We start from the raw sequence: 57,671 nt of genomic DNA, 5'->3' as shown, positions 1-57,671 counted from the left end.
AACCTTCCCATAACTTAATTGTTTAAAGAAAGAGAGTCTCTTCCCCGAAAGAGGTTGACGATTTCATTCCAGGAATACACATCGGCAGACTTACTGTTTACCTTGTCGGCTTCTTTCTTCAATGCCGCAAGATTTTCACCCATAGGACTTTTAATAGTATCATTCTTTATAAATAAGGCAGTCTCGACTTCAATCATAGTGCCCGGTTCTGTAAAATCTGCTACCTGCTGTGTAGCCATTTCTGTGTTATTTTGTATTTGATGATTAATAAGACATTCAATCGCATCAAATTTGAATTGTTTTCCTTTTTCAGTAACTGCCTGTGCAGAAAAAGATTTATCAACTATGGTCATTTCGCAGTAGCTACATGCATCTGTACCGTAATTTATTGGCTCAGGCTGGGTGCTACAGGAAAGCATTGTAAAGACAAACAGCAGGTAGAACAGATCTTTCATATTATTTCTTAGTTTTTGACGGCTCACTTCTATAACCAACAAACCAGGCTACTAAAGTAAGAAACATTCCAAGGAACATAAGATAAGCTCCGGTTCGCGGGTAGGAGTGGGCTGTGAAGTTCAGTATTTTTTCAGAACCCAATAGGGGTGGTTTATAACTTAATGGATTTCCCTCGGAGTCCGTGAGCTTTATAATAGCTTTTGGGTCCAGGTCTGTACCGTATTCGATAAGCCAATTGTTGAAATCATACATTCCCAGAATACCCAGGATTGTCATTAAAACCAGCCAGCCCAGAAACCAGTGGGGGCTTATTTTTCCAAAAAAACCAAGGAGACCAAGTAGGATACCCAATCCGGCCATTGTACCAATCACTATTGGAAAAGTGTTGAATTCCCACATTTCTTCTGGTTTAGGAATTTTTTTCATTCCAATATAGTGGTTAATTCCATCTATATTCTGAATATCGAATTCCTCTTCTCCTTCAATTCCTGCAATGAATATATCCATGCCGAGAGGATCTGGATACTGTGGGGCTTCAAGTCTAATATTCCATAAAGGATATATAAAAAGGCCTAACAATAATGCTGAGCCAATAATCATTAATATTCCTGAGGTTTTCATTTGTTGTTATTTAGAAAGAAAGCGGGTAGTTAAACCCTATCCCGCTTTCTAAATATTGAAGAGTTGAAACTTATTAACTAATTAAACATAAGGCTACTCTCCATCCAGCGTCCATCTTAATGGTACATTGGAATTTTTTCCAGATACCCTGACGTATCCCTGCATCTCCTGATGTAGGGCAGAGCAGAAGTCTGTACAATAGAATGGCCATACCCCTTCTTTCTTAGGTTCCCAGGTAGTTGTCTTGGTTTGCCCCGGCATGATCAGTAATTCAGAGTTATTGGCTCCTATAATAGCAAAGCCGTGGGGTACATCAAAGTCCTGTTCCAGGTTGGTCACGTGGAAGAAAACTTTATCTCCCACTTTAATTCCTTCCAGGTTATCTGGTGCAAAGTGGCTTCTTACAGTAGTCATGTAAACATGTACATTGTTTCCGTCGCGTTCCATTCTTGTATCAGCTTCACTAAGAGCAGCTCTGGCATGCTTGTTCTCATCCAGCCTGTAGATCTTCTTAGAATTTGGCTTAACCTTATCGGCAGATATACCTGCTGCATAATGTGGCTCCCCGTGAGTTGGGAAGTCAAGTAAGAGTTCCATTTTCTCTCCCGAGATGTCATAGAGCTGAGCAGAATGTTCCAGTTCAGGTCCCGTTGGTAGGTATCTGTCTTTTGTGATCTTATTCATAGAGATAAGGTACTTTCCTTCAGGATTTCTTGAGTTTCCACCGGGAATCATGAGGTGCCCTACAGAGTAATAACTTGGTTGCCTGTCAAGAACTTCCCATGTTCCTAACTTCCATTTTACCACTTCAGAAGAAATGAAGAAGGTAGTATATGCATTCCCCTTGCCATCAAATTCTGTATGTAGGGGTCCGAGTCCACCTTCTTTTACAGTTCCTGCAAGAGTAGAATCAAAGTTAAGAACCGGAATACCATAAGCTTCTCCTGTGAAATCTTCATTTTCAATCGCCTGTATCATTTTAGAAAAAGAATGCACAGTTAGGTCTGTAGAAAGTTTCCCATTCCCACCAATATATTCACCTGAAGGGTCTACGTCACAACCATGAGGTGATTTTGGGGTGGGCATAAAGAATACCGCATCCCCGACTTCACGTGGATCCACCCTTAATACCTTATTCATCATAGTGGAAGTGGCAGTGTGTGTACTGTGGTCATAAACATTGTGCGCATATTCGGCATCAATTTCCTCACCACCACCATTTTGTACATATTCCTGAATTTTCTTCCAGTTAACAGCGGCTATGAAATCCTTATCATTCTGTGATGCGTTTACCTCCTGCATAGTGTGGGCTTCTTCTGTATTATAAGTGGTGAAGAAGAACCAACCATGAGAGTCACCGCGTCCCGGGTGTGAAAGGTCATAGTTGAATCCGGGCATATCAAGCTGGAAATCGATTTTCATTCTACCGTCATCTCCTACCGCGATAAAGGTGAGAGGCCCTTTGAAATTGCCTTTCATTTCCTCTATCGGCATATCCTTTTGGGGATAAGGAACAGAGAAGCGGGTTCCCGCCACCACGTATTCCGTGTTTTCTGTAACAAAAGATGAAGAGTGGTTTCCTGCACTGTGGGGAATTTCTATGATCTCTTCGGTTTCAAAAGTCTCAAGGCTTATTCTGGCAATACGGGGAGTATTGTTTTCATTGATAAATACCCATCGTCCATCGGTGTCTCCGTTAGTTTGAGAAATATCCGGGTGGTGAGAATCCCCCCATGGTATAAAACCAAATGATGTATTCAACATGGGACGGGTCTCTTCAGAATATCCATAACCGGAAGTAGGGAATTGAGAAAAGACCGGGATCTCTTTCAGCATTCGACCCGATGGTAGGCCATACACTGTGAGGTTTCCGCTATATCCACCCGAAATAAAGGCATAAAATTCATCATGTTCCCCCGGAGCCACATATACTCTTTCGGCAGCATTGGAAGCCATTGCACCACTGGAGGATCTGTTCGAGGATTTCCTGTCATCATCTCCGCAACCCACCATGAGCAGGCTCAGAAATGTTATTGATAAAATAAATTTAAAGTGTTTCATTGAAAGATAGATTAATTGTTTTTAGGTAAAATAACCTGATCCACCACGTGGACCCAGCCATTACTTGCTTTTACTGTTCCGAGTATTTTGGCACCTCCTACGAGGATATCTTCCCCTTCCTGAGTTATTTCCACATTTTCTCCGGAAGCCATATATAGCGTTCTTCCTTTTTCAACATTTTTAATAAGCATGTCAACAGGATAATTACTTGGAGCCACATGATTTTTGAGAATGTACGCCAGTTTTCCTTTGTTCTCAGGTTTCAGAAGGTCTTCCACTGTACCCTGAGGAAGTTTGTCGAAAGCTTCATTAGTAGGAGCAAAGACAGTAAGAGGTCCAACGTTTACAAGAGCATTTTGTACCTCGGCCGCCTGAACAGCAGCTACAAGAGTAGAATGATCTGGAGACTCCACTGCTACACGCAGGGCATTTGGAGTTTCACTGTCATCATCAATAAAGGCCTGACCTTTATTCGATTCAGATTCTGTCATTTCCCGGGAAGGAGTAGGAGTGGACTCGTCTTTACCGGTTTCATTTTTACAACCGGCAATGACAAGTAGGACAGCTAGAATTAAAAAAGTGGATTTGACAATTTTCATAAATAATGGTTTTGGTTGAGACGGTTTAAGTTGGATGACATATCAGGAAATTAATTCTCCTGATCATACTTCCGGAAATATTCCAGAATAGCTCTTGCTTCCTCTTCAGAAAGATTTTGGTTGGCCATTACTGCCATGTTCGACTCCACCAGTAATTTCTTGGCGATAGGATCTTCCTTGATCATTTGTTCAGGATTCAGGATCATGTTCATAATCCACTCTGGAGAACGTCTTTCGGTTACTCCTGCGACGGCAGGTCCAACAAATTTCTTGTCCATTTTATGGCAGGCAGAGCACAGGTTCTTGAAAAGTTCCTGACCCCTTGAAGCCATTTCCTGATTAATTCCTGGTTCAATGGAAAGAGATGTGATTGGACCAACACCCTTGTTATCCATGTTGTCTACTTCGGCAGTGGTAGAGACAGCTTCCTCTACCGTTTTTTTCTGAACCTCCTTATTGGTATCTGTAAGTTTAATTTTTTCTTTTTCTTCCTTTTCTCCACAACTAAAAGCCAGAAGTATGAGGAAAACCGATAAGAATTTAAATGTTAATTTCATGATAAGGTTATTAATGTTATGCTGCAAATTTAAGATATTTACTCGAAAATAGGATAAAAAGATCTTTAAATATTTTTAAAGCGATGTGGATACCCGAATTTCAGGTCTTTATGAAAAGACAGACGAATTATATATTGAAAATTAGATCTATTTTAGCATATTAAATATGATAAGAATCAGGATTCTTTTAAATTTGGACCCTCAGGTCCGTTTTTAGGATCCATAAATCATGAAACCACAAATTAAATCAGTTCATGTTATCAAGCTCCAGTAAATATGCTGTGAATGCCGTGCTGTATCTCGCAGTACATTCCAGTAAGACAAATAAAATAAGGGCAAAGGAAATTGCAGAAGCAATAAAGCTACCATCACCATTTTTAGCCAAACTATTACAAACCCTATCAAGGGAAAACATTATTTCCTCATCTAAAGGGCCCACCGGTGGTTTTTATGTTACCCCCGAAGCCCAGAAGATGCCACTTTTGGCAGTAGTAAAACTTATCGATGGTACAGACAGGCTGGATGAGTGTGTGTTGGGGTTAAAAGAGTGTAGCTCAGAAAAACCCTGTCCTGTACATTTTTCTGTACAACCTTTAAAATACAAATTTCGAAAGGAGCTCGAGGAGAATAGTATTGCAAGCTTTGCTGAGAAAGTAAGAAGCGGGGAAACCTATTTATTTGTATAGGTAACCCCGCTCAAAGATGTCATTTTTGAAGCCGATTAAATCAAAGCCAGTGTTTGCTTAGCGATCTCCAATTCTTCATTTGTTGGGATCACAAGAACTTTTACGGCTGAGTCCTTTTTGGAAATAGCTCTTATCTCCTTAGATCTCAGACTGTTCTTTTCTTCATCAAGAGAAATCCCCAAATAGGTCATATCTCTACAAACCATTCTGCGAATTACGTCAGAGTTTTCCCCAATCCCGGCGGTAAACACGACTGCATCAAGCCCATCCATTGCGGCTGCGTACGCTCCAATATATTTTTTGATACGGTAAGCATTCATCTCAAGAGCTAACTGGCATTCTGAATTGCCTTTTTCGGCCTGCTCCTCAATGTCGCGAAGATCACTGTAGCCGGTGAGACCAATCATTCCGCTTTTATGATGAAGAAGATCACTAACTTCCTTTGCAGTATATCCAAGCTGTTCGATCATATAAAATATGACAGACTGATCAATATCTCCGCTTCGGGTGCCCATGATAAGTCCGTTTACGGGACCGAATCCTAAGGTGTGATCTATGCTGTGGCCATTTTTTACTGCCGTCATGCTACAGCCGTTTCCAAGGTGGATGCTGACAATCCTGGAATCCTGTTTTCCGAGGAATTCATTTGCCTTTTCAGAAACATATTTATGGCTGGTACCATGAAAACCATAAACACGAATATGCTCTTTCTCATAGAATTCATTCGGAATGGCATATCTGTTAGCACGTGATGGAATGCTTTGGTGAAAGGCAGTATCGAAAACTGCTACCTGCAGGGCATCGGGAAATATCTCCTCGGCCACTTCAATTCCTTTCAGGTTTGGAGGATTGTGCAGGGGCGCGAGCGAGAATAGCTCCCGGATCTTAGCCTTTACATTTTCGTCTATAACTATGGTATTTGAAAAACTCGCACCTCCATGCACCACACGGTGTCCTATTGCAGGAATTTCGGCAGGATCTTTAATTACCCCGTAATCTTTGTGCATAAGATGTTTTGTAACCTCCTTTAATGCTACCGAATGATCTTTGATCTCAATCTCTTCGGAAGTATTGAAAGCTTCAGATTTATAGTGAATTTTTCCTGAAGCCTGTCCTATGCGTTCCACCAGTCCCGAAGCCATTACTTTTTCTGAAGGCATTTCGATAAGCTGAAACTTCAAAGAAGAGCTTCCGGAGTTTATTATTAAAATATTTTTCATTTTGTAGTAGTGAGTATTTAGTATTGAGAAATGAGAATATTCAAATTCTGTTTCTCTTTTTTCTTAAACCTTAAACCTTAAACCTTAAACCTTAAACCTTAAAGCCCCTGTGCCTGTATTGCAGTTAAAATTACCGTATTGAATACATCATCCACGGTACATCCCCGACTTAGATCGTTCACTGGTTTATTAAGTCCCTGGAGCATTGGGCCAATGGCCAGGGCTCCTGTTTCTCTTTGTACCGCTTTGTAGGTGTTATTCCCGGTATTAAGGTCGGGGAAAATAAGTACACTGGCCTGTCCGGCAACTTCAGATCCGGGTAATTTGCTTTTTCCGACATTCAGGTCAACTGCAGCATCGTATTGGATTGGTCCCTCGATCTTTAGATCGGGACGTTTGGTCTTCACGATTTCTGTAGCCTCCCGTACCCTGTCAACATCCTCGCCTTTTCCTGAACTTCCGGAAGAGTAGGAGAGCATGGCAATCTTTGGCTCAATTCCAAAGGCCTTGCTGCTTTCGGCAGAAGAAATACAGATCTCCGCAAGTTCCTCGGCTGTAGGGTTAGGATTAATTGCACAATCTCCAAAGACGGATACTCTGTCTTCAAGACACATAAAGAAGACCGAAGAAACTACAGATACTCCGGGTTTGGTCTTAATAAATTGCAGAGCAGGTCTAATTGTATGTTGGGTAGTATGAGCTGCTCCCGATACCATTCCATCTGCATGTCCTTTATGGATCATCATGGTACCGTAGTAGGATACATCACTCATAAGATCCCGCGCGATGTCCATATTAACATTCTTATGTTTCCGCAATTCATAGAAAGTTTTGACATAATCATCAAAATGTTCTGAGGTGGTAGGGTTGATTATCCTTAGTTTGGAAAAATCCATGGGAAGTGCAAGATTCATGATCATTTTCCTGATCTCTTCTTCATCTCCCAATATGGTAAGATCAACGATATCCATGGCAATAAGACGGGAAGCCGCTGTGAGTATTCGCTCATCTGTACCTTCGGGTAAAACGATATGTTTACGTTGCTGCTGAGCACGTTTTACCAGGCTGTACTGGAACATACGTGGCGTGAGCCCTGTAGGCTTAAGTCCCGCAAATCTTTCAATTAAAGGATCAATATTGATGTATTTCTCAAAGGTGCTAATGGAAGTTTCGATCTTTTGAGTACTATCGGCATAAATATTTGAGTTTATCGCTCCCACTTTATTGGTCACCTGGAAGGTTCCTTCTTCAACAGAAATTATTGGAACCACCTGGGAAAGACCTTCTATTAGTTTGATGATCGAATCTTCAGGGATCAATCCTCCTGTTAAAATGATTCCCGAAATGCGGGGATAATTACTTGAAATGTGTGCCTGCAGAGCACCCAGGATGATATCTGCCCTGTCCCCGGGAGTGATCACAAGGCTTTCATTCTTCAAGTGTTTTAGGTAATTGCGTAATTGCATTGCCCCTACGTTAAAGCTACCCGATTGATTATCGAGAAATTCTTCTCCAAACAAGACTTTACCATTAAGCTCTTCTACGATCTCCTTGAGCGTTGGATTTGCCAGGGTATCAATTAGAGGTAGTGCAAAAACTGCAACATCATCGGGGAGAAACTCTCTCATCCCATTGGTAGCTATGGTAAGGTTATCAAGCTCGATCTTGTTACTCACCATAGCTATAACCCGTACATCCTTTTTAATAAAGGTTTGATAGGCCATTTGTAGGCTGCCCATTAGACCTTCCTTGGTCTTACCACGGCCACTGGCAATGATTATAACCGGTAGCCCCAGGTTTTTTGCAATGTTCACATTTTCATCGAATTCAAACACACTTCCTTCTCCCGAAAAATCACTGCCTTCCACCAAAACCAGGTCAAAATCCTCTTCCAGTTTCTTGTATTTCCGAATGATGGTATCTATGATTTCTCCCGATTTTCCTTCGTTGCGTTTTTGAATTACTTCGCTTCTTGTGTAGGCATAGGAATCTTCATAGGACATGGGAAGTTCAAAATACTTAAGCACAGTATCAATATGATTATCCCTGTTCCCCGGTTTTTCTTCATTTATAATGGGCCTGAAATAGCCTACTTTTACAGTTTTTCCCAGCAACGCTCTCATAAGCCCGAGGGAGATCAGGGATTTCCCGCTGTTAGGCTCTAAAGTCGCAATATACAGTCCTCTCTTCATAGTGTTTTAAATTCTGATGCAAAAGTAAGGCTTATTCAAAACCTGAACCGGTACCGGAGATTAAAAAGTTGTGAAAAATGACTAAAATCAGCTGAAGCAGGACGATTTTGTCTTTAAAATTTAGTGCAGAAAAAATACCCTCTAGATTTGTGATTTTAGAGAGGTGAATATTGCTAAGTCATAACTAACTGTTCTGATTAGAAAAAATGTTATTGTAAGATCTTAAATCTTTGCTTTGGCCCTTCTTTTGAAGTCACAACTTTTGCCACACTTTTCTTTTTCTTCTTTTTTACATTAGAATTGCTAATCCATTTGAGATAAGCGTAACCAATGATTCCGGCTAACAGAGAAGCAGACAGAATTCCAATTTTTGCCTGTACCAGGAATTCTTCATTAACGAAAGCGAGTTCGGTAATAAACAAACTCATAGTAAATCCTATGGCAGCGAGAAATCCCACTCCATAAATATGTTTCCATTCCACTCCTTTTGGAAGTGAAGAAATCTTGAGAGCTACCATAAGTTTTGTAAAAATTACGACTCCAAAGAATTTTCCGAAAATCAGTCCCATGACGATACCAATGGTAACAGGGCTTAAAAAGAAGCCAAAGGATTCCGAATCAATGGTTACACCTGCATTGGCAAAGGCGAATAAGGGCAAGACTACAAAACTTACAAAAGGATAAAGTGCATGTTCCAGGCGTTGCAGGGGAGGGGTGGCATCCTTGGTGAGCGACGTGAATTTTTCAATGGTATTTGTAATGGACTCTTCCCGGTGTTCTTCTTTTATATCAGGTTCTTTTTGTAAAGATTTTATACTGTAGGATAATAACCTCACCTTTCGCAGGAAGAGAGAGGTATTGATCTTTTTGCTGGTGGGAATGGCAAAGGCAGCAAGTACGGCTGCAATGGTGGCATGAACTCCCGATAGTAAAATGGCCAGCCAGAGACCGCCAATTCCCATTATCGCATAAAAGGCGGTATGGCGTATGCCAATTCTGTTAGCTGTTATAAGGATCAGAAAGAAGACGGTAGCAATAGCCAGACTTATAAAAGAAAGATCTGAAGTGTAAAACAGGGCGATCACGATCACAGCCCCCAGGTCATCAACGATAGCTATGGCTGTAAGAAAAACTTTTAAACTAAGAGGAACCCGATCTCCCAGTAAGTACAGGATTCCCAGTGCAAAGGCAATATCTGTAGCCATGGGTATTCCCCAACCCGATATGGAATCCAGTCCGCTATTAAAATAAAAATAAATGAGGGCAGGCAGCAGCATTCCGCCCACAGCGGCAGCTATTGGGAGCAGGGATTTTCTTAAGCTCGACAATTCCCCCTGCATGATCTCCCGTTTTAGTTCGAGCCCTACCAGGAAAAAGAACATCGACATGAGGCCATCATTGATCCAGTGCAGGAGATTTTTCCTTATCACCATATCATTGATACCAATATGGATATACTGCTTCCAGAAATTGTGATAAGCTTCTGCCAGTGGAGAATTAGCAAAGATCATCGCAAGTACGGCAGAAAAAATTAGAAGGAGGCCTACAGAGGTCTGCTTCTCAATAAAGCCCTTTATTGGTAATAACAGGTAGAGATCAAGACTTGATTTTTTCATAAAGCTAAGATTCCGCAGTTTTGTTAAAGATGTTTGCGGCTCCAACAGATGAAGTTATTTATTTTACCTCTACCGGGATATGATCAATATCAGTAAGCTTTCATTTTCCCCAATTCCTATAGCATATTAACGAAAAGTCAAAAAATAGAGATTAAGGGAGATTATACTGATCTTAAATGAATTGTAAAATCAAGGAAGCCCTGTATCATTCAACACAAGGCTTCGTTCTTAGTCTTTGTCAAAAAACTATTGCTTTACGCTGCAGCCAATAGCTTTGGTTTCTTTAAGGCTAACTTCCTTACCTGCTAACAATTCGTTTACGGCGTTAGCTGCGAAACGGACTTTTACAGCATCGGCATTCCGTACGTTGTCGTCAATAGCGCCTATATATTTTACCACATTTTTACCCTTTTGTTTCTGAAGCACATAAACATGAGGTGTTTTTGTGGCGCCGTATTTCGCATATATTGTTTGGCTTTCATCATAAAGATAGGGAAAAGTGAATCCCGCTTTTTCGGCTTTTTGCTGCATCAGTTCAAAAGTATCATCTGGTTGAACTTTGGGATTATTAGGGTTTATTGCAATGACCGGATAACCTTTCTTTTTAAATTCCCTGTCCAGCGCTACAATTCGCTCTTCACTTGCAACAGCAAACGGACAGGTGTTACAGGTGAAAATTACAATAAAACCTTTAGCGTCAGGATAGTCTGAAAGGGAAACCATTTTCCCGTCAACATTCTTCAGCTTAAAGTTAGTGGCTTCATCCCCAATGTTGTAACCGGTGGTAGCATTCATTTTAGCTTCTGCAAGAGGGGCCGTTATTTGCCCGTTAGCAGCGTTTTCTTTAAAACTGCTTAGAAAAAGGGCAGCAACAAGAGACATTACAGATAAAAAGATCTTTGTTTTCATAGTTATAGAATAGTTGTAAGTTCTTTATTCAGTTCTTCATAAGTAAAAGAACCTTCGAAAAATCTCAGTTCCTTACTGTTATATATAATTGTGGCAGGAATAGCGCCACTCCATTCTTCTGAAACCTTTGGGATCCAGGAGTTAGCATCGGGATCATCCAGCAATACCACCTTACTTTGCAGATCAAATTTTTTCACGAAAGGAATTACCTGATTTTGTAACTTATCGGGAAAATCCAGACTGGCCAAAACAACCTTTACTTTCCGGTCTTTGTATTGTTCATTTACTTTTTCAAAAACCGGTAATTCCTTTACACAGGGTTTACACCAGGTAGCCCAAAAGTTAATAATATAAGTGGTGTCGTTTTTTTGCTGAAGGTACTTTGTGTTGAATTCCTCAAAATTAACAGTAGGAATAAAAGCAGAAGATGTTGATTCCTTTTGTTGTACAATTTGAGATTCTATTTCCTGCGAAGCAGTTTCAGGTCCTTTTCCCTTCCCATTGTCTGCACAGGAAAGGCATAAGCCAAGCACGAGGATCATTAGTTTCTTCATCCTTAAAAATATTAATTGTGTTGGATCTTTAGAAGATTTAAACGTTTATTTTAATGAAAATATAAAAACACGATAAGGCCGAGGGTAATTTTTTTTATTTTTTGACTAACTGTTAAACAATGATATGAAAGATTTATTCTCTTCACATTCCGTTGATTATTCCCGCTATCGACCCACATATCCGGCAGAACTTTTCAATTTTTTACAAAGGCTCTGTGAATCTCATGAAAGAGCCTGGGATTGTGGCACGGGAAACGGACAGGTGGCAGGAGAGCTAGCAAGTATTTTTGAGCAGGTTTGTGCGACCGATATTAGTATTAAGCAGCTGTCACAGGCGGTTCAAAAGCCCAACATTAAATACACCAGGCAAAGGGCGGAGAGCACCAGCTTTCCCGATGATCATTTTAATTTAGTGACGATAGGACAGGCAGCACATTGGTTTGATCTTGATGCTTTTTATTCTGAAGTAAAGAGAGTTCTAAAAAAGGATGCTGTAATTGCCATTTTTGGATATGCACTTTTCAGAAGTAATACCGAAACAAATGAAGTTATCGACCATTTTTATAATAAAATTGTGGGGCCTTACTGGCAACCGGAAAGACGGTACCTGGAAGAAAATTATCAGACGATCCCCTTTCGGTTTAAAGAAATACCGATACCACAATTCCATCTGAGGCAGCAATGGAGTTTTGAGAGGTTAATTGGTTATCTTAATACCTGGTCTGCAGTAAAAAGTTATGAGCAGGAAAACAATGAGAATCCGGTGGAGTTAATCCGCAATGAACTATACAGGAGTTTTGGGGATATTGAGTCTGTCGACTTTACAATTATAGGACGTATAGGAAGAAATAATGTTTGAAATTCTATTTCCAGATGTAAAAGAAAAGGCGTTTTCAGGATTGTTCCTCAAACGCCTTTTCGTGGTGTAGGGTAAAACCTTTTTGATAAAAACACCTACTCCTTTAAACCTAAACGGTTTCTTTTGTTTTGTCTCTTAAAATGCTCTTCAAGCACCTTATCTGTTGTGGGATCGTAGCGTAAGGTTTTAAAGTTTCCGAGGGAATCAAATCGTCCAAAAGAAACTTCATCACTTGCAATTGAGGTCATTATAAAAAGACCATCGTCTGTGGTTTTTCGCAGTGTACCGAAATCCACCTCTTCCTTGTTATCTAATTTTTTTATTTTAATATTATTGAGTTCTGGAGTGAAGGTATAGATGTCTTCACTTAACTCATAAGTCTCGGGCCCGGTGAGCACGTAAAGTTCAGCTTTAGGGTCAGCTGTCGCCTGCTGTGCATTGCTTATCCCAAAAAGCAGGAAAAATGCTGCAATTACAATTGATTTCAAACTTCATATAATTTAGATTCATAAAATTAAAGTAGCGCAGAAAGAAAGGCTGATAATGCTACGTTAAAATTCTGCTGCTGCTCCGTTAATACTCCGGAATTTTTACAGGCACCAAATTCAATCCTTATACCTATATTTGCAGCCGCTAAAAAAGCATCAAAATATTTTATATGAAAGCCGGAATTGTAGGATTACCCAACGTAGGAAAATCAACCTTATTCAATTGTCTCTCAAATGCAAAAGCCCAGAGCGCCAATTTTCCTTTCTGTACTATTGAACCTAATATAGGAGTGGTCAATGTGCCGGACAAGCGTCTTGAAAAGCTGGAGTCACTGGTGAATCCCGAAAGAGTAATGCCGGCCACTGTGGAAATCGTGGACATCGCAGGTTTGGTAAAAGGTGCCAGTAAAGGAGAAGGACTTGGAAACCAATTCCTCGGAAATATTCGGGAAACTGATGCCATTCTTCATGTTTTAAGGTGTTTTGAGAATGATAATATCGTTCACGTTGATGGAAATATCAATCCCGTTAGAGACAAGGAAACCATTGATATGGAATTGCAGCTGAAGGATCTGGAAACAGCAGAAAAAAAGCTGGAGAAGGTGAAACGTGCAGCCAAGACCGGAAATAAAGAAGCTCAGAAAGAAGAAGCCGCTTTACTGAAGGTTAAGAAAGGGCTTGAAGCAGGAAAATCTGTAAGAGCTATAGAATTGACGCAGGAGGAAAGAGCTGAATTCATAAAACCTTTACAGTTCATTACAGACAAGCCTGTTATGTATGTATGTAATGTGAATGAGGAAGATGCAGTCTCGGGAAATGAATATGTGGATAGAATAAAGGAAGCTGTGAAGGACGAAGGTGCAGAGGTACTTGTTCTTGCTGTTGGAACAGAAGCCGATATTACTGAACTGGAAGATTACGAGGAGCGTCAAATGTTCCTTCAGGATATAGGATTGGATGAACCCGGTTCAGCAAAATTGATAAGAGGAGCATATCAGCTGTTGAATCTGCAGACGTATTTTACTGCAGGTGTAAAAGAAGTGAGAGCCTGGACTATTCCTATTGGTGCCACTGCACCTCAGGCCGCCGGAGTGATCCACACCGACTTTGAAAAAGGTTTTATACGCGCCGAAGTGATCGCCTATGACGATTACGTCTCATACGGAAGTGAAGCAAAAGTCAAAGAAGCCGGAAAAATGAAGGTTGAAGGGAAGGAATATGTTGTGAAGGACGGTGATGTGATGCATTTTAGGTTCAATGTATAGTATTGAGTTTTAAGTATTGAGTATTGAGATTTTTTTGGATTAGTCCTCACAGGTTTTGAAAACCTGTGAGGACTTTTTAGTTTTCGGGATCTTCATAAAAGCATAGCTTTCCAAAAATGGCATTTTTCGAGGAGAATTTTGAGTATTGAGAAATCCTGGTATTTTGTTTAGGAAAATCCACTACTTACCTTTAATAATTACCTTATTCAGAAATATTTTCAGCAATAGGTTATTTTGAATTTTGAACCTTAAATCTTGAATTCAGTAGTTGTGAAACATTTGTTAATTATTTTGTGACCGGAAGGTTTCAACTTTTTAGGGGAAAGCTTATATTAGCCACGAAACCGCAGGAGGCAGCTATGATTGAAGAAACAAAATACACCGAAGATAACATACGATCTTTAGACTGGAAGGAACATATTCGGATGCGTCCCGGGATGTATATTGGAAAACTTGGAGATGGTTCCAGTGCAGATGACGGGATCTATATTCTTCTTAAAGAGGTGATTGATAACTGTATCGATGAATTTGTCATGGGTGCAGGAAAGACCATTGAGATCTCCGTTCAGAATCAAAAAGTGATCGTAAGAGATTATGGCCGCGGAATTCCTTTAGGAAAGGTAGTGGACGTGGTTTCTAAAATGAATACGGGTGGAAAATATGATACCCGTGCATTCAAGAAATCTGTTGGACTAAACGGAGTTGGTACCAAGGCTGTAAATGCTTTGTCAAGCAACTTTAGGGTTGAATCAACGCGTGATGGCAGATCAAAGTCAGCCGAATTTGAGCAGGGGAATCTTATCAACGAAGAAGAACTGGAAGAGACTTCCAGGAGGAGAGGTACCAAGGTAACCTTTACTCCGGATGAGGTGATTTTTAAGCACTATAAATTCCGATCTGAGTATATCGAGAAAATGCTTAAGAACTACGTCTATCTCAATCCGGGACTGACGATAGTTTTTAACGGGGAGAAATTCTATTCAGAAAATGGTCTTGCCGATCTTCTTGCAGACAGTATAAAAGATGATGACAGGTTATATCCTATAATTCACCTGCGCGGACATGATATTGAAGTTGCTATAACCCACAGTAAAACCCAGTACAGCGAAGAATATCACTCGTTCGTGAACGGGCAGCACACTTCCCAGGGAGGAACACATTTAGCCGCTTTTAGAGAGGCTGTGGTTAAGACCCTAAGGGAATTCTACAACAAGAACTTTGAAGCAAGTGACGTTAGAAAATCAATAGTTTCGGCTATAAGCATCAAGGTTATGGAGCCGGTATTTGAAAGCCAGACTAAAACCAAACTTGGTTCTACAGATATGGGCGGGGATCTGCCAACGGTGAGAACCTACATTAATGATTTTCTAAAGACACAGCTGGACAATTACCTGCACAAGAATCCTGAAACAGCAGATTTGCTGCAAAGGAAGATCTTACAGGCAGAGCGGGAGCGTAAAGAGCTTTCGGGTATTAGGAAGCTGGCAAAAGACAGGGCTAAAAAAGCCAGTCTGCACAACAAAAAATTAAGAGACTGCCGTATTCACTTGGGAGACAGTAAGAAGGAGCGTTATCTGGAAAGTACACTATTCATAACCGAGGGAGATTCTGCGAGTGGATCGATCACCAAATCCCGGGATGTGAATACTCAGGCAGTATTTAGTTTAAAAGGGAAACCGCTTAACAGCTACGGTTTAAGTAAGAAGATCGTTTATGAGAATGAAGAGTTCAACCTGCTTCAGGCGGCGCTGAATATCGAAGAATCCATGGAAGATCTCCGGTATAACAATATTGTGATCGCTACAGATGCCGATGTTGATGGGATGCACATCAGGTTACTGCTAATTACTTTCTTTTTACAGTTCTTTCCGGAGTTGATAAAAGAAAATCATCTCTATATCCTGCAAACACCACTTTTCCGCGTTCGAAATAAAAGAGAGACCATCTACTGTTACAGCGAACAGGAGAGAAGGGATGCTGTTGCAAAGCTTTCAGGAAAACCAGAGATCACGCGATTTAAGGGTCTGGGGGAAATTTCACCCGATGAATTCAGACATTTCATTGGAGAAGATATTCGGCTGGATCCTGTAATGCTTGATAAGGATATGAGCATAGAAGAGATGCTAAGCTTCTACATGGGTAAAAATACGCCGGACAGGCAGGAGTTTATAATTGACAACCTGAAAGTGGAGCTGGATCTTATAGAAGAATAAAGTATGAAGTTCAATAACAGGAAGGAAACCGGAATCATTCCCTCAATTTATATAATTGTAGTGGCTGTATTTATTACCAATGCGTTTGCTTCTGTTGAACTTAAATATGATGATGTTCCCTTTAATTACAGTAGCTTAATTCCCAATATAATTGCATTGCTTGTGGGTATCTACATTTTTATTGTTGGAAAAACTTTTGAATTTGACAGCGATGGAGAAACCATAAACTTTAAAAGTAACGGGGTACTGGTTTCACAGTTCATGCATTATCGTGAACAAAGGACTGAAGTTCCCAAGTCAAAACTTAAAGATTTTAGAGTCGAAAATTACTTTTTTTACAAACGTCTGCATATTTACATCCATTCCAGGAACAGTAAAGGATACAGGCATTATAAATACAATATCACCTTTTTGACAGGCAAGAAAGTGAAGTCGTTAAAGATGTCACTGGCCAAAGTATTGGAAAAAAATAAAGCGAGGGCTTAAATGGAGAACGAGAATTTAAACGATCCGCAAGACGAGCAGTTTGAGCAGAGTGAGGAGATAAATTCAGAAAATCAGGAGGTACTTACCCGGGTGACCGGCATGTACAAGGACTGGTTCCTTGACTACGCTTCCTATGTTATTCTGGAAAGGGCAGTTCCCGCTCTTGAAGATGGTTTTAAACCTGTACAACGCCGTATCATGCATTCCATGAAGGATCTTGATGACGGGCGGTATAATAAGGTCGCCAATATCGTTGGGCATACCATGCAGTATCATCCTCACGGAGATGCGAGTATTGGAGATGCCATGGTGCAGGTGGGGCAGAAAGACCTGCTTATAGATACCCAGGGAAACTGGGGAAATATTCTTACCGGAGATGGTGCTGCTGCACCCAGATACATTGAAGCCCGGCTTTCAAAATTCGCTCTCGATGTTGTTTACAATCCTAAAATAACTGAATGGCAACTGTCATACGACGGACGGAAAAAGGAACCGGTAAATCTTCCGGTGATGTTTCCGCTTTTATTGGCCCAGGGTGCCGAAGGTATTGCTGTGGGATTAAGTACAAAAATACTGCCTCACAATTTTAACGAACTTATTGACGCCAGTATAAAGCATCTTCAGGGTAAGAAATTTAAGCTTTATCCCGATTTTATTACAGGTGGAATTGCAGATATCACCAACTACAATGATGGCATGAGGGGAGGCCGCGTAAGGGTACGGGCCAAAATTTCTCAGCTCGACAAAAATACGCTGGTAATAAGAGAAATACCTTTTAGCACCAACACTTCCACTTTGATTGATTCCATTCTTAAAGCAAATGATAAGGGTAAGATCAAGATCAAGAAAATTGAAGACAACACCTCAAGTGACGTAGAGATCGTAATTCACTTGCCGGGAAATATTTCACCCGATAAAACCATTGATGCTCTTTACGCATTCACCAATTGCGAGATATCTATTTCTCCTTTAGGATGTATTATTATTGACAACAAACCTGCTTTTTTAGGAGTTTCAGAAATCCTTAGAAGGTCTACAGATCACACGTTGAGTCTACTAAAAAGGGATCTTGAAGTGAAACTGGAAGAATTTCAGGAGCAATGGCATTTTGCCTCACTAGAGAGGATCTTTATTGAAAAAAGGATCTATCGGGATATAGAAGAGGAAGAAACCTGGGAGGGGGTGATAAGAGCGATCGATGACGGGTTAAAGCCTCATATTGCTCACCTGAAGCGTGCAGTGACCGAAGAGGACATTGTGCGGCTTACGGAAATAAGGATCAAAAGGATTTCGAAATTCGATCTTGAAAAGGCTCAGCAAAAAATTGAGGCTCTCGAAGGAGAGATCGCACAGATAAAGCATCATCTTGATCATCTCATAACCTATGCGGTAGCCTATTTTACCCGATTGAAAAAAGAATATGGAGCCGGCAAGGAACGAAAAACTGAACTCAGGTTATTTGATGATATTGAAGCTACGAAAGTTGTCATAAGAAATACAAGGCTGTATGTTAACCGGGTCGAAGGATTTGTGGGAACAGCGCTTAAAAAGGATGAGTATGTAACAGATTGTTCAGACATTGATGATGTGATCTGTTTTACCAGGGAGGGAAAGATGATGATTACTAAGGTGGATTCAAAGACTTTTATAGGAAAGGACATTATTCATGTTGCCATCTTTAAGAAAAAAGACCGCAGGACGATCTATAATCTTATTTATAAAGATGGAAAAGCCGGTGCATCCTATATCAAGCGATTTGCTGTAACCTCTGTAACAAGGGATAGAGAATACGACCTTACCCAGGGAAAGAAAGGATCTGAAATCTCCTATTTTTCAGCCAACCCTAACGGAGAGGCCGAAGTGGTGATGGTCTACCTGCGGCAGGTAGGCAGTATCAAAAAGCTGAAATTTGAGGTAGATTTTGCAGACATGGCCATTAAAGGAAGGGCTGTAAAAGGTAATATTGTTACAAAGTATCCTGTTAAAAAGATCGAGCTTAAGGAGGAAGGGGTTTCCACTCTCAAACCAAGAAGAATATGGTTTGATGACACCGTGAGAAGATTGAATGTAGATGAAAGAGGAGATCTCCTTGGAGAATTTAAAGGAGAAGACCGCCTCTTGATCATCACACAGAACGGAGTGGTGAAAACGATCAAACCGGAATTAACTACCCGCTTCGACGATGATATCATTGTGCTTGAAAAGTGGTCGCCAAAGAAACCTGTGTCGGCGATCTATTGGGAAGGGGAAAAAGAAAAGTTCTACGTTAAACGATTTATAATTGAAAATCCTGATAAGGAAGAGAATTTTATAGGAGAGCATCCCAAATCCTATCTGGAAGTAGTTTCCACAGATTATTTACCTGTGGCAGAAGTGGTATATGGTAAGACCAGGAATAAGGATCAGAAACCGAATGATGTCATAGAGGTTGAAGAATTTATTGCGATCAAGGGGATTAAGGCTCTTGGGAACCAGTTAACTTCAGAAAAAGTAAAACAGATAAATCTATTAGATCCAAAACCTTTTGTAGAGCCTGAAGAGACAGCTCCCGAAGATATGGAGGTGGTAGATGAAGAAGCTGTAGGAAACGAAGATTCCGCTGGCTCACCGAATTTTTCTGAGACAAAACTTCAAAAAAAGCCGGGTAAGACAGATGAAGCTCAGATCAAATTATTTGACGAATAATGGCATTGGGTTTAGTTAAAGAGTTTAAGGAATTTGCCGTAAAAGGCAATATGATCGACATGGCCGTGGGTATTATAATAGGTACCGCCTTTAATCGTGTCGTCGATGTGCTGGTAAAACAGGTGGTGATGCCCCCCTTATCAATGTTAACGGGAAGAATAAAGTATGGTGACAGGAAATTTGTCTTACAGGAAGCAATACCGGCAACAGATGGGGCAGAAGCTGTAGAAGAAGTTGCAATTGGTTATGGATTGCTGATAGAAGTTTTCATCGATTTTGTTATTATAGGATTTACAGTGTTCCTGGTAATTAAATTGATGAATCGTTTCAGAAAGAAGGCTGAGGACCCGAAGGACAAGAGCGTAGAGACTCCGAAAAATATAGAACTTCTTACTAATCTTACTGAATTAATGCAGGAACAAAACGAGATCCTGAAGAGAAACAACCCGCAATAAAGCACAGTTAGTATAAGCAGTGTACTAATAAGAGAAGCTCTCTTTGGGTTTTTATTTGCGTTTACCGTCCAAAGTTATCTATTCCACCTTTACAACCGTTCCTCTTTGTTTTTTGGGCTCTCCCACAAGTCCGTATTCAAAAGTATAAGAATTACCCTCTGTAGCCAGGATCTTAATATGAATTGGCTTTTCCTCAGCTCTGTTCTTTGGATTGAGGTTTGAGATGATATATTCACAATTATTGATCCAGCGGACGGAAGAGGTATCGGTTTTACCTCTGAAAAAATCAATTTCAATACTGTCATTCCGAATAAAGTGACTTTTCACAAGCTCACCTTCAAGATAAGATTCAAATTCAAAGGTACCGGTCCTGAAATCATCACAATTACGTTGGGGCTCAACACAGGAGAAAAGGCTAACGAGGGCAAGTAAGCCGGGAAGATATCGTTTCATTCTGCAAATTTAATATCTTTTTTTGCTTTTCAGTTCTCATAGGCTTCAAAACTACCATCTGCATAGAGTACAATAATCTTTCTTATTTCCTTACCCGCAGGAGAATTATTCTTTTCGGATACCGATGTAAGGGGAGCGGGTGTAAAAAGATCCTGCACCTCTGCACGAACATTAGGAGCTTTTTCTTTTTGAGGATCTCCGGAATGTTTTCCGGGAAAACTTCCCTTACCATTAAGAAGCCAATATAACTCAACTTCGGGAAAAGCATTTATGATCTTCATTACAAAATCCAGGCTGGGTTTATTTCGGCCTGAAAGGAGGTGGGATATTGAGGAGCGACCTACATCAATTTTATCGGCAAAAGAAGCAGCTGAGAGGTCGTAATATTCCATGATCTTGTTGAGTCGGATTGTAAATTCTTCAGTGTTCACCATTGTAAACAAATTTAATAATAAAATGAGTTTACAAAAGTAACACATATATTTTTAGCAAACAATACAAGCTAAAAACACTTCATTTTAAGTAAAGTATTACTTACTGCCACACTATGTAATTAACTAAAATACAATTAATTAAATGCCGAATAAATTTTAATGGGAAATATTCCATTACTGGTGTTTACAGGGGTAGAGAAACTGTTTACAATAGTAGACAGTCACCTTCTTATTTCTGGTTTACAATTGTAATTTTAAGATTATTTACTTTTGTTACATGAATATAGCAGATAGTTTTCTACAGAATTACCATTCCTTTAAAGCGGACGTATCGGGAAGATTTTTATCATATAAAGAGCTTTCTCCTCAGCTTAAAAAATTAGGTGCAGAATTTAGGGTGACAGAAATTGGGAGATCGTTTCTTAACGTCCCTATTGAGTCTGTTAAGATTGGTTCAGGTCCCGTAAAAATTCTCGCCTGGTCACAAATGCATGGCAATGAAACAACCACAACAAAAGGTCTCCTTGATCTGTTGAACTTTTTTTCTCAGTTTAAAGATGAGAAAGAAGTACAGCAGGTGCTAAATGATATTACACTGTTGATCATTCCTATGCTCAATCCGGATGGTGCAGCGCGTTATACCAGGGAAAATGTAAACAAAACAGACCTGAACAGAGACGCATGTGATCTTCATGAGCCGGAGAGCCGGGTGTTAAGGACATGTTTTAAAAATTTTCAACCAGATTTTTGTTTTAATCTTCATGATCAAAGAACCATATTTGGTGCAGGTAAAGAGCGAAACCCGGCCAGCCTATCCTTTCTTGCACCTTCCATGGATGAGGAGCGTACGCTAACAGAGGTTAGAGAAAATGCAATGAAACTGATTGTTGCAATGAATAAAGCCTTACAGGGACTAATTCCGGGGCAGGTAGGGAGGTTTGATGATTCTTTTAATATCAATTGTACGGGGGATTATTTTCAGGCACAGCATGTGCCAACAATCCTGTTTGAATGCGGACATTTTCCCGGAGATTATCAAAGAGAGAAAACCCGAGAATTGTTTACTTACTCACTTGTTGTGGCTCTACAGGCAATTCAGTCAAAACAATATTTAAAAGAAGCAGTGGACGACTATTTCGCCATTCCTGAGAATTCAAAATCCTTTTATGATGTGATCCTGAGAAATGTAGTAGTGAAAGGGCAGGAGTTGGATATTGCTTTTCAGTTCAAGGAGATCATACGTGCGGGGGAAATAGATTTCCTTCCCCAGGTGCAAACCATGGCGCCCCGTCTAAGTGTTTTTGGCCATCAGGAAATTGATGCTAAAGGAGGAGTGGTGAAGAATTTGGATAAAGAGGAGCTTTCCGAAAACGATATAGTAGAGGTTATTTTGTTAAATAACGAGAAGTTATCAATAAAAACCCTTTAAAATAGGGAAATCTTGTTTATAATCTAATCAATTTGTGCTAATTTTGTACTTCGTTTAAAATATTGGAAAATCTACAAAAGATAAGATATGGCAAAGTTTAGATTAGATGCGACAGATCACCAAATACTTAATATGTTGATCGACAACACCCGGACCCCTTTTACTGATATAGCTAAGAAATTAAATATTTCTGCCGGGACCGTGCATGTGAGAGTAAAAAAAATGGAAGAAGCAGGAATAATCCTTGGATCTTCCCTAACGCTTAATTATGAGAAACTGGGATATGCATTTATTGCGTATGTAGGCATATTTTTACAGAACACCTCCCAGACGAAATTTGTACTGGAGCGTATAAACGAAATACCTTTTGTCACTGTGGCTCACGTCACTACAGGCAAATTCAATGTGTTTTGTAAGATCAGGGCCAGAGATACCCAGCATGCTAAAGAGATCATCTTTAAGCTTGATGATATAGAAGGAGTTTACCGAACCGAAACAATGATCTCTCTGGAAGAAAGTATTAATGACAAAAAGCGTTTAATGCATTCAATTTTTGAGAATCTTTAATTTACTAAATTCTTATTAAAAACCCTCTAAGCAATAGTTTAGAGGGTTTTTTTATTGCCGTAGTATTTATACCTTGTAGATATGGGAGAAATCACGCGAAGATTTAAAGTTTTCATCAGTCTTCTTAAAAAGGCATACTTTAACTGGAATCGTAATGATCCATGGGCCCGTAGCGCGACCATTGCTTACTACGCTCTCTTTTCTCTTCCATCCCTGCTCATCATTGTAGTTACCATAGCTGGTTATTTCTTCGGAAGAAAAGCAGTACAGGGAAGAATTACCCAGGAAATAGGAGAATTCATAGGTGTTGATGCTGCCAAAGCCATTGAAAATATGGTTGCAAATGCCGCTCTTGACCAGAGTTCAACCTGGGCAGTCATTTTTGGATTTGCATTTTTGATCTTTGGTGCCACGGGAGTTTTCTTTCAACTGAAGGCCGCAATGAACAATATATGGAATATCGCTGCAAAAAAGAATACAGTGAAAAGGGTGGTAATTAACAGGATCATCTCTCTGGGAATGGTGCTGGTGCTGGGTTTATTATTGCTTGTTTCTCTGGTGATCTCTGCTGTGCTTAATGCTATTAAAGATTATTTGGCATCCATCTCTCCTTCAATAACTATGTTTCTCCTTGATCTTGCCAATTTCGTGATTTCCTTTTCCATTATCATGTCTCTTTTTGCTGCCATTTTTAAATGGTTGCCCGATGTGAAACTCCGCTGGAAAACAACTTACCTGGGAGCAGTACTCACTACCTTTCTGTTCCTGATAGCCGAATATCTTATAGGATTCTATTTTGGGCAGAGTAATCCGGGTTCCATATATGGAGGGGCTTCTTCGGTGGTATTGATCCTCTTATGGGTCTATTATACCTGCCTTATTGTATTCTATGGAGCCGAATTCACAGTTCAATATGCTCTTTACAAAAGAGAAAAGGTGGAGCCAAATGAATATGCCGAACCCGCTATTTACCAGGAATTAGAACGCCTGGAACAAAAGAGAGGACAACTTATTGATGAAAAAAGAATACTTGATACACTGCAATCTCATTCTGATAAGGAGGAAGAAGAAGAAAAACGGGCCAAGCAAAGAGAAATAGAGAAAAAGAATAAGAAACACAGAGAGTAAATTTCAGAACCTTGATTGTTCAAAAAGATGAAATTTCTGAAAATACCTGCTCATACTAATCAGAATCTTTTTTGATTCGTTGAGGATCTAAAATCGACTGCTCCGGATCCATTCTTCGTACAAAAGTCATTTCAGCAATCATGTTCGTTTAAAGTTTAACCTTCATTCCCTTTATTTTATAGGCTTTTTAGCACAAAAGATGGTCTGTTGTGGTTATCTTATTGTTGAAATAATGTTGAACTATAAAAAATTAGATATGAAAAAGAAAGTAGCAATTTTAGCGACAAATGGATTTGAAGAAGTTGAACTTACCTCTCCAAAAGAAGCTATGGAAGACGAGGGATTTGAGGTTCATATAGTAAGCCCGGAATCGGGCAAGATCAAAGCCTGGGACAAGACCGATTGGTCAAAGGAATACAATGTAGATAAGGTGTTGGGTGAGGTTAGTGCTAAAGATTACAATGCCCTGGTCCTGCCAGGAGGAGTAATGAATCCCGATAACCTTAGAACAAATAAAAAAGCTCAGACCTTCGTACGGGACTTTTTTGAGCAAAAAAAACCTGTCGCAGCAATTTGTCATGCTCCCTGGACTCTTATAAGTGCGGGTGTAGTTAAAGGTAGGACTATGACTTCATATCATACCTTAAAGGATGACCTTGTGAATGCAGGAGCTAACTGGGTAGATGAAGAAGTAGTAGTAGACCAGGGATTTGTGACCAGTAGAAATCCCGATGATCTTCCTGCCTTTAACGGCAAACTGATAGAGGAAATTAAAGAAGGAAAGCATGCGGAACAACATGCCTGATCAAACCTTCCTAAAATGAAAAAAAGAAGCCGCTTTTTCAAGCGGCTTCTTTTTACATGTATTTGTAACTATACTTCTTGGTCTTCGTCTTCTTCGTCCTGATCAAGTTCATCTTCTACTTCATCTTCAGGTTTTTCGGGTATCTCAACAATTGGCTCATTAAAATCTGCGTCATCATAATCATCTTCGTCATAATTGGCCATGGTGTTTTCAAGACGCGTACTCACTTTAACAAGATAAATACTGTCTTCTGTTCTTACCTCGACCGCTTCAACGGTTTCATTTTTGGCATTTCTAAAAGAGATGATCTGATCGTCATCATATCCATCGGGATATTTTTCCACCAACAATCCTAAAATTTCGGGAGTAAGTTTCTTGTAGTCAACAATAATTCTTTTCATAAATGTTTTTTTGGTCCTCCATCTAAGCGAAAATAATGATTCATTCTTCCGCTGCCGTTAAAATAAATAAAAAATTTAATGTCTTAGGATTTTAAAATAATCTCCTTTTCACTGTTAATCAAGATAATACCTGAAAGCTTCTGAAATAAGACTATTCGGTACCTCGCGGTCTATTACCGGTTCTCCGATCCTGCGCAAAAGAACAAAATTTATTCTTCCTCCCTCATTTTTTTTATCAAATTTCATGAGGTGCATAATTTTTTCTTCGTCTTCCTTACGCAGGTTAATTTTTCCATACATCGCATGGATCACCCGGCGAATTTCATCTCTTTTTTCCAGCGAAAAATTTTCGAGTTCTGTGGATAAAAAGCCGGCCATCACCATTCCCGCAGCAACAGCTTCTCCATGAAGTAACTTTTCCTTATCGGGTTGCTCCAGGAAATAAGATTCAACAGCATGACCAAGCGTATGACCAAAGTTGAGACTTTTTCTAAGATTATTTTCCAAAGGATCCTGTTGAACAACCCTCTCCTTTATAACAATAGATTCTCTTATTAAACCGTCAAGATCATTAAGATCCAGTTCCCTTAAATTAATAAGCCGGCTCCAGTAATCTTCATCTGCTATAAGCCCGTGCTTAAACATTTCGGCCAGGCCGCTGCGCATTTCGGCTGCGGGTAAAGTCGAAAGAAAAGAAGTGTCTGTCACTACCATTTCCGGTTCTCTAATGATCCCTACCTGATTCTTAAGATTTCCCAGGTTCACTCCATTTTTTCCACCTACTGCAGCATCCACCATAGACAGAAGGGTAGTAGGGAAGTGAACAAAGGAAATACCTCTTTTAAAAGCGGAAGCAACAAATCCTCCAAGATCGGTCACCACTCCGCCTCCCAAATTTATCAACAGGCTTTTTCTGTCTCCTTCCAGTTCAGATAAGGCATTCCATAGTCCGCCACAGGTCTCAAGATTCTTATATTCTTCCCCGTTATCAATTTCCAGTACCTCTACTGGAATTTCTGTTTCCAGTTTTTGTAAAAAAGAAGGAAGACAATGTTGATGGGTATTTGTATCAACTAAAACGAATAATTTTGAAAAACGTTTTTCTTCAAGAAACCGGCTAAATTTTTGATACCCTTCCAGATTAAATACCACCGTCCCGGCGGGTGAAATTCTATTCATAATTGGATTAAAAAATGTGCAATAAAGGCTCGAAAATAAGGAGAAAATTCCTAACAATCTCCACTCAATAATTATCTTTGTATTACTAATTATCTCTAATGATCACAAAAAAGATTTTCAATGATACTGAGACAGCTTTCAGATTAAAATCTGACTCAGAACTCAACAGGGCAATTTTTCTTTTTGAAATGATTGATCGCCCACTTCTGGTTAAGGCAGGAACAACAATGACTAACCTGGCTCTAAAGGTGCATTTACCTGTAGAAACCCTGATAAAAAAAACTGTTTTTAACCAGTTTTGTGGGGGGGTTACCGAGAAAGATTGTTTGCCAACCATAGAAAAGATGTACTCCAAGAATCTTCACAGTATACTTGACTATTCGGTTGAAGGCAAGGAGAAAGAGAGTGAATTCGAAAAAGCCATTGAACGTAAAACAAATATTGTCAAATTCATTTCCGGAAGAGAGGAAATGCCCTTCGCTGTTTTTAAGCCTACTGGAATAGGAAGATTTGAACTTTGGCAAAAAGTTTCTGCTAACGCCAGTCTTTCCCTGGAAGAGGAAGAGGAATGGCAAAGAGTTAAGAATCGTGTCAATAGGATCTGTGAAGAAGCATACAAGCAGGGGGTAAGACTGCTGGCAGATGCCGAAGAAAGCTGGATGCAGGATGCTGCAGATATACTTATTGAAGAGATGATGTTCAAGTACAACCGCGAAAAAGCGATCATCTTCAACACGCTTCAGTGTTATCGCTGGGACAGAATGCAGTATATAAAAGATCTTCATAGCCGTGCAAAAGAACAGGGCTTTATAGTCGGTGCAAAAATTGTTAGGGGGGCTTACCTTGAGAAGGAAAATGAAAGAGCTGCCAAAATGGGATATTTATCACCTATATGTGAGAACAAGGAAGCTACAGATGTGAATTATAACGGAGTTTTGACATACTGCCTTGCACACATTGATGATATCTCTGTTTTTATTGGATCCCATAATGAAATGAGTAACTATCTTGCCCTTCAGATCATGGAAGACAAAGGCATTGATAAAAATGATGACCGGGTGTGGTTCTCACAACTATTTGGGATGAGTGAACACATTAGTTATAATTTGGCTGAGGCAGGATACAATGTTGCCAAGCTGGTACCTTTTGGTCCGGTACGGGAGGTGGTGCCTTATCTCATTAGACGCGCCGAGGAGAACACTTCTGTAAAAGGTCAAACCGGAAGGGAGTTAGCGCTCCTCTATGAAGAGCGAAAGAGAAGGGGCGGAGAGATCACCAAGAGCAATAGAGAGAATGAACTGGTTAGCTAGGTTCATTTATTTTAAAATTATGGGCTGGAAGTTTGAAGGACGCTGGCCTGCAGATGTAAAAAAAGCCGTAGTAATTGTGGTGCCGCATACCAGCTGGCATGATTTTTATCTGGGCTTGCTCGTTAGGCGCATCCTAGATGTCGATATAAAATTTGTTGCCAAAAAAGAACTTTTTAAACCCCCTTTTGGCTGGTACTTTAGATGGATGGGCGGCACTCCGCTGGATCGTACTCCGGGCCAGAATAAGGTGGAAGCGATGGCTGCAAAATTTGGAAATAAAGAAGAGTTCAGACTTGCTATTGCACCCGAAGGAACCCGAAAGAAGGTTCAGGATTGGAAAACAGGTTTTTACTACATAGCAAGAACTGCAAAGGTTCCCATCGTTATGATCGCTTTTGATTTTGGAAAGAAAAAAGTACAGATTTCTAAACCTCTTTTTACTACCATAGATAAAGAAGAAGATTTTAATAGGATAAGACGATTTTATTCTGAGGTAATTGGAAAAGTCGCCCACTACACATAAAAAAAGCTGCCCCAAAAAGGCAGCTTTTTTTATGAAATATCCAAAGGGCCTAATATCTGTAGACCGCATTCATCTTTGCATTTTTATCTGGCATAAATTCATTTTCGATAAGATATACCTTACCGTTTTGTTCGATCACTTTTTTTGCAGCGAGGTTCATCAATGAAATGCTACCATTTCTTCTTTCTTCATGCACATCTACAGAAGCCATTTTTTCATTGTAATCTCCCCAGATGTCTTCGCGATTCTGTAAGAAGAGAGTGTCAACCTTACCCTCGTAAATTGCCGGAATGATCTCCGAAATACGTGTGGAGGTTCGGGAGGGATTCAACTCCTTGAATTCCTTCATTTTTTCTTCTTTCTCTTTTCTAAAATGTGGTTCAAGAGTATCAAGAGCGGCCGCGTGCAGGTCGAACATATTATCATAATCTGCTTCAGGATTGCCGGGAACTACTTGCGGATATAGATTTTTATATCGGCTTGCTTCCTTATAAATAGGGAAATAAGCATCCTGGCAGGCCACAACCAGAGGCACATTTTCCTTGTGCAAAATCTCATAAATTCCTTTATCTACAGCTCTAAAAAATCTGAGTATCTCATTTTTATCATCTCTTGTTGCGGGTTCATATCCGTGCTGAGTGGAAGTACCGCCGGGATTTACCCCAATGCTGTTTCTCTGGGTCTTATGCTTTTGGTTCTTATCTTCAAAATCATATCCTACTCTGTCTTCCAGCCGGTCTGGCACAAGGTCTGCTACCTCTACTTCACCAATGGAATATCGTGTAGCCTCATATAATTTCACATCGTCCATTTGCAGGTGTAACAAAAAGAACCTTCCGTCACCGTTGAACATGGGCACTAAAGGCTTTAGATAAAAATGATCGGCTACATAATTGAAAGTTTCGAAATTCACAGGTAGTGTGAATTTTTCAGAAAAACCGTCGGCAAGGAATAATGCCAGTCCGTCACTTTGATGTCTCCAAAAATCTCTATCATCTAGCAGCCCCTCGATTGGCTTTCCTATTTTGTCTATTTTTTCCTGTGGATAGCCCATAGCTTTCAGCTCTTCTGTAGCTTTTTTCCACTGGCTCTTCAGGTTGATCTTATCTTTTTCCTCGAGTACGTCTTTTCCTGCTCTTTGAGTAGGAATGAAAATTGAAACGCATGGATTATTGTCAAATTTTGCTAAGTTCTCAAATTGTTCTTTTGTCAAAATTGGCATGATCTATAGTTTTTTGGGAAGCTCCTTCTTCGAAAAATTCAAGGCCTGCTTCCAGATTTATATTCATAGTTAAGATACTAAGATGACAAAAAAGCCACAGGGCCTGCGGTCATAATTTTTCCTTAATTACTTCAGGTTTTGCCGTTAATATTCTGCTAAGAACTCACCACCATACTATGAAGCAGCGCAAATGTTCTCCTTCCGGAGTTTTCATCCAGAGCATGGGAGCAAAATGTTTGTGTAAGAGCGGTTCAATCTGTTTTACTATTTGGTCAAAAGAAAACCAGGTCTGGTTCACCTTCGGCGGAACCGGCCAGAATTTCTTCTTAGGGGTGAAAAAATGGTTTTGACCAAAATCTTTAAAAGTGAATTCTGAAGCTTTTATCCAAAATCCCGCAATGCTCTCAGGATTGATCTTGCTGAAGGAGATTTGCTGAAATTGCTTCGGAACAAAAACGGAAGCCTTAAAGCACATTTTCTGTACAACATCCTGTGGTTCTATCCCAAGAGTGCTGAGCAATTCCCGTGTTGCCGGATGGAATAACAACGGAAACTGTTTAATTTTAAGCCTTTCCAGCTTTTGGTTGAGAGAATCACGTTTGTTGGGGCCAATGAGATGATCTAATTCTGAAGTTCCTGTATCCAGATCGTACAAATAGAACTTATAGATCAACTCCACATGAGAGATCTCTTCTGAAACTGGATCCTTCAGCAGGAAATCGATTTCTCCAAGAGTTTCTTTATTTTGAATGATCTGCCGGTTTTGGGTCAGGATCTTTTCCGAAGTAAAATTGGAAATATAAGCGGAGAAGAAATACTCCATACGTTTACCGAGCACACTGGCAGTGGGCGCAGAGATCTCGTAAGACTTCTCTCCCGGCACCAGGCTGGCTGTATGGTATAACGGGTATTCAAAAATGTCATTTTCGGCAAAGATTTCTGAAGTCCCTAAAAACCCCATGAACTGCTCTTTAGGAGTGAATTCCATTTTAATCTTTGTCTTGCTCCTGACTCAGCAGGAATCCGAATGGTTTAAGAGGTGATATATGGTTAAACACCACGTTTATAATGGCCAGAACTGGGATAGAAAGGACCATACCGGCTACTCCCCATACCATGCCTCCAATGATCACCGATAGGATTACGAATAAAGGATGAAGATCCACCTGGTCTCCCACGATATAAGGTTCCAGAATGTAACTTTCAACAAACTGAGCTACCGTGAAGGTAATAATGATTCCTATAAGTACTCCTGTTTCCCCCGAAACCAAATATCCAAAGATCATAGCCAGCCCAAATCCTATTATATTTCCTATATAAGGTAGCAGGCTTAATACAGCTGCAAGTAAACTTATTAAAATGAAATTATTTACTCCAGATATCCCCAGCCCAATTGCGTAGAGGACAGCAAGAAAACCAATGAGAATTAATTTTCCCACCAGGTATTTCCGGGTCACATTAGCAGATTTTTCAATAACTTCTTTTACCTCGTCACGTTTGGAATCGGGGAAAAGCAAAAGCAGAAATTCTTTGAACCGGTGTCGGTAATTGAGGAGAAAGAATATATAGATAAAGGTAAGCAGGTAATCTCCAAAAAAGCTAAATGCTTTATTGAGGAAAGAGGCTGCTTTTTGGCCGGTATTGGAATCTCCCCCCATAAATGGAACATTAGTTCCCTTATCTGATCTTTCCAGGTCCTGCTCCTCTAAAGGAGTGTGTTCAAAAAGAAAATCCTTGACTCTCTCAAATTTTGGTTGCATGGTCTCTTTGATCTGCGGCCAGTCATCAACCACCGTTTTGACCTGCATGGAAACTATAGCAAAAAAACCTATAGAAGCCAGGAGAATAATAAAGGTATTTATTAAAGAGGAAGCCATGCGATTTATGAATGTTTTTTCCATTTTCCTGGAAAGGGGCATCATAAGCAGGGCCAGAATTATGGCTGTAACAAGAGGGATCAAAAATCCACTTGCCTTTGCCAGACCTGAAAACAAAAAATAGATTCCAAGTATGGTAAGGGTTCCGTAGAATAAGATCTGCTTTCCTCTGGAGCTTTTCATATTTTCCATAACAATGAAGATACAAAAGTAGCAGCCATATTATTTTAACTAAAAGTTAAAGGACCTATAGATAAAAGACATTTCCAGAGCTTTTACCTGAAGTTTTTATTTAATTTCGTACAAAACAAGATATGAGAAGGCAGCGTTATTATTACCTTATAAAAATTCAGTACCTGGGTTACCGGCTGCATGGATGGCAAAGGCAACCGGGACTCAAAACGGTAGAAGGCCTGGTGAAGAAGACATTAAAATATGTTCTTGGAGAACAGCCGTTCAAGATCCTTGGGTCCAGCCGCACAGATGCTATGGTTTCTGCCCATGAATCGGCTTTTGAATTATTTACAGACCATGAACCCCTGGAAAATATGGCCGATTTCCTGGTGCTGTTCAACCAAAATCTCCCGCCGGATATTCGGGCACTCAGTATTGAAGAAGTTGATGCGACCTTCAACATTATTCAACACCCTAAAAAGAAAGAATACCTCTACCTGTTTGCCTTCGGAAAAAAAAGCCATCCTTTTGCAGCCCCCTTAATGGCGACTTTTCCCGAAGATCTCAATATTGAAATGATGATGGAAGGGGCAAAGCTGTTCCAGGGGACACATTTCTTCCACAATTATTGTGTAAAACCTACAGCACATACTATCCTGGAAAGAGAGATCGATATTTGTGAGATCATCCTGAATACGAAATACACTGCCAGTTTTTTTCCCGAAAGATCTTATTTATTGCGTGTAACCGGATCAGGATTTCTGCGAAACCAGATTAGGTTAATGATGGGAGCTCTTGTACAACTGGGGAATGGCGAACTCACTCTTGAGCAGATTGAAAATAGCCTTGATCCCAAAGTTAAAATGCAGATCACCTATATCGCCCCCGGCAGCGGACTTATATTAAACAAGGTAGAGTTTGCCTAACGGCAGGTTCAAGGTTCAAAATTCAAGGTTCAAGATTTTATCCATCAACTATTATCCAATGACTATTAACCAAAACTACTAACGACTAACGACTAACGACTAACTACTCACTTCGTACTTCTAATCTCTAACTTTTAATCTCTAACTTTCCTTGTTCAGGATCGTTAGAGCCATTCGAATAGTTCCATAGTCCACACTTTCATTGAAGTGCTCAAAGTACGGTTTTAGAGCTTCAGGCTCACCAAGTTCAGTTTTAGCTTCTCGAACCGCCTCAAGGTCTGCATCAGAAATGAATTTCTTCAGGTCAATATCCTCGCCGGACTCATACAATTTTGTGAGATGGGAAAATATGGTGGTGGGAGCAAGGTTCCTGCTTTGCGCTATCTCTTCAATGCTCATTCCTTCCTTATACATTTTAAAAGTTTCTTTAAAGGTGTTCCCTTTTTTCTTCGCCTTCTTCTCCCGCTTTTCTTTGCTGTGAGCAATTATCTCTTTAATAAATTTGTAGCCGTAGTTCTGCATTTTCTGTCTTCCCACTCCACTAATCTGCATGAATTCTTCATCGGTCACTGGTCTTTCCTTTTCCATCTCCTTTAAGGTGGCATCATTGAACACATGATAAGCGGGAATACCTTCATCCCGGGAGATCTCAAGGCGCAATTTTCTTAACCTCTCAAAAAGGGTATTTTTAGAGACTTTTTCTGAAACAACAACTTCCTTCTTTAATTCGGATTGTGTAACATCGGCCAGGGAGACCTTTTCTCCTTCAAAAAGCACATTTTTTGCAGGGCTTGTAAGTTTAATTTTATTTTGATCATGGAAAGCTATTTCCAGATATCCGAGATTGATCAACTGTATCATATACTGCTGCCAATCTCTCCAGGAAACATCATTAGCAATCCCGTAGGTGGACAGTTGCTGATATCCTTTTTCGAGAACCTGGGCGTTCTGCGCTCCCCTTAGTACATCAATGACCATGGAAACAGGTTCCTGTTCGCGCAGCCTGTAAACAGTAGAAAGTGCTTTTTGTGCCAGTAAAGTTCCATCAAAGAATTCTGGTGGATTTCTACACACATCACAATTGCCACAATCTTTTGAAATGATCTCTCCAAAGTAGCTGAGTAATATCCTTCGGCGGCAGCTAAGGGCTTCAGAATATTGTTTCATGCGCTCCAGCTTTGCCAGTTGAACCTCTGCATTGCCTGAACCTTCAGCAAATTTCTGCAACTGCACCACATCGGCATAACTGTGGAAGAGAAGGGTAGAGGAAGGGAGTCCATCCCGACCGGCCCGACCGATTTCCTGATAGTAACCTTCCAGGTTTTTAGGCATGTTATAATGGATCACCCATCGCACATTGGATTTGTCGATCCCCATCCCAAAAGCAATAGTAGCGCAAATGATCTCATTTTTGTCATTTATGAATTCCTCCTGTATCTGTATACGCTCCTTGTGAGAGAGTCCGGCGTGGTATGCTTCGGCTTTATATCCTTTTGCCTTCAATTTAGCGGCCAGCTCCTCGGTATTCTTACGGCTAAGGCAGTAAATAATTCCGCTTTCGGCTTTTCTGCCTTTCAAAAAGGCCATGATCTGTTCAAATTTTTTAATTCCGGGGCGTACCTCCAGGCTAAGGTTCTTGCGGTCGAAGGAGGAAATATGACGTGTAGCGTGCGGAATATTTAGCTGATCACAAATATCCTTCCGCGTAGCTTTATCGGCTGTGGCGGTAAGTGCGATCATGGGAGTTTCGGGATGCCGGTTCTTTAGATAACCCAATTGGGTGTAGGCGGGCCTGAAATCGTGTCCCCATCCGGAAATACAATGTGCTTCATCAATTGCAATAAGGCTGATGTTTCCTGCGGAAAAAACAGCGTCTATATACTGAAGGCTTTCGGGAGCTACATAAAGTAATTTTATTTCGTTGCGGGAAATCTTACTGAAAATTTCCTGCTGTTCTTTTTCCTGCTGACTGCTGTTCAGGAAAGCGGCGGGAATGCCGTTGGCGGTCAAACCATCCACCTGATCTTTCATAAGAGCTATAAGCGGAGAGATGACAATAGTAATTCCCGGCAGCAGAATGGCCGGAAGCTGAAAACATATAGATTTCCCTCCGCCGGTGGGCATGATGACCAGGTTATCCTTTCCCTCAAAAACAGAGGAAATAATGGATTTTTGCAGAGGCCTGAAGCTGTCGTAGCCAAAATATTCTTTAAGAGTTTCTAATAATTGCGCTTCCTGTACCATTCTGCAAAGAAAATCAAACCAATATCAATAGGCAATTAATAAGATACAGAAAAAGGAATTATTGGGCAGCGACATTAATAGGTCCAAGTTTCTTACTTTTAAGAAAAACTTTATTCTTTTATGGCGAAAAAAATGCGCTATTTATCCAGAAGACCTAAATCTACAAAGGCACTTAACCAGGCACCCGGTACTGTAACTTATGTAGGTTCTAAAGAAGAGTCTGAAACTCTTCTTGAAGTGATAGATTATAATACTCAACATTTTGAAAGGTTCACCTCCAAAACTCCCCAGGATGCTTTTAATTTTGAGGCCGAGGATCGCACCACCTGGATCAATATTGATGGATTGAGCAATACAGTGGAGATTGAAAAGGTGGGGAAGTATTATGAACTGCATCCATTGATCATTGAGGATATCGTCAATACAAATCAGCGTCCTAAAATTGATGAGTACCAGGATTATTTTTTCATTGTTGCAAAAATGCTGTATTTCAAAGATGACGGGCATCTTATTAATGAACATATAAGCATTGTTTTGGGTAAAAATTATGTCCTCACTTTCCAGGAAGCCGGGGGAGATGTTTTTAACGGGATAAGAGACAGGCTTGAGCAGGGGAAAGGCCGTATTAGAAGCAGGGGAGCAGATTACCTGGTGTTCGCCCTCCTGGATGCTATAGTGGATCATTATTTTATAGTCATCGAAGAAATGGGAGACAGAATTGAAGCTTTGGAAGAACAATTATTCGCTTCTGAGCCAAGCCATGACACTACCCAGGAGATCCAGGCATTAAAGAAGACTATGTTAAGAATTAGAAGAGCGGTCCATCCGCTCCGGGAAGTGGTGAGCAGGTTGGAAAAAGTAGATGGGGGATTAATACAGGAAGGAACGATTAATTATATTCGGGACCTTTACGACCACATCATCCAGGTTTCAGAAAACATCGAGATATACAGGGACATGTCCTGGGGGCTGATGGACATGTACATGACCACGATAAATCACAAAATGAACGAGGTTATGAAAGTACTTACCATCATGGCCTCTATCTTTATTCCCTTAACTTTTATAGCCGGGATCTATGGAATGAATTTTCAATACATGCCAGAACTGGATGAACCCTATGCTTATCCTATCCTATTGTTCTCTATGGCACTTTTGGTATCTGCTATGGTGTTCTATTTTAAACGTAAACACTGGTTATAAATATTTAACGCTGCCAGAATTTGTCCTCCCAATCGTCGGGGTTTGGAGTAATGACTTTTTCTTCCTTATTATCTACTTCTCTAAGTTTTTCTTCGGGCACCGTTTTTTGTAATTCCGAAAAAAGTTCTCTTTCCTCAAATCTTATATGTCGGTTTAATTCTTTTTCTATTGCTACAAATACTTCATTATCGGCCTCGCTCTTAAAAAGCTCTTCCAGACGACGATGCTCATTTAGCGCCTGAATGATCATGGGGTGAGAGGGTCCTAAAAGGGGAAAAATTTCCTGTTCCTCAAATTTGAAATGCGGCCTCAACTGAGAGGTAAAAAAATAATCTGTGTAGCTTTTGATACGATCTTTGGAAACCTGTTTTTTTAGACCTTCTTTAATTTTCCAGCAAAGCAGTAAACCGTGATGATGGTCTCTGCTTAGTGGCTTAAGGACTTCGTGTCTTTTTAAGGGTGTACTCATGATCTGGTTTTAAGTTCCTGGCAAATGTACGGTCATTTTTATGAGAAGCTTATGACACTAGTCATATATGTTTAGATGATGTTAATGAAAATCAACATTTTATCTTTTTTTTAATAGCAAAAAACCTGTTTATCCTGTAAAGCTTTATAATTTAGAAGGAATACTAATCTTTCTAATACTTTTTTACATGAAAATTGGTTTTCACGCTTCCCATGAACAATTTACTCCGCGTCACCTGCTTAACCTTGTTCAACAGGCCGAAGACGCAGGATTCACGGCAGTTTTATCCTCAGATCATTTTCATCCCTGGAGTGATAAGCAGGGGGAAAGTGGATTTGCCTGGAGCTGGCTTGGGGCAGCCATGCAGGCTACTAAACTGGAGTACGGAATTGTCAACGCTCCCGGTCAAAGATATCACCCTGCCATTATAGCACAGGCAGTTGCGACTCTTGATCAAATGTTTCCGGGAAGATTTTTTCTATGTGCGGGTAGTGGACAAAACCTTAATGAAAACATCACTGGTGAAAAATGGCCGGCAAAAAGGGACAGAAATATAAGATTACAGGAATCAGTAGAAGTAATGCGAAAGTTATGGAGGGAAGATGAATACCTGAATCATAAAGGAGCATTTACTGTTGAACGCGCGAAGTTATTTACAAAACCGGAATTTATACCTCCTGTATTCGGAGCCGCAATAACCGAAAAGACTGCAGCCTGGCTTTCTTCATGGGCCGATGCCATGATCACCATTTCCAAACCTAAAGAAGAACTTGAAAAAATGGTTCAAGCCTTTAGAGGAGCAAATGGTGCCGGTAAACCTATGGCTTTAAAGGTGCAGATATCCTATGATAAATCAATAGAAAAAGCACGGGAAGGAGCATGGGAGCAATGGAAGAACAATATATACCCAAGTAAACTTATCGCTGATATTGACAGTCCCGAAAAGTTTGATGCCATGGGACAGAATACAAGAAAAGAAGATCTGGAAGAACATGTGATCATTGCCAATGAAGCTGGAACTTTTATTGAAAAGATTAGGGAATTTGAAAAAATAGGATTTGAAAAGATCATTATTCACAATGTGAATAAACAACAGGAAAATTATATCGACTTCTTTGGCAAAGAGGTGCTTCCTTATTTTCAACAGCAATAATAAAAGCGCTATGAACAAATACTGGTATAAAAATGCTATCATTTATTCTCTGGATGTAGAGACATTCAAAGATTCCAATAACGATGGCACGGGAGATTTTGAAGGGCTAAAAGGAGCACTAACTTATCTTTCCAGCCTCGGAGTGACCTGTCTATGGCTCTTGCCTATTTTTGATACTCCTAACAGAGATAACGGTTATGATGTTAGAGATTATTACAAGATCGATCCCCGATTAGGAGATATGGGGCATTTCGCCCAGTTAATAGATGCTGCGGAAGAAGTGGGAATAAGGATACTTATTGATCTTGCGGTAAATCATACGTCAGTGGAACATGAATGGTTTCAAAAAGCCCGGGAAGACAAGAACTCCAAATATAGAAATTTCTACATCTGGGTAGATGAAAAGCCCGATGATCCCGAGAAGAACATGATGGCCGAGGAAGGTGAGCCTGCAATTAGCTGGAAATACGATCAGAAGGCAAAAGCCTGGTATTTTCATTCGTTCTACCCACACCAGCCCGATCTAAATCTATCAAATCCCGATGTGCAGAAGGAGATCTTCAGGATTATGCATTTCTGGCTTAAGATGGGAGTGTCAGGTTTCAGGATAGATGCGGCTCCACACATGTTCAAGGAAAAGGGCAGGATGGATTTTGATGGAGATCCTCATGAGATCTTCAGGCGTTTTCGGGAATTTGTAGAGACGCAGAAACCGGATGCCATTCTTTTAGCCGAAGTGGATCTGGATCCTAATCTCTATGATAAATATTTAGGGAATGAAGACCAGATGCATATGCTTTTCAATTTTTATGTAAATAATTTCCTTTATCTGGCTTTCGCCAGGGAAGAGGCCACAGCTTTGGCAAAAGCGATGCAACGGATGCCAAACATTGATGAAAAAGAGCAACTGGCAGTATTCCTTCGAAATCATGATGAGCTAAACCTGGATAAACTTTCAAAAGTTGAACAGGAAGAGGTCTTTGATGCCTTTGCCCCAAAGGAGAACATGAGAATTTTTGGCAGAGGAATAAGGAGAAGGCTGGCATCAATTTTAGGGAATGACCGAAAGAAGATGGAACTCGCGCATAGTCTTCTTTTCACCCTTCCGGGAACTCCGGTTTTGCGGTATGGAGAAGAACTGGGAATGGGGGAAGATCTTTCGATGGAAGGCAGGTCCAGTGTTAGAACGGTCATGCAATGGGCAAATGAAAAAAATGGCGGATTTTCAAATGCTCCTACAGATAAACTGATAAGAAATGTGATTTCAGGTGGAGAATACGGTTACGAAAAGGTAAATGTGAGTGACCAGCACAGGGATCCCGATTCCTTTCTCAACTGGATCTCAAAGGCAATAGATTACAGAAAGGAATTTCCGGAGTATGGATGGGGTAAATCAACTATAATAGATACGGGAAATCCCAAAGTACTTGGCCATTACATTAAATCAGAAAAAGGTATAGGCATAGCTTTTCACAACTTCTCAAATAAAAAACAGGTAGTTGAGTTTGACCTCAGTATAGATGAAGATCTGGAGGACATAATCGATACCTTCGGAAACAAAAGATATGAGGCATTTGATCCTAAAGATGGAAAGATCACTCTTACTCCTTATGGATACAGATGGCTTCACAAAAGAAATATGTATTTATGAGAGACACGAAATTCTTATGGTGGAAAAAAGAAGTTATTTATCAAATCTATCCACGATCCTTTAAGGACAGCGATGGTGACGGAATAGGAGATTTAAAAGGGATACAACAAAAGCTCGATTATCTCCAGGACCTTGGAGTAAAGGGAATCTGGATATCCCCAATCTTTCCTTCCCCAATGGCCGACTTTGGCTATGATGTGAGTGACTACACCGGTATTCATCCCATGTTTGGAAATATGGAAGATTTCGATGAATTACTGGATTCTATACATCAAAGAGGAATGAAATGTATTTTGGATCTGGTACCCAATCACTCATCAGATCAACATCCCTGGTTCCTGGAATCGAAAGAATCAAAAGACAATCCAAAGCGGGACTGGTATATCTGGAAGGATCCCGATGAAGATGGTGGACCGCCAAACAACTGGATGAGCGTTTTTGGTGGCTCTGCATGGGAATTTGATGAAAATACAGGACAATATTATTACCATGCTTTTTTAAAAGAACAACCCGATCTCAACTGGAGAAATCCCGAAGTGCAAAAGGCGGTGTTTGATGCCATGCGTTTCTGGCTTAAGAAAGGCGTGGACGGTTTTAGAGTAGATGTGATGTGGCACATGATCAAGGATGAGCACTTTAGAGACAATCCGCCAAACCCCGACTACACTGAAGAGATGTCAACATTTAATAAAGTCATTCCGGCATATTCTACAGATCAGGATGAAGTGCATGACATGGTAGAAAAAATGCGGAATGTAATTGATGAATTTGATGAGCGTTTGTTGATAGGGGAGATCTATCTGCCTATTCATAAGCTGGTTAAATATTACGGGCTCGAGAACAATGGAGCCCATTTGCCTTTTAACTTTCAGTTACTTGAACTGCCCTGGGATCCCGAAAAAATTAATGCTGCAATAAACGAATATGAAGGAGCATTACCCGAAGATGGCTGGCCAAACTGGGTGCTGGGTAACCATGATAAATCCCGTATTGCATCCAGAGTAGGAAAGGAGCAGGCAAGGATAGCAGCGATGATGTTGCTCACTTTACGTGGAACCCCTACTGTTTATTATGGAGATGAACTGGGAATGGAGGACGTGGATATTCCGGAAGATAAGATTCAGGATCCACAGGCGCTGAATGAACCCGGAGTGGGCCGCAGCCGCGACCCCGAAAGAACTCCCATGCAGTGGGATGATTCTGAGAATGCCGGATTTACCAATGGTGAACCCTGGCTTCCAATTAGCGAAAATTATAAAGAACAGAATGTAAAAATACAATGGGATGAAGAAGGTTCCATGCTGAAGCTGCACAGAAAACTTCTGCAGATAAGAGCCAAAGAACCGGCGCTGCATGTTGGAGAGTATATTCCAGTCTTTACTGATAAAGATCTTTTGTCCTACATCAGGGAATATGAAGATCAAAAATTCCTGATAATACTGAATTTAGGGGCATCAAAATTAAATTTTGCGCCCGATTTTGACTGGTCGGGTACAGTAAAAGTTGCTACAGATCACACATTGGAAGGAAAGGAATTGAGTAATGAAATAAAAATAGCAGGGAACCTGGGGCTATTAATTAAATTGACATGATATGAGAACTTTAGGAAAAAAGACATGGGTAATTGCTGAAGGTTATATCCCCGAATATGGAACAGGAAAAGAACCCGAATTCACCAGCCATGAAACAGCCTGTATTTTAAATACATCAAATCAAAATGCCGAGGTGGAATTGACCATCTTCTTCTCAGATAAAGACCCGGTTGGACCATATAAAGTTACAGTAGAAGCACAGCGCACTAAACATTTAAGGTTCAACGATCTAAAAGATCCCGAACCGGTACCGCTGGGAACAGATTACGCATGTGTGATAGAGTCCTCAATTCCTGTGGTTGTACAGCATACCCGTCTCGATTCAAGACAGGCCGAAAATGCACTTTTAACCACCATTGCTTATTCAGAATAAATGGAGATCTTCAGGAACTGGAGTGGCAGTATGGTCTTTACCCCGGGAGAGGTTTGTACTCCCGAAAGTGAAGACCAGGTCTGTGAACTGGTTAAAAAAGCAACTTCCGAAGGAAAAAAGATCCGGGTAGCCGGTGCGGGACATTCTTCATCACCGCTGGTAAGAACAAGTGATTACCTGCTTTCCCTGAAGCATTTCCGCGGGGTTGAAGATCCCGACCTCAATAATCACAGGGCAACTGTACCGGTTGGTATGACCGTAAAAGAGGCCGGAAAAGATCTTTTTCGCTATGGCCTTGCCATGCATAATACCGGAGATGTGGATGTGCAGACTCTTGCAGGAGCGATAGGCACAGGAACTCACGGGACCGGGGTGGAACTGGCAAACCTTTCTGCTATGCTGCACGGGGTGAGAATGGTCAACGGAAAGGGAGAGATCGTGGAATTGAGCAGAGATACCGATCCCGAAACAATGCGGGCACTGCAGGTTTCAATGGGCAGCTGCGGAATTTTTTTAAAAATGCGTCTCCAGCTGGAGCCGGTTTATCAGTTATACCGGAAAGAATACTGCGTAAGTCTCAGGGATTGTATGGACAACCTGGAAGATCTTAAAAAGAACCGCAACTTCGATTTCTACTGGTATCCCAGGACCGACCTCTGTAAGATCAGGATTATGAATACCGAAAAAGATAAGATGCCCGACATCTCTTACGGTTCTCTTGAACTTGAGAGGAAAGGCCCCAGCCATGAGATCCTGCCTCGTGAAAGAGATATAAAATTTGATGAAATGGAGTACGTGCTGCCTGGAGAGAAAGCTATGGATTGTTTTCTTGAAGTGAGGCAACGGGTCAAAAAGGAATTCAGGAGAGATGTTGCGTGGAGACTTCTTATTCGCACTATCAAAAAAGATGATGCTTTAATTAGTCCCATGAGCGGGAGGGAATCGGTCACTATTTCCCTGCATCATAATGCGGGGCTACGATTCTGGCATTATTTTCAGGCCATTGAACCTATTTTTCTAAAACATGGCGGCAGGCCGCACTGGGGAAAGAAACATACTTTAAAAGCAGGGCAATTAAAGGAGATGTATCCGCAATGGAAAGAGTTTCAGGAAACACGTCAAAAATTTGATCCGGAAAACACATTTTTGACACCCTATATGCATGAACTTTTTATTTCAGATGAATGAAGAAAACAGGAAAACTTGACTGGGCCTTTACGGGAGGAAGGATTCCTTTTGAATCTACCGGCGAAGAACCCATGTTTAACAGTCACGACAAAATTTCGGTGCTGAATACTTCCGAAGATGAAGCAGAAATTGAGATCTTTATATTTTATGAGGATGAAGCTCCTGTGGGCACTTACGAAATAAAAATAAAGCCCCGGAGACTGCGAAAAATTAGAATAAATGACCTTATTGATCCGGCTGCTGTGAGACTGGAGAGGAATTATGGATGTTACATTAGATCCAGCGTGCCTGTTGTAATCCAGTTTAGCCAAATGAATACCGGGCAAAAGAACAATGCCATAATGGGAACCCTTGCTTTTCCTGCCGACTAAAAATGTGAAAAAATGTTAGGATTTTTACTTGCCTTTGGAACTGCAGTTTCTGAAGCTTTAAAAGATATAACCAGTAAGCATAATCTTCATCATATAGATGAATATACGGCGGCTTTTTCCATGCACCTGGTACAGAGTCTTCTTTTAATTCCGGTAGTATTTTATTTAGGAATGGAAGTAATGACAGAAAGATTTCTCTGGACCTTACTTGCGAGTTCTCTGCTTCAACTAACAGTGATCCTGCTGTATTTTAAAGCTATTAAAAGGTCTGAAATTTCGGTAACGCTTCCGCTTATTACTTTAACTCCGCTGTTCATGCTCGTCACCTCTCCAATTATGGTGGGAGAATTTCCCAATGCCCTGGGCTTGACAGGAATTATTTTAATTGTGATAGGCACCTATATTTCCAATGTTAGTGAAGATCCTAAAAAGATATTTGCACCCTTTGTTTCCCTTCTCAAGAACCAGGGAGCAAGATATATGTTTGGTGTAGCATTCATTTGGAGTATTACAGCCAACCTGGACAAAATAGGAGTGGAGGAGACCTCTCCTGTTTTCTGGGCTTTTACCAAAGATTTTACTATCCTGGTATATCTTATTCCAATTTTGCTCTGGAAATCTAAAAAACCCTTGCTGCAAATAAGAAACCGCAAAGGTCCTTTATTTATGGTAGGTTTTTTTAGAACCACCAGTGTGTTGGCGCATATGTTCGCCCTTCAGCTTATCCTTGTTCCTTATGTGATCACCATAAAAAGGTCCAGTGCTGTGTTTATAATCCTCTATGCCTTTTTCTTCCTCAATGAAAAGAAGAACTTCAGGAACAGGATGATAGGAATTTTTATTATTCTCGCCGGCCTGTTTATTATTGCCATTTCTTAATTGAAAAGCAGCAGGTGGTTAAAAGAAAGTTCTTATTTTTAATGAAAACGTTCTAATGGTAATTTCCATAAACAAAATTTTTGCTCTTTTAATCGCAGGAGGTCTTATTTCCTGTAAAGAAGAAAAGAGCCAATCATACAATAGCGCAGCTGAAATCACTAACAAAGCTGAAACAATGAATACAATATTTCTAGGAACCTACACAAAGAAGGAAGGCCATGTAGATGGGCAGGCAGATGGGATCTATACGCTTTATCAGGATGATAACGGAAATCTTAAAAAAGGCAAAACTGTGGCAAAAGTAACCAATCCTTCTTTTGTCAAGGTTTCAAAAGACAGTAAATATGTCTTTGCAGTGAGTGAACTGGGACCTGGAGATGGAGATTCCGGTTTCGTTTATTCCTACAAAATCTTTGAAAATGATTCTTTAGAAGAAGTTTCCAAACTTTCTTCGGAAGGCTTCGCTCCGGCTCATATTTCAATTGATCAATCGGGCAATTATGTTTTTGTGGCAAATTATTCAGGCGGAGTGGTTATGATGTACAAGCTTAACGATGATGGCTCCCTGGAAAAACAACAACGAATTGATCTTGAAAATCCGGAGGAATCTCATGCTCATTCGGTTACGATTTCCCCTAACAATAAAAAGGCATACATAGCAGATCTGGGAAATGATAAAATCTGGATCTATAATTTTGATGAAACTGAAGGAAAACTAATTCAGGCAGAGCAGGCTTTTGTGAATTTGCCGGATGGTGCCGGCCCCAGGCATTTTACCATGTCAAAAAACGGAAAATTTGCATATTCTATCAATGAACTGGATAGTAGCGTAAGTGTTTCCAGGTCATGGAAAACGGCGGACTGGAACCTGTCCAGAAGATTTCTTCACTCCCGGAAGGTTTTTCGGAAGATAATTCGGGTGCAGACATTCATCTGCATCCTTCAGGTAAATTTCTATATGCTTCCAACCGGGGGCACAACAGCATTGTTTCCTTTCGGGTTGATCCATCTTCAGGAAAACTTGATCTCCTGGAGCATACTTCTACACTGGGAAAAACTCCACGGAATTTTGCCATTTCTCCACAAGGAGATTATTTGTACGTGGCAAATCAGGATTCAGGAAATATTTCAGCCTTTGTCATTAATACCGACGGATCTTTAGAACAAAAAGGTGAACCTCTGCCGGCAGAAACTCCGGTGTGTCTTGAGTTCATGGCCCGGTAGTTATTGGATATTAAGGAATAAAACCTGATTTTTTTATCACAGCTCAATTTTGATATTGAACTTTTAGCTAATTTTAAGTATCAACCAATTTCAAAGATGTATGAAAAAATACCTTTTTAAAGCCAGCATGTTACTCGTTATTTTCATCCTGATGAGTTGCGGAAGCAGTAATGTTCAGCGTTCTATGACTCCCGTTTTAAGGCCGGCGGTAGATGCACCACTGATGTTTGAAACCCCCGAAGGAATCTCTGTAAAGGAAAACACCTGTAATAGTCCGCTGATAGATCCCAGGGATGACAGCAGGATCATTATGATCACGTCTTTCAATGAGGGAGTGGCCGATTATGAGGTGCCCGAAGGAAAATACGGGGTGGAAGACAGGGAATTATTGAGAGTAAATTGTGCTACAGGCGAGGTGGTAGGTATCGTACGACGATAACTCCACCTCTTTTGCCGTATCACTTATTGCTCTTCTATGATAAAGAATCCATCATTACCCTGGGATTGATAAAGAGGCATAAAGATATACGCATCCCATTCACTTTTAATTTCCTCGCCATTACTGGTAGCGAGTAACTGTCCTTTTCTGATCTTTTGGAAATTTTTAAAGCCGGGTTCCATTTTGAAATTATCTCCTTTCTTTATCTCGTGCCTGTAAACAATCTCAAAGACTTTTTGAGAAGGAGCATTTTTCTCTGTAAAACGTTCTACACATTCGGGGTAGCAGGAAAGTTGTTCAACATAGAGTTTGTTGGCTTCTTTGAGTGCTAACCATATAACCCCTTCATGATTCTCAACAGAAGCAGGATTTTCATGTTGTCCGGCTTCAAATACAAAACCGGTAAGCCCCGTACGGCTCATATAATGGTCAATTGCTCCATAAATGATATCGCTGAAACCTCTCACTATATAAGTGGGGAATTTCTGCGCCCAACTATCATTATCGTTTACATCCTGAACAGAAATATATGGATAGCTGTCTGATGAGGTTGTGTGGCAATCGAGAAAGTATCTTTTTGTATAATCATCTTTCGGAAATTCTTCGAGAACCTCGATGATCTCGTGCATCTCCCTTTGTTCCTGAGTTTCGGGATCAAGATTTTTTACATTTTCTTTGGTCCAGGTCCTGTTGAGATCTTCGTCAATATAACGCTGTCCTTTTTCGAGAGCTGCTTTATTCCCCATCACTCCCACGATTCTGCCTTCGATCCCGGGTTTGGTCTTCTCCAGTTCTGCAAATACTTTTTCCAGAGCCTTGACGCCACTCGGTTCATTCCCATGCACTCCTGCAGTTACAAAGAGTAGGGGACCATTTTTTCCGGATGAATAATTACCTATAATTCGATCGTTCTTTTTCATAAATTTTGCTTTCGGGTTATGCCATAGTGGCAAGCACCTGATTTGAAATCTGTCCTTTGTACATTTTCTTGTATTCTACCTTTTTTTCTATGGCATCTATAACTACATCAGAAAAGTCGGGTAGCCCTATCTCTCCAAAATGATCAAGACCTCCGGGGCTTAAAACATTGATCTCAATAAGCTTATCCTTTACGATGTCTAGTCCTACAAAGAATAAGCCGTCTCTAATAAGCTTTGGTGCAGTGATCTCCACGATCTTCTTCATCTCCTCTGTTAGAGGACTTTTATCTCCTGTCCCCCCCTGATTAAAGTTACTTCGGAATTCTCCTTCGCCGGTGACCCTTTTTATGATCCCAAATTTTCCATCCTTTTCCATTACCCGGCCATTCATAAGTAAAACCCTTACATCACCTTCTTTTGCAGCCGGAAGGTACTCCTGGGCAATGATATACCCCTGTGAAGAAAGGTTTTCAATGATCTGGTTCAGGTTCTTTTCATTTTTGTCAATGAGATATACATCTCTCCCGCCACTACCTTCCAGGGGTTTGAGGACCATTTTCTTCTTATGCTTTTCAAAGAACTCCATAATATCCTCTTTTTTACGGGTGATAATGGAGTTAGGTTTTATACTGGCGGGCAGCTCTTCGAAGTACAATTTGTCTATAAAAGCATTGGAAAGAGCATAGGCATCATTGAGCACCAGGACACCTTCCTGTTGCATCATTCGCCCAAAGGCAACACCGGCCTGTTCGGCCCATTGACGGGAGGTGCCCTCCTCGGTGGGATTATTTCTTATGAACAGCACATCAAGATCTGTAGCCACAATTCGCTCCTTAATGGCTTTATCGCTCTGCAGCGCCTTTAAATATTCCTCCGGATTTTTGATTTCCATCTTCTTAGGCACATAAGTAGAATCTATGCTCAAAGGCTCATTTTGAGAAAAATAAAAATCTCCCACACCCATGGCGTAGACATCATGTTTTCTCTTCCTGGCTTCCTGCATAAGATAAACCGTGGTGCCACAGGTTTCGGTATTAACGTCATTAACAACAAAGCATATTTTCATTTAGTTTCAGGTTTAAGGGTTACCCCGTTTCTTTGATTTATTTAATATTATACCATAGTAGCCAATTCCCTGTTGGAAATTCTGACTCCATAATTTTTCTTGTATTCCAGTTTCTTTTCAATGGCTTCCACGATCACGTCAGAGAAGTTATCGACTCCAATTTTATAAAGTCCGTCAAGACCTCCCGGGCTAAGCACATTAATTTCTATCAGTTTGTTTTTAACCACGTCCAGCCCAACAAAGAATAAACCGTCTCTGATTAGTTTTGGACTGATTATTTCAACAATTTTTTTAATGTCATCATTAATTTCATAGGCTTCTGGTGTTCCTCCCTGGGAGATATTACTGCGAAATTCCCCTTCCCCGGTCGTCCTCTTAAGAATTCCATATTTCCCGTTTTTCTCAAGGATTTTTCCGTTAAGAAGAAGAACTCTCACATCTCCCTCTTTTGCCGCCGGCAAGTATTGCTGAGCTATAATGTACCCTTTCTTGGACAGGTTCTCTATGATCTGGTTCAGGTTCTTTTCGTTCTTGTCTATGAGGTAAACACCGCGCCCCCCGGATCCTTCCAGAGGTTTTAGGATCATTTTTTTATTATGTTCTTCAAAAAACTGAAGAATTTCTTCTTTATCCCTGGTAATTAATGAAGCAGGTTTGATCGAAGCCGGTAGCTCCTCAAAATATAATTTGTCAATAAAGGCATAAGACAATGCGTAAGCGTCATTGAGGACTAAAACACCATCCTGCTGGATCATTCGACCAAAGGCAACGCCCGATTGTTCTGCCCACTGCCGGTCTGTTCCTTCTTCTGTGGGATTATTTCTTATGAATAATACGTCCAGTTCTTTTCCATTGATCTTCTTTCTCTTCGCTTTATCGCTTTGCAGGATTTCCAGGTTTTCTTCCGGAGTTTCTGGTTTTGCGTTTCGGGGCAGGTGAGTGGTGATGATACTCAGTTCCTTATTCTGAGTAAAGCTAAAATCTCCCACTCCCATAAGATAAACCTGGTGACCTCTTTTCCAGGCTTCATGCATAATATAAACGGTTGTTCCCGCGCCTTCGGTTTCGACGCTGTTAACTACAAAACATATTTTCATGCGTTGATTAATTGTGAAAGGGAAATTCCTTTTCTGATTTGTGAAATTTTTTCTGTTGTTTCTTCGGATTCCATATATCGCGGAACCAGATTGTTAGGTTTTAAGACTCTTCTTTCTTCTAATTCGGTAATAATGGGAAGGTGCTCCAGAGCAAACTTTCCCGTAAGCAGGGGAGAAAGTTCTCCACCCTCTGCCAGGTAATCTTTTAACTGAAACAATCCTTTTAAATAAGAAATATCTTTAGTGAACCCGCCTCCCTGCATGATTCGTGAAGTTATATTAAAAGCGCGTTGTTCACTAAATCCATAATCATCATCGAGCAGCCTGAAGATTTCCTGAAATTCGGCACCATGCATTCTGGCAGAGGCTGCTACAACTCTTCCGGCAAGGGTGCGCATTCGATTACCGCTTAATCCCCCAACCAGGTATTCTGATAATACGGCTAAACCTTCCTGCAGCGTATCATAGTCTGTAAGTCCAATGGACAACAGCTTTAAAGGTTGTTGTTTTCCATTATAAAAGGTGAGAACATGAGTCCCTATTTCGTGTTGGATCAATGCGAATGTCTCATTGGCATTTAGTTTATAATCACTGGGTAAATAAAGTTCTCCCTGAGATACCATGAGAATATTTACATCATCCCTTACATGAACCTTACTCGAAAAGTTTTCATCCTGATCTTTGAAATATTCAAATTCTTTTTCTGCAAGCACCTTAAAATCCTCGGCCTTCATTATGCTTTCAAAATCCTGGTTCTCCATTTCGGGAATTTCCCTTAGAATATTTTCAGCTTCCCGTTGCAGATTTCTGGGGATCTTTCCATAGAGCATCATACTGTTGTAAAAGAAACTGTCTGATCCTCTCTCTGTAAGCATGCTAATTTGCAGGTCAAGTTCCTCCCTTTTTTCTCTGAAAATATAGGAGAAGGCAGGATCATCAACTTCTTCAATCTTTAAATTATATAATTTTCTCTTGAGCACATCGGGATCAAATGGAAGCAAGCGGTAATGGTAATTAAGCACCTTCTCATAATTGCTCTCAAAAAAAGTATCCTTTATTTGCCGAATGTTAGCAGGAGAGACGAGCCACAGGAACTGGTAAGAAGTTTCAATTTCTGCCAGGGCGCGGTCTATTTCAATTACTTTTTTCTGAAGGTTTTTCTGTCCAAGAGCACGATAACTTTTGACTCCGCTGGAGGTCTGAATTCTTATGAACTGAAATATTGTTTTGTGCAGGGCCTTTACAAAGTCGTCCTTAAAGCTTCTGAAAAATACCGGATAATCCTCTCCTTCCTTGCTGCGATAGACCGGTGGGACTTCAAGACCTATCAGGAGACAACCGGCATCCTTTAATTGTTGAACATTGAGAAGAGGCTTTTTGCCTTCAGGTTGCCTGTCTACAGTATCAATGACCTCTGTTTGCTCAAGGTTAAGAGCCCTGTATCCCGAATTAACATCATCAAGTTCTTCCTGAAACACCTTGATGGTAGTGGAAAGTTTATCAGCAGGACCTTTGATCCTGAATTTGCGGCTCTCAGGATCTCCTGCATAAACCTCTAATATTAAAAAAGATTTAAATTTTGAAGCCATGGCATCACTAAGACTAAACATGAGCTGTTGGTAACCTTCAAAATCTTTATTCCCAATGACCATAAAGGAAGCTTCGCTAAGGATCAGCCGGACTGTTGCCGTATCTTCAACCTCATCCTTATCTAAATCCAGATTTCTATAAACCACTAAATAGGGGAGCTCATCGCTCATATGAAGGTAACCTCCCCCGGGAAGGTGCTTTTCAATTTCACATTCCTCTTGGAGTTCTTTAATAATTTCTGAAATGGATGATTCCCCGAGGGGTGAAAGTTTTTTAGATGTATCCAATTCCATAAAGTTTTTGATTTTCTTTTGGAAAGATTTTTAGCAGGAAATATTTATTCATCCCTTTAAATATGCTCTTTGGTAAATTTAACCGATTCCACTCTTTTTAAAGAATCAGGTGAGTTCAATTAGCTGAAGTTTAGGAAAGATTTAATAGTACTTTTGGATATGGACAAAAAATCAAATGCGCTACCCGGAGGTTATTTAAGGGTTAGCAGACCCTAACCTGATTTTTTTAGGCTTAAAAGCTTGATGCGGATGAACTTGTAAATAGTGCAGGAATAAATTATTTTTTTGCTTGTCTTTTTTAAAAACCTCATTATATTTGCACCGCTTTAATGGTCGCGTAGCTCAGTTGGATAGAGCATCTGCCTTCTAAGCAGACGGTCAGAGGTTCGAATCCTCTCGCGATCACGACACGCACAAAACCACGTCCCGAAGGGCGTGGTTTTTTTGTTTTCTGAAGTGCCTGAAGGGAAGCTTTCATAATCGCTATTCACTAATCCATTTCTTTCAGGAAAACTGAAAAAGTCCTGCTTCCTGGTTCTGAAAGACCGCCAGGCAGGTGCAGCAGTTTTTAATCTTTCACTTTATAAACTGGATCTCCTATTTCCCCATTTTATGTCCTGGAGATGATATTACCTCTAATTTTAATTTACCGCTCGTGCTAAGGTCTTTAACATTATTCTTATCTTTGAAAGGTGCAGGTAAAACCTCAAATAAAAGCCTCTATTCTTCTGGGATTATTTTCCCTGTTACTTCTGCACCAAACGATTCCTCACATACATCACGAACATCAGGAAAAAAATGAGAATCGGCTTGTAAAACACTCTCACGGGAATTCTCATGGGCATGAGCATAAGCATGAGAATGAGAGGAATCCAAAAAATTCCAAAAGTCTTTTGTCTATCCTGCTGGCGACGCACTCCCATGGAGGAAGTTCTACAGAAATACCTGTAGTAGAAGAAAGCATTCAGCATATCCTTCTTAAAAAGGTAAAAACCGAGTCCTCTTCTCCGCAGGATTTCCTCCTGAAAAATAAACTTCCCGAAGTCAAAGCCGCTGAGCTTCAACGGAATTATCAACCCCCTCCTGATTATTTACATTCTTATTTAGCCTTTCTTTCTCTTCGGGGACCTCCCCGCACTGTCTGATTCTTTGTCATGCCGCTGTTAATATTCACGGCAGACCTATATTTCTATAGATCAAACAAACAATTAAATTATGTACAAACATATAGTCTCCGCTGTATGCGGATGCCTTATCGCACTGGGCTCTTTCGCCCAAAGCAGCTGTGTAAATGGCATTTTAGAGGAGATAAACCAGAACAACCGGAAGCTACAGGCCTATCGGTCGTTTATCCGTAGTCAAAACCTTGGAAATAAGACTGAAAATAACCTGCCAGATCCGCAGGCTTCAGCATATTATTTGCCATTTGGGGAGCACGTAACAGAAGACTATTATGAATATCAGATCTCTCAGCGCTTTGAATTTCCAACGGTCTATGCTTCCCGGAGCAAACGAATTGACAAACAGAAGGAGCTACTCGAACTCGAGTATGGTGCCATGCGTCAGGAAGTTCTTCTGCAGGCCAAAAAAGAGCTTTTAGAGCTTAAAATTCTGCAGCAGCGAAAAGAGCTGGAGCAAATGCGCCTGGAACAGGCCCAGCAGGTGTATAATCAGATCCAACGATTATTCGATGCGGAACAGATTGGAATCCTGGAACTCAATAAGGCAAAAGTGGCCTGGTTGCAGCAACAGTTTGAAAAAGATCAAATAGAAATCAGTATCAGTAATACGCTGATGGAGCTTCAGAAACTGAATGGGGGAAACGCAGTCCAGGCAGAACAGCTCCTGTTCTTTGAGGATGCTGATGTTGCCGAAATGCAGGTACTTTGGAACGAAAAGCTTTCCGCAGATGCAGAACTTCAGATACTGACCGCCCGGGAATCTCTTGCCGGGCAACAGGTAAAACTGGAAAAGAATAAGATCCTTCCAGACCTCACCATTGGTTATAATTACCAGGGAGTAAATTCCAGTAATTATTCAGGGTTCTTAGGAGGAATTTCAATTCCGCTATGGAACAGCAGGAATAAGGTGAAAGCGGCTCAAGCTAATCTTGAGTTTGCTCAGACAAATACCGGTGCCGAAACTGCCGAACTTTATACCAGGTTTCAGGAAAATTACCGGCAATATAAGTTGTTAAAGAGAAAATTCGAGGAATATCAGGAGACTTTTAAGGACTTAAATTCCGAAGAATTGCTATTTAAAGCCTATGAGTTGGGAGAATTTTCATTTCTGGATTACTACCGGGAAGTTGAATTTTACCGGCAGGCGCATAACAAAATGCTGGAAATGCAAAAAGAACTTTTTCAGCTAAAAGCAGAACTTTTAAAACATCAACTATAATTTAAAATCTATTATTATGAATTTAAAGAATTTATTTTTCGCAGCAATATTGATCCTTAGTTTTTCAGCTTGTAGAGAAACAGTTAATGACGATCACGGTCACGAACATGAGGATGGAACCGAACATGCCCACGATGAAAATGGAGCCCATATGAGTGAAGATCACATGGAACAGGAAGAATTTGAGGTTGGTGAAGATACGCTGCACATGCATGAGGAATCAAATACCCATACGCATGATGATGGAAACGAGCATCACGATCATTAAACTTATGAAGATGAGATTTATTTATATAGCATGTCTTTCTCTATTGCTGTTTTCCTGTGGAAATAGTGCAGAGGAAGATCATGCGCACGATGCAGAAGGTAACCATATTACGACGGGAGTTCCGGCGATTAGCAAAACCATATGGACAGATCAAACGGAGCTTTTCGTCGAGTTTCCGGCTTTGGTGGAAGGGGAGACAAGCAAGTTCGCTGCCCATTTCACCGCGTTGGACAAACACCGGCCAATTCGTGAAGGATCGGTGACAGTGAGTCTTATTAAGGGTGACAGCGGTATTCGCCATACAGTGGAAGCACCTTCTTCCCCGGGAATTTTTTCTCCCGCTTTACAGCCAAAGGAGACGGGGATGTACGACCTGGTTTTCGAGCTGAAAACTTCTGAATATTCAGACAGGATCGTGATCCGGGATGTACGGGTTTACGAATCGGTTGCTGAAGCTTCAGAAAACGCAGAGGAAGAATCTGATGCAGGAATTAGCTTTTTGAAAGAACAAGCCTGGAAGATCGATTTTCAGACAGCACCTGTTACTCAGGGAGAAGTCTATGAGATTGTAAATACTTCGGGAGTGTGGCAGGCTGCACCCGGAACTTATAAAATACTTGCAGCCGGGGCCAACGGAATGGTGAATTTTGTTTCAGAAAATCTGACGGAAGGAACCGAGGTGAAAAAAGGTCAACTGTTAATGACCCTTAGCAGTGAAGGTCTTTCTTCCAATAATATTCAGGCGGAGATCGCCCAGGCAAAAGCCAGGTATGACCAGGCTAAAGCGGAATACGAGCGGAAAAAAGAACTTTATGAGGATAGGATCGTACCCAAAGCAGAAATGGAGAGAGTGGAAAGCAATTTCAGGGTAGCCGAAGCTAATTACCGGGCCCTTGCATCTAATTACGGAGCCGGGGGAAAACAAATTCGTGCTCCTTTCGCTGGATTTATTAAAGCCGTCAACACCTCTAACGGAAATTATGTAGAACAGGGTGAGAATCTTATTGCTATTGGAACCGATAAATCCCGCCTGTTGAAAACACAAATAAGTGCTTCTTATAATGTCGGTAAAGGATCTATTGCCAATGTTTGGTATAAGAATGACCTGGGGGAATGGAAAAGCGCATTGGATTCCGGTGGGTCCATTGTATCTGTGGGCAAAGAGGTGGAGGATCTTAAGCCAATGATCCCGATCTATGTCAAAGTAAATGACGTGGTCGAAAGGCCCGAAGGGAGCTTTACTGAAGTGCAGATCGCCCTGGGCGAAGCTGAAACAGGAGTAACGGTTCCTGAAGCTGCCCTGCTGGAGGATTATGGTAACTATTCAGTGATTGTTCAAACCGGTGGTGAAAGTTTCGAGAGAAGGCCTGTAAGGATCGGAAAACGAAACGGAAAGAATGCACAGGTATTAAGTGGACTGCAACCGGGGGAGGTTGTTGTAACGACCGGCAACTACCAGGTCAAGATGGCTTCAATGTCAGGTGAAACACCCGGCCACGGACACGAACATTAAAAGAGTTATGAGTTATCAGTTATGAGTTATCAGTTATTAGTGAATGTACAGGTTGCTTTATAATTGGATAGAGACATTCAAAATGTCCTTTTCAGGAAAAAGTAAAACTCGGACATCATATATCTGTTCAACCTTGATCAAAAACCCTTTTAAAAATAAAAATTATGAGACGTGTTAAATAAAATATTATCAATTTCGCTTCACAACCGGCTTCTGGTGCTTTTGGCAGCGGTGGTGCTGAGTGCTGCCGGATTCTACTTCGCGCGTACGATGAACGTAGACGTTTTCCCGGACCTGACTGCACCTACGGTGACCATACTTACCGAAGCTCACGGCATGGAATCGGAGGAGGTAGAAAAACTGGTTACGTATCAGCTGGAAACCGCCATGAACGGTTCCCCCAATGTAAGAAGGATCCGTTCATCTTCAGCCGCGGGAATCTCCATAGTTTGGGTGGAATTCGACTGGGGCACCGACATTTACAAGGCAAGACAGATAGTAAGTGAACGTATTCCAATGGTTCGGGAAAATCTTCCGGGCGGAGTAGGAGCGCCTACTATGGCACCTATCTCCTCTATAATGGGAGAGGTGATGCTCCTGGGAGTCACTTCAGACAGTCTGAGCCCAATGGAGCTAAGAACCCTTTCTGATTGGCAGATACGTCCACGCATCAAAGCTATTGGAGGGATTGCCAACGTAGTTGTGATTGGCGGCGATTATAAACAATACCAGGTTTTCGCCGATCCCGGGAAAATGAAGTATTACGACGTGAGTCTTACCGAACTGGCCGAAAAGGTACAGGAAGCGAATACTAATGCACCGGGTGGTTTTCTAAACCAGTACGGTAATCAATATATCATCAAAGGTAGTGGAAGGGCATATGCCGTGGAAGACCTGCAGGAAGCTGTGGTAAAACATGTGAATGGGCAGAGCATCAAGATCAAAGATGTTGCTGAAGTGCAGATAGGTGCGGCCGATAAAATCGGGGATGGTTCCCTGAATGCAAAACCGGCGGTAATCCTTACCATTTCCAAACAGCCCGATGTGAATACCCTGGAGCTTACAGAAAGGTTGGATGAAGCCATTGCTGAACTGGAAACAAGTCTGCCGCAAAGTGTGGAGATCAAAAGTCAGATCTTCCGCCAGGCCGATTTTATTGATGCTTCCATAAGCAACCTGAATATGACTCTTCTTGAAGGTGCTTTTTTTGTCGTCATCGTCCTTTTCATTTTTCTTATGAATTGGCGCACCACTTTTATCTCATTACTGGCGATCCCAATTTCTCTGCTAGTATCCATAATTGTTTTAAAATGGTTGGGTTATACGATCAACACAATGAGCCTGGGAGGTATGGCCATTGCTATTGGCGCGCTGGTAGATGATGCCATTATCGATGTGGAAAATGTTTATAAACGTCTCCGCGAGAACATTCGTAAACCGGAAGCTGAAAGGCGATCTGTTATCACCGTGGTGAGAGATGCTTCGGTGGAAATTAGAAGTTCCATTATTATTGCTACCCTTATCATTATCGTATCATTTATTCCGCTCTTTTTCCTTGGCGGAATGGAAGGCCGGTTGCTGAAACCTCTGGGGATTGCTTTTATAACTTCGGTTTTAACTTCATTAGTGGTTGCGGTAACCGTTACTCCGGTGTTATGCTCTTATCTTTTGAAGGATGAAAAAATGCTGAAAAAGCAGGCCGAAGGGACCAAAGTGGAAAGATGGTTGCAGCATCGCTACGCTGCAACACTGAATAGGGCTCTAAAGATCCCAAAAACGGTAATTGGAGTGACTGTTATTGTTTTTTTGCTAAGCATTGCAATTTTCACTCAACTGGGCAGAAGTTTCCTGCCTGAATTCAATGAAGGTTCCCTGGTGATCAGTGTGGTGGGTCCTCCTGCAATGTCACTAGAAGAAAGTAACAAGACCGGTAGGCAGGTAGAACAGCTATTGCTCGAGATGCCCGAAGTAGATGTTGTAACCCGAAGAACGGGTAGGGCTGAACTCGATGAACACGCACAGGGTGTAAACGCAGCCGAGATCGACGTTCCTTTCACCCTGGAGAATAAATCGAAAGAAGAATTTTTCGAGGAAGTAAGGGAAAAACTGAACATTGTGCCCGGGGTTAACATCACGTTAGGACAGCCTATCGCGCACCGTATCGACCACATGCTTTCGGGAACCAGGGCAAATATCGCAATCAAGATCTTTGGTCCCGATCTACAACAGCTGTATGAAATTGGTAAAAGCGTGGAGGAGAATATCACTCCAATCGACGGCCTTGCCGATGTAGCGGTAGATCAACAGATCGAAGTGCCGCAGCTCAACATCACTCCTAAGCGCCAGATCCTGTCAGCTTACGGGATGACTGTGGGCCAGTTGATGGAGCAGGTGGATATTGCCTTTGCCGGCCACGAGGTAGGGGAGATCTATGAAGGTCAGAAGTACTTTGATCTTGTGGTGAGATATGGGAAGGATTTCAGGAACAGCATTGAGAATATTAAAACGGCTTTGATAGGACTTCCCAATGGATCACAGGTGCCACTGGAACAGCTCGCCACAGTTTCCTCGGTAAGTAGCCCCAATACCATCAGCAGGGAAGATGTACAGCGTAAGATCGTTGTCGCTGCCAACGTGCAGGGGCGGGATCTGAAAAGTGCGGTAGAAGAGATCAGGGAAACGGTGAATACTTCGGTTAGTATTCCCGAAGGCTACAGGGTGGAATACGGCGGGCAATTCGAAAGCGAATCCAGGGCCTCACAAATGCTGTTGATCACAGCCTTTCTGGCGATCGTGGTAATTTTCCTGTTGCTGTATTCTGAATTTAAGAATGTAAAACTTGCTTTCATCGTTCTTATTAATCTGCCGCTGGCACTCATAGGCGGAATCCTGATCGTGTATTTCACATCCGGAGTAGTAAGTATTGCTTCCACGATTGGTTTTATCAGTCTCTTCGGGATTGCAACCCGTAATGGAATCCTGCTGATCTCCAGATATGAAGATTTAAGAAAAGAAGGTTTAAGAGGTTTTGAACTGATAAAATCGGGCGCACTGGACAGGTTAAATCCTATCCTGATGACGGCCTTTACCACAGGTCTGGCACTAATTCCGCTTGCCTTAAAAGGTGGGGAGCCGGGAAGTGAAATTCAGAGTCCTATGGCTGTGGTTATTCTCGGCGGATTGCTTTCGGCAACCATTTTGAATCTGGTGGTGATCCCGTGTGTTTATGAATTGGCTACGAGGAAAGAGTAATTTCTGTAATGAACTGAAAATGCAAAAAAACCACGTCCATAAGGCCGTGGCTTTTAGCTATTTTTATAATTGAAACCTAGGAAAGAGCAGGGTAACTCAGTAGAGGTGAAGGGCTACAGGTTTGCATTTTTTTGAT

The 57,671-nt window shown here is 40.9% G+C and carries 54 protein-coding genes, 1 tRNA gene and 1 pseudogene (2 of these 56 running past the window's edge); 30 read left to right on the top strand and 26 right to left on the bottom strand.

Annotated elements, in window-relative coordinates:
• The 6 genes from G564_RS0102135 to G564_RS0102110 all read right to left on the bottom strand — a co-directional run.
• Window positions 1-11: the beginning of a nitrous oxide reductase family maturation protein NosD gene (locus tag G564_RS0102135; protein WP_029036205.1), read on the bottom strand. Its footprint begins 1,225 nt before the window's first position; the window shows 11 of its 1,236 coding nt (coding positions 1-11); the start codon lies at window positions 9-11; its stop codon lies off the left edge, out of view.
• Between the two features lie 3 nt (window positions 12-14).
• On the bottom strand, window positions 15-455 hold the full coding sequence (locus G564_RS18350) for a nitrous oxide reductase accessory protein NosL (protein WP_037373268.1): 441 nt from the start codon (window positions 453-455) through the stop codon (window positions 15-17).
• Window position 456: 1 nt separating this feature from the next.
• Window positions 457-1,077, bottom strand: coding sequence for a hypothetical protein (locus tag G564_RS0102125; RefSeq protein WP_029036204.1), 621 nt, complete (start codon window positions 1,075-1,077; stop codon window positions 457-459).
• Window positions 1,078-1,170: 93 nt separating this feature from the next.
• Complete coding sequence (gene nosZ / locus G564_RS0102120; protein ID WP_029036203.1) at window positions 1,171-3,138, bottom strand: Sec-dependent nitrous-oxide reductase; 1,968 nt, start codon at window positions 3,136-3,138, stop codon at window positions 1,171-1,173.
• Window positions 3,139-3,149: 11 nt separating this feature from the next.
• Window positions 3,150-3,737, bottom strand: coding sequence for a fasciclin domain-containing protein (locus G564_RS0102115; RefSeq protein ID WP_029036202.1), 588 nt, complete (start codon window positions 3,735-3,737; stop codon window positions 3,150-3,152).
• A 50-nt stretch (window positions 3,738-3,787) separates the two neighbouring features.
• Window positions 3,788-4,294: a c-type cytochrome gene (locus tag G564_RS0102110; protein ID WP_029036201.1), complete on the bottom strand. Its 507-nt coding sequence runs from the start codon at window positions 4,292-4,294 to the stop codon at window positions 3,788-3,790.
• 254 nt (window positions 4,295-4,548) lie between these two features.
• On the opposite strand from G564_RS0102110, the gene G564_RS0102105 reads away from it, so the two are divergent.
• Window positions 4,549-4,980 (top strand): RrF2 family transcriptional regulator, encoded by a 432-nt coding sequence (locus tag G564_RS0102105; protein WP_029036200.1) that lies wholly within the window; start codon window positions 4,549-4,551, stop codon window positions 4,978-4,980.
• A gap of 35 nt (window positions 4,981-5,015) precedes the next feature.
• Here the strand turns inward: G564_RS0102105 and G564_RS0102100 are convergent, their stop codons facing one another.
• The 5 genes from G564_RS0102100 to G564_RS0102080 all read right to left on the bottom strand — a co-directional run bounded on the left by G564_RS0102100 (window position 5,016) and on the right by G564_RS0102080 (window position 11,471).
• Window positions 5,016-6,200 (bottom strand): acetate/propionate family kinase, encoded by a 1,185-nt coding sequence (locus G564_RS0102100; protein ID WP_029036199.1) that lies wholly within the window; start codon window positions 6,198-6,200, stop codon window positions 5,016-5,018.
• Between the two features lie 98 nt (window positions 6,201-6,298).
• Window positions 6,299-8,392, bottom strand: coding sequence for a phosphate acetyltransferase (gene pta, locus G564_RS0102095; protein WP_029036198.1), 2,094 nt, complete (start codon window positions 8,390-8,392; stop codon window positions 6,299-6,301).
• 209 nt (window positions 8,393-8,601) lie between these two features.
• On the bottom strand, window positions 8,602-10,008 hold the full coding sequence (gene nhaA, locus G564_RS18345) for a Na+/H+ antiporter NhaA (RefSeq protein WP_037373266.1): 1,407 nt from the start codon (window positions 10,006-10,008) through the stop codon (window positions 8,602-8,604).
• A gap of 246 nt (window positions 10,009-10,254) precedes the next feature.
• A complete protein-coding gene (locus G564_RS0102085) occupies window positions 10,255-10,917 on the bottom strand; it encodes a thioredoxin family protein (RefSeq protein WP_029036197.1) in 663 nt (220 codons plus the stop codon).
• A gap of 2 nt (window positions 10,918-10,919) precedes the next feature.
• On the bottom strand, window positions 10,920-11,471 hold the full coding sequence (locus G564_RS0102080; protein WP_037373265.1) for a TlpA family protein disulfide reductase: 552 nt from the start codon (window positions 11,469-11,471) through the stop codon (window positions 10,920-10,922).
• A 124-nt stretch (window positions 11,472-11,595) separates the two neighbouring features.
• On the opposite strand from G564_RS0102080, the gene G564_RS0102075 reads away from it, so the two are divergent.
• Window positions 11,596-12,330 carry a class I SAM-dependent methyltransferase gene (locus G564_RS0102075; RefSeq protein ID WP_029036195.1) on the top strand — a complete coding sequence of 245 codons (735 nt, stop codon included), beginning with the start codon at window positions 11,596-11,598 and terminating at the stop codon, window positions 12,328-12,330.
• Window positions 12,331-12,425: 95 nt separating this feature from the next.
• Here G564_RS0102075 and G564_RS0102070 read toward each other — a convergent pair whose 3' ends face one another.
• Window positions 12,426-12,818 (bottom strand): hypothetical protein, encoded by a 393-nt coding sequence (locus tag G564_RS0102070; protein ID WP_029036194.1) that lies wholly within the window; start codon window positions 12,816-12,818, stop codon window positions 12,426-12,428.
• A 170-nt stretch (window positions 12,819-12,988) separates the two neighbouring features.
• On the opposite strand from G564_RS0102070, the gene ychF reads away from it, so the two are divergent.
• From ychF to mscL, 5 genes are all read left to right on the top strand, one after another.
• Window positions 12,989-14,083: a redox-regulated ATPase YchF gene (gene ychF / locus G564_RS0102065; protein ID WP_029036193.1), complete on the top strand. Its 1,095-nt coding sequence runs from the start codon at window positions 12,989-12,991 to the stop codon at window positions 14,081-14,083.
• Window positions 14,084-14,442: 359 nt separating this feature from the next.
• Window positions 14,443-16,296 carry a DNA topoisomerase IV subunit B gene (locus tag G564_RS0102060; RefSeq protein ID WP_029036192.1) on the top strand — a complete coding sequence of 618 codons (1,854 nt, stop codon included), beginning with the start codon at window positions 14,443-14,445 and terminating at the stop codon, window positions 16,294-16,296.
• Window positions 16,297-16,299: 3 nt separating this feature from the next.
• Window positions 16,300-16,782, top strand: coding sequence for a hypothetical protein (locus G564_RS0102055; protein ID WP_029036191.1), 483 nt, complete (start codon window positions 16,300-16,302; stop codon window positions 16,780-16,782).
• A complete protein-coding gene (locus G564_RS0102050; protein WP_029036190.1) occupies window positions 16,783-19,467 on the top strand; it encodes a DNA gyrase/topoisomerase IV subunit A in 2,685 nt (894 codons plus the stop codon).
• A 5-nt stretch (window positions 19,468-19,472) separates the two neighbouring features.
• The gene (mscL, locus tag G564_RS0102045; RefSeq protein ID WP_029036189.1) at window positions 19,473-19,922 is read left to right on the top strand and encodes a large conductance mechanosensitive channel protein MscL; all 450 of its coding nucleotides are present in this window, start codon (window positions 19,473-19,475) and stop codon (window positions 19,920-19,922) included.
• Between the two features lie 78 nt (window positions 19,923-20,000).
• On the opposite strand, the gene G564_RS0102040 is transcribed toward mscL, so the two are convergent.
• Both G564_RS0102040 and G564_RS0102035 read right to left on the bottom strand, forming a co-directional pair.
• Window positions 20,001-20,375, bottom strand: coding sequence for a hypothetical protein (locus G564_RS0102040; RefSeq protein ID WP_029036188.1), 375 nt, complete (start codon window positions 20,373-20,375; stop codon window positions 20,001-20,003).
• Between the two features lie 29 nt (window positions 20,376-20,404).
• A complete protein-coding gene (locus G564_RS0102035) occupies window positions 20,405-20,809 on the bottom strand; it encodes a helix-turn-helix domain-containing protein (RefSeq protein ID WP_029036187.1) in 405 nt (134 codons plus the stop codon).
• Between the two features lie 277 nt (window positions 20,810-21,086).
• On the opposite strand from G564_RS0102035, the gene G564_RS0102030 reads away from it, so the two are divergent.
• The 4 genes from G564_RS0102030 to G564_RS0102015 all read left to right on the top strand — a co-directional run bounded on the left by G564_RS0102030 (window position 21,087) and on the right by G564_RS0102015 (window position 24,738).
• Entirely contained in the window at window positions 21,087-22,238 is a 1,152-nt protein-coding gene (locus G564_RS0102030) for a M14 family metallopeptidase (protein WP_029036186.1), read from the top strand.
• Between the two features lie 87 nt (window positions 22,239-22,325).
• On the top strand, window positions 22,326-22,805 hold the full coding sequence (locus tag G564_RS0102025; RefSeq protein ID WP_029036185.1) for an Lrp/AsnC family transcriptional regulator: 480 nt from the start codon (window positions 22,326-22,328) through the stop codon (window positions 22,803-22,805).
• An 81-nt stretch (window positions 22,806-22,886) separates the two neighbouring features.
• Window positions 22,887-23,933 (top strand): YihY/virulence factor BrkB family protein, encoded by a 1,047-nt coding sequence (locus tag G564_RS18340; protein ID WP_051205251.1) that lies wholly within the window; start codon window positions 22,887-22,889, stop codon window positions 23,931-23,933.
• Between the two features lie 256 nt (window positions 23,934-24,189).
• Entirely contained in the window at window positions 24,190-24,738 is a 549-nt protein-coding gene (locus G564_RS0102015) for a type 1 glutamine amidotransferase domain-containing protein (protein ID WP_029036184.1), read from the top strand.
• Between the two features lie 68 nt (window positions 24,739-24,806).
• On the opposite strand, the gene G564_RS0102010 is transcribed toward G564_RS0102015, so the two are convergent.
• Together G564_RS0102010 and aroB are read right to left on the bottom strand one after the other, a co-directional pair.
• Window positions 24,807-25,139, bottom strand: a complete 333-nt coding sequence (locus G564_RS0102010; RefSeq protein ID WP_029036183.1) for a hypothetical protein — start codon at window positions 25,137-25,139, stop codon at window positions 24,807-24,809.
• A gap of 114 nt (window positions 25,140-25,253) precedes the next feature.
• Complete coding sequence (gene aroB, locus G564_RS0102005) at window positions 25,254-26,318, bottom strand: 3-dehydroquinate synthase (protein ID WP_029036182.1); 1,065 nt, start codon at window positions 26,316-26,318, stop codon at window positions 25,254-25,256.
• Window positions 26,319-26,416: 98 nt separating this feature from the next.
• On the opposite strand from aroB, the gene G564_RS0102000 reads away from it, so the two are divergent.
• Complete coding sequence (locus G564_RS0102000) at window positions 26,417-27,628, top strand: proline dehydrogenase family protein (protein WP_029036181.1); 1,212 nt, start codon at window positions 26,417-26,419, stop codon at window positions 27,626-27,628.
• Entirely contained in the window at window positions 27,612-28,151 is a 540-nt protein-coding gene (locus G564_RS0101995; protein ID WP_029036180.1) for a 1-acyl-sn-glycerol-3-phosphate acyltransferase, read from the top strand. The genes G564_RS0102000 and G564_RS0101995 overlap by 17 nt, the downstream gene beginning before the upstream one ends.
• A 49-nt stretch (window positions 28,152-28,200) precedes the next feature.
• Here the strand turns inward: G564_RS0101995 and G564_RS0101990 are convergent, their stop codons facing one another.
• The 3 genes from G564_RS0101990 to G564_RS0101975 all read right to left on the bottom strand — a co-directional run bounded on the left by G564_RS0101990 (window position 28,201) and on the right by G564_RS0101975 (window position 31,433).
• A complete protein-coding gene (locus G564_RS0101990; protein ID WP_029036179.1) occupies window positions 28,201-29,373 on the bottom strand; it encodes a baeRF3 domain-containing protein in 1,173 nt (390 codons plus the stop codon).
• A 163-nt stretch (window positions 29,374-29,536) separates the two neighbouring features.
• The gene (locus G564_RS18335) at window positions 29,537-30,361 is read right to left on the bottom strand and encodes a DUF1853 family protein (protein ID WP_051205250.1); all 825 of its coding nucleotides are present in this window, start codon (window positions 30,359-30,361) and stop codon (window positions 29,537-29,539) included.
• A 1-nt stretch (window position 30,362) separates the two neighbouring features.
• Window positions 30,363-31,433, bottom strand: coding sequence for an AI-2E family transporter (locus G564_RS0101975; RefSeq protein WP_037373327.1), 1,071 nt, complete (start codon window positions 31,431-31,433; stop codon window positions 30,363-30,365).
• A gap of 131 nt (window positions 31,434-31,564) precedes the next feature.
• Here G564_RS0101975 and G564_RS0101970 point away from each other — a divergent pair, with 131 nt between their 5' ends.
• Window positions 31,565-32,350, top strand: a complete 786-nt coding sequence (locus G564_RS0101970; protein WP_029036177.1) for a tRNA pseudouridine synthase A — start codon at window positions 31,565-31,567, stop codon at window positions 32,348-32,350.
• A 141-nt stretch (window positions 32,351-32,491) separates the two neighbouring features.
• Here the strand turns inward: G564_RS0101970 and recQ are convergent, their stop codons facing one another.
• Window positions 32,492-34,594 carry a DNA helicase RecQ gene (recQ, locus tag G564_RS0101965; protein WP_029036176.1) on the bottom strand — a complete coding sequence of 701 codons (2,103 nt, stop codon included), beginning with the start codon at window positions 34,592-34,594 and terminating at the stop codon, window positions 32,492-32,494.
• A gap of 132 nt (window positions 34,595-34,726) precedes the next feature.
• Here recQ and corA point away from each other — a divergent pair, with 132 nt between their 5' ends.
• Window positions 34,727-35,797, top strand: a complete 1,071-nt coding sequence (gene corA / locus G564_RS0101960; RefSeq protein ID WP_316928836.1) for a magnesium/cobalt transporter CorA — start codon at window positions 34,727-34,729, stop codon at window positions 35,795-35,797.
• Window positions 35,798-35,801: 4 nt separating this feature from the next.
• Here the strand turns inward: corA and G564_RS0101955 are convergent, their stop codons facing one another.
• Entirely contained in the window at window positions 35,802-36,266 is a 465-nt protein-coding gene (locus G564_RS0101955; RefSeq protein ID WP_037373260.1) for a hemerythrin domain-containing protein, read from the bottom strand.
• Between the two features lie 187 nt (window positions 36,267-36,453).
• On the opposite strand from G564_RS0101955, the gene G564_RS0101950 reads away from it, so the two are divergent.
• The 9 genes and pseudogenes from G564_RS0101950 (at window position 36,454) to G564_RS0101910 (ending at window position 45,136) form a co-directional block, all read left to right on the top strand.
• On the top strand, window positions 36,454-37,419 hold the full coding sequence (locus G564_RS0101950; RefSeq protein ID WP_037373258.1) for a TIGR03885 family FMN-dependent LLM class oxidoreductase: 966 nt from the start codon (window positions 36,454-36,456) through the stop codon (window positions 37,417-37,419).
• Between the two features lie 10 nt (window positions 37,420-37,429).
• The gene (locus G564_RS0101945; protein ID WP_029036172.1) at window positions 37,430-39,070 is read left to right on the top strand and encodes an alpha-amylase family protein; all 1,641 of its coding nucleotides are present in this window, start codon (window positions 37,430-37,432) and stop codon (window positions 39,068-39,070) included.
• Window positions 39,067-40,662 (top strand): alpha-amylase family glycosyl hydrolase, encoded by a 1,596-nt coding sequence (locus tag G564_RS0101940; RefSeq protein ID WP_029036171.1) that lies wholly within the window; start codon window positions 39,067-39,069, stop codon window positions 40,660-40,662. Before G564_RS0101945 ends, G564_RS0101940 begins: the two co-directional genes overlap by 4 nt.
• 1 nt (window position 40,663) lies before the next feature.
• Window positions 40,664-41,035: a sensory rhodopsin transducer gene (locus G564_RS0101935; RefSeq protein WP_029036170.1), complete on the top strand. Its 372-nt coding sequence runs from the start codon at window positions 40,664-40,666 to the stop codon at window positions 41,033-41,035.
• Window positions 41,036-42,223: a D-arabinono-1,4-lactone oxidase gene (locus tag G564_RS0101930; RefSeq protein WP_029036169.1), complete on the top strand. Its 1,188-nt coding sequence runs from the start codon at window positions 41,036-41,038 to the stop codon at window positions 42,221-42,223. It abuts the gene before it with no gap.
• Entirely contained in the window at window positions 42,220-42,594 is a 375-nt protein-coding gene (locus tag G564_RS0101925; RefSeq protein WP_029036168.1) for a sensory rhodopsin transducer, read from the top strand. The genes G564_RS0101930 and G564_RS0101925 overlap by 4 nt, the downstream gene beginning before the upstream one ends.
• 12 nt (window positions 42,595-42,606) lie before the next feature.
• Window positions 42,607-43,473 carry an EamA family transporter gene (locus G564_RS0101920; RefSeq protein ID WP_029036167.1) on the top strand — a complete coding sequence of 289 codons (867 nt, stop codon included), beginning with the start codon at window positions 42,607-42,609 and terminating at the stop codon, window positions 43,471-43,473.
• A gap of 55 nt (window positions 43,474-43,528) precedes the next feature.
• Window positions 43,529-44,697: pseudogene (locus G564_RS20635) on the top strand (lactonase family protein).
• Window positions 44,698-44,797: 100 nt separating this feature from the next.
• Window positions 44,798-45,136 carry a hypothetical protein gene (locus G564_RS0101910; protein ID WP_029036166.1) on the top strand — a complete coding sequence of 113 codons (339 nt, stop codon included), beginning with the start codon at window positions 44,798-44,800 and terminating at the stop codon, window positions 45,134-45,136.
• 23 nt (window positions 45,137-45,159) lie between these two features.
• Here the strand turns inward: G564_RS0101910 and G564_RS0101905 are convergent, their stop codons facing one another.
• From G564_RS0101905 to G564_RS0101890, 4 genes are read right to left on the bottom strand one after another with little or no spacing between them, the layout of a single operon-like run.
• The gene (locus G564_RS0101905) at window positions 45,160-46,056 is read right to left on the bottom strand and encodes a M14 family metallopeptidase (protein WP_029036165.1); all 897 of its coding nucleotides are present in this window, start codon (window positions 46,054-46,056) and stop codon (window positions 45,160-45,162) included.
• Between the two features lie 16 nt (window positions 46,057-46,072).
• Window positions 46,073-47,122 (bottom strand): glutathione synthetase, encoded by a 1,050-nt coding sequence (locus G564_RS0101900; protein WP_029036164.1) that lies wholly within the window; start codon window positions 47,120-47,122, stop codon window positions 46,073-46,075.
• A 47-nt stretch (window positions 47,123-47,169) separates the two neighbouring features.
• Window positions 47,170-48,219 carry a glutathione synthetase gene (locus G564_RS0101895; RefSeq protein ID WP_029036163.1) on the bottom strand — a complete coding sequence of 350 codons (1,050 nt, stop codon included), beginning with the start codon at window positions 48,217-48,219 and terminating at the stop codon, window positions 47,170-47,172.
• Complete coding sequence (locus G564_RS0101890; RefSeq protein WP_029036162.1) at window positions 48,216-50,102, bottom strand: flavohemoglobin expression-modulating QEGLA motif protein; 1,887 nt, start codon at window positions 50,100-50,102, stop codon at window positions 48,216-48,218. Before G564_RS0101890 ends, G564_RS0101895 begins: the two co-directional genes overlap by 4 nt.
• A gap of 331 nt (window positions 50,103-50,433) precedes the next feature.
• Between G564_RS0101890 and G564_RS0101885 the strand changes: the two genes are divergently transcribed.
• The 6 genes from G564_RS0101885 (at window position 50,434) to G564_RS0101860 (ending at window position 57,535) form a co-directional block, all read left to right on the top strand.
• A tRNA-Arg gene (locus tag G564_RS0101885) sits at window positions 50,434-50,507 on the top strand.
• 287 nt (window positions 50,508-50,794) lie between these two features.
• Entirely contained in the window at window positions 50,795-51,247 is a 453-nt protein-coding gene (locus G564_RS0101880; protein WP_029036161.1) for a hypothetical protein, read from the top strand.
• Window positions 51,248-51,317: 70 nt separating this feature from the next.
• Entirely contained in the window at window positions 51,318-52,502 is a 1,185-nt protein-coding gene (locus G564_RS0101875) for a TolC family protein (protein ID WP_029036160.1), read from the top strand.
• Window positions 52,503-52,518: 16 nt separating this feature from the next.
• Window positions 52,519-52,770, top strand: coding sequence for a hypothetical protein (locus G564_RS0101870; RefSeq protein WP_029036159.1), 252 nt, complete (start codon window positions 52,519-52,521; stop codon window positions 52,768-52,770).
• Window positions 52,739-54,283, top strand: a complete 1,545-nt coding sequence (locus G564_RS0101865; RefSeq protein ID WP_245583645.1) for an efflux RND transporter periplasmic adaptor subunit — start codon at window positions 52,739-52,741, stop codon at window positions 54,281-54,283. Before G564_RS0101870 ends, G564_RS0101865 begins: the two co-directional genes overlap by 32 nt.
• A gap of 171 nt (window positions 54,284-54,454) precedes the next feature.
• Window positions 54,455-57,535 carry an efflux RND transporter permease subunit gene (locus G564_RS0101860; RefSeq protein WP_029036157.1) on the top strand — a complete coding sequence of 1,027 codons (3,081 nt, stop codon included), beginning with the start codon at window positions 54,455-54,457 and terminating at the stop codon, window positions 57,533-57,535.
• A gap of 76 nt (window positions 57,536-57,611) precedes the next feature.
• On the opposite strand, the gene G564_RS0101855 is transcribed toward G564_RS0101860, so the two are convergent.
• Window positions 57,612-57,671, bottom strand: the end of a protein-coding gene (locus G564_RS0101855; protein WP_029036156.1) for a hypothetical protein. It continues 270 nt past the right edge of the window; the window shows 60 of its 330 coding nt (coding positions 271-330); the start codon falls outside the window, past its right edge — the gene reads right to left on this strand; its stop codon occupies window positions 57,612-57,614.

This window comes from Salinimicrobium xinjiangense DSM 19287 (assembly GCF_000423585.1).
Classification (GTDB): domain Bacteria; phylum Bacteroidota; class Bacteroidia; order Flavobacteriales; family Flavobacteriaceae; genus Salinimicrobium; species Salinimicrobium xinjiangense.
The sequence above is the reverse complement of the archived record's forward strand: the minus strand, read 5'-3'. Positions and strand labels throughout refer to the sequence as shown.

Excerpts from the sequence above, each read along its gene's own strand:
- G564_RS18350 (WP_037373268.1), bottom strand. The coding sequence starts at position 455 with ATGAAAGATCTGTTCTACCTGCTGTTTGTCTTTACAATGCTTTCCTGT.
- G564_RS0102125 (WP_029036204.1), bottom strand. The coding sequence starts at position 1,077 with ATGAAAACCTCAGGAATATTAATGATTATTGGCTCAGCATTATTGTTA.
- nosZ (WP_029036203.1), bottom strand. The coding sequence starts at position 3,138 with ATGAAACACTTTAAATTTATTTTATCAATAACATTTCTGAGCCTGCTC.
- G564_RS0102115 (WP_029036202.1), bottom strand. The coding sequence starts at position 3,737 with ATGAAAATTGTCAAATCCACTTTTTTAATTCTAGCTGTCCTACTTGTC.
- G564_RS0102110 (WP_029036201.1), bottom strand. The coding sequence starts at position 4,294 with ATGAAATTAACATTTAAATTCTTATCGGTTTTCCTCATACTTCTGGCT.
- G564_RS0102105 (WP_029036200.1), top strand. The coding sequence starts at position 4,549 with ATGTTATCAAGCTCCAGTAAATATGCTGTGAATGCCGTGCTGTATCTC.
- G564_RS0102100 (WP_029036199.1), bottom strand. The coding sequence starts at position 6,200 with ATGAAAAATATTTTAATAATAAACTCCGGAAGCTCTTCTTTGAAGTTT.
- pta (WP_029036198.1), bottom strand. The coding sequence starts at position 8,392 with ATGAAGAGAGGACTGTATATTGCGACTTTAGAGCCTAACAGCGGGAAA.
- nhaA (WP_037373266.1), bottom strand. The coding sequence starts at position 10,008 with ATGAAAAAATCAAGTCTTGATCTCTACCTGTTATTACCAATAAAGGGC.
- G564_RS0102085 (WP_029036197.1), bottom strand. The coding sequence starts at position 10,917 with ATGAAAACAAAGATCTTTTTATCTGTAATGTCTCTTGTTGCTGCCCTT.
- G564_RS0102080 (WP_037373265.1), bottom strand. The coding sequence starts at position 11,471 with ATGAAGAAACTAATGATCCTCGTGCTTGGCTTATGCCTTTCCTGTGCA.
- G564_RS0102075 (WP_029036195.1), top strand. The coding sequence starts at position 11,596 with ATGAAAGATTTATTCTCTTCACATTCCGTTGATTATTCCCGCTATCGA.
- ychF (WP_029036193.1), top strand. The coding sequence starts at position 12,989 with ATGAAAGCCGGAATTGTAGGATTACCCAACGTAGGAAAATCAACCTTA.
- G564_RS0102060 (WP_029036192.1), top strand. The coding sequence starts at position 14,443 with ATGATTGAAGAAACAAAATACACCGAAGATAACATACGATCTTTAGAC.
- G564_RS0102055 (WP_029036191.1), top strand. The coding sequence starts at position 16,300 with ATGAAGTTCAATAACAGGAAGGAAACCGGAATCATTCCCTCAATTTAT.
- G564_RS0102050 (WP_029036190.1), top strand. The coding sequence starts at position 16,783 with ATGGAGAACGAGAATTTAAACGATCCGCAAGACGAGCAGTTTGAGCAG.
- G564_RS0102040 (WP_029036188.1), bottom strand. The coding sequence starts at position 20,375 with ATGAAACGATATCTTCCCGGCTTACTTGCCCTCGTTAGCCTTTTCTCC.
- G564_RS0102035 (WP_029036187.1), bottom strand. The coding sequence starts at position 20,809 with ATGGTGAACACTGAAGAATTTACAATCCGACTCAACAAGATCATGGAA.
- G564_RS0102030 (WP_029036186.1), top strand. The coding sequence starts at position 21,087 with ATGAATATAGCAGATAGTTTTCTACAGAATTACCATTCCTTTAAAGCG.
- G564_RS0102025 (WP_029036185.1), top strand. The coding sequence starts at position 22,326 with ATGGCAAAGTTTAGATTAGATGCGACAGATCACCAAATACTTAATATG.
- G564_RS18340 (WP_051205251.1), top strand. The coding sequence starts at position 22,887 with ATGGGAGAAATCACGCGAAGATTTAAAGTTTTCATCAGTCTTCTTAAA.
- G564_RS0102015 (WP_029036184.1), top strand. The coding sequence starts at position 24,190 with ATGAAAAAGAAAGTAGCAATTTTAGCGACAAATGGATTTGAAGAAGTT.
- G564_RS0102010 (WP_029036183.1), bottom strand. The coding sequence starts at position 25,139 with ATGAAAAGAATTATTGTTGACTACAAGAAACTTACTCCCGAAATTTTA.
- aroB (WP_029036182.1), bottom strand. The coding sequence starts at position 26,318 with ATGAATAGAATTTCACCCGCCGGGACGGTGGTATTTAATCTGGAAGGG.
- G564_RS0102000 (WP_029036181.1), top strand. The coding sequence starts at position 26,417 with ATGATCACAAAAAAGATTTTCAATGATACTGAGACAGCTTTCAGATTA.
- G564_RS0101995 (WP_029036180.1), top strand. The coding sequence starts at position 27,612 with ATGAACTGGTTAGCTAGGTTCATTTATTTTAAAATTATGGGCTGGAAG.
- G564_RS0101990 (WP_029036179.1), bottom strand. The coding sequence starts at position 29,373 with ATGCCAATTTTGACAAAAGAACAATTTGAGAACTTAGCAAAATTTGAC.
- G564_RS18335 (WP_051205250.1), bottom strand. The coding sequence starts at position 30,361 with ATGGAATTCACTCCTAAAGAGCAGTTCATGGGGTTTTTAGGGACTTCA.
- G564_RS0101975 (WP_037373327.1), bottom strand. The coding sequence starts at position 31,433 with ATGAAAAGCTCCAGAGGAAAGCAGATCTTATTCTACGGAACCCTTACC.
- G564_RS0101970 (WP_029036177.1), top strand. The coding sequence starts at position 31,565 with ATGAGAAGGCAGCGTTATTATTACCTTATAAAAATTCAGTACCTGGGT.
- recQ (WP_029036176.1), bottom strand. The coding sequence starts at position 34,594 with ATGGTACAGGAAGCGCAATTATTAGAAACTCTTAAAGAATATTTTGGC.
- corA (WP_316928836.1), top strand. The coding sequence starts at position 34,727 with ATGCGCTATTTATCCAGAAGACCTAAATCTACAAAGGCACTTAACCAG.
- G564_RS0101955 (WP_037373260.1), bottom strand. The coding sequence starts at position 36,266 with ATGAGTACACCCTTAAAAAGACACGAAGTCCTTAAGCCACTAAGCAGA.
- G564_RS0101950 (WP_037373258.1), top strand. The coding sequence starts at position 36,454 with ATGAAAATTGGTTTTCACGCTTCCCATGAACAATTTACTCCGCGTCAC.
- G564_RS0101945 (WP_029036172.1), top strand. The coding sequence starts at position 37,430 with ATGAACAAATACTGGTATAAAAATGCTATCATTTATTCTCTGGATGTA.
- G564_RS0101940 (WP_029036171.1), top strand. The coding sequence starts at position 39,067 with ATGAGAGACACGAAATTCTTATGGTGGAAAAAAGAAGTTATTTATCAA.
- G564_RS0101935 (WP_029036170.1), top strand. The coding sequence starts at position 40,664 with ATGAGAACTTTAGGAAAAAAGACATGGGTAATTGCTGAAGGTTATATC.
- G564_RS0101930 (WP_029036169.1), top strand. The coding sequence starts at position 41,036 with ATGGAGATCTTCAGGAACTGGAGTGGCAGTATGGTCTTTACCCCGGGA.
- G564_RS0101925 (WP_029036168.1), top strand. The coding sequence starts at position 42,220 with ATGAAGAAAACAGGAAAACTTGACTGGGCCTTTACGGGAGGAAGGATT.
- G564_RS0101920 (WP_029036167.1), top strand. The coding sequence starts at position 42,607 with ATGTTAGGATTTTTACTTGCCTTTGGAACTGCAGTTTCTGAAGCTTTA.
- G564_RS0101910 (WP_029036166.1), top strand. The coding sequence starts at position 44,798 with ATGAAAAAATACCTTTTTAAAGCCAGCATGTTACTCGTTATTTTCATC.
- G564_RS0101905 (WP_029036165.1), bottom strand. The coding sequence starts at position 46,056 with ATGAAAAAGAACGATCGAATTATAGGTAATTATTCATCCGGAAAAAAT.
- G564_RS0101900 (WP_029036164.1), bottom strand. The coding sequence starts at position 47,122 with ATGAAAATATGCTTTGTTGTTAATGACGTTAATACCGAAACCTGTGGC.
- G564_RS0101895 (WP_029036163.1), bottom strand. The coding sequence starts at position 48,219 with ATGAAAATATGTTTTGTAGTTAACAGCGTCGAAACCGAAGGCGCGGGA.
- G564_RS0101890 (WP_029036162.1), bottom strand. The coding sequence starts at position 50,102 with ATGGAATTGGATACATCTAAAAAACTTTCACCCCTCGGGGAATCATCC.
- G564_RS0101875 (WP_029036160.1), top strand. The coding sequence starts at position 51,318 with ATGTACAAACATATAGTCTCCGCTGTATGCGGATGCCTTATCGCACTG.
- G564_RS0101870 (WP_029036159.1), top strand. The coding sequence starts at position 52,519 with ATGAATTTAAAGAATTTATTTTTCGCAGCAATATTGATCCTTAGTTTT.
- G564_RS0101865 (WP_245583645.1), top strand. The coding sequence starts at position 52,739 with ATGATGATGGAAACGAGCATCACGATCATTAAACTTATGAAGATGAGA.